This window comes from Priestia sp. USM5 (genome assembly GCF_058323215.1).
In genome coordinates, this window is record NZ_JBSGKN010000001.1 from 4,350,344 (window position 1) to 4,400,000 (window position 49,657).

Consider the following 49,657-nt stretch of genomic DNA (forward strand, 5'->3'; position numbering starts at 1 on the left):
TTTGAAGAATGCTTTCTTTATGAAGAGCACTCGCTCCGCTTTCTGGACAACAAATAAAAGCCGTACCTAACTGCGCAGCAGAAGCACCTTCCTGTAACACGCGTTTAATGTCAGACCCCGTCATCAAGCCTCCCGCAGCAATTAATGGCTTTTTAGTGATTAGACGGACTTCTTTTAGCAAATTTATAAGCGAAAAGTCCACCGAACTCTCTAAAAAAGTAGACCGATGGCCGCCGGCTTCAATTCCTTGCAAGCACAGCGCATCTGCTCCTGCTCTCAAAGCCACTTCGGCTTCTTGAGGTGTTGTAATCGTAACGAAAATATGACTTCCAATTCCCTTTAAGCTTGCTACGATCTCTCGATCCGGGCACCCAAATGTAAAGCTCACAGCAGGTACTCGATGTTTTTGAATGATGTCGAGCTTGGCACTCCATTCATCATCATCATTCTTTGGTATGCCAACTTGACACTCCAAATATCCAGCGGCTTTTGACAATTCTTTTTGATAACAATCAAGTGCATCAACTGCTACTTTTTCATTTGTCGGAACAAACAGATTTACTCCAAAAGGTTTTTTCGTAAGTGAGTGCATCTCTATAATTTCCTGCTCCAATTCACGCGCACTTTTATATCCAGCGGCTAAAAACCCTAGCCCTCCGCTATTAGATACAGCTGCAGCTAGTTTAGGCGTCGAAACTCCTCCTGCCATAGGAGCTTGTACAATTGGATACTCACATATATTTTCCACACTTATCACCTCAGCCCTTCATGCGTTCTCTCTTCATTCTACTACAACACCAGAAAAAAAAGCCCTCCAAAAGGGCTTTTCTTCCATATATAGATTATGCTCATTTCAAAAATTGGGATCATAAATGACGCTTAGGAATGCGGACTACCTGACTATTCCCTCAAAGGTTCACCTATGCGGATGGCACTAACCCCGAAAGGAGAGTGACAGCCGCTTAGGTTTAGAAAGCCAGACCTGATTGTTTTTGGATCAGGTCTGGCTTTCTACATCGATTACTTATAGTGGAGGAACTTTACGCATACAGCTTCTGGAACCGTAACGTTAGATTGAAGAAGCGTTAGCTTTCCATTTTCTTGGTCTCTTTCAAACAGCACCAAGTTTCCTGTCTCTTGATTAGACGCCACAATAAATTGTTCCGTTGGATCTAAAACAAAATCGCGCGGCCAGTCGCCTTCAGTGCCTGTCCATTCTACGAATGTTAACTGTCCAGAATCCTGGTCTACTTTGAATGTTGCAATCGAGTTATGTCCGCGGTTTCCTGCATAGACAAAGCGGCCGTCTGAAGAAATGTGGATCGCACTCCCTTGATTATTTTCTGTAAAATCAGCCGGAATTGCTAAAGTAGCTTGTTGTTGAGTAAAGCTTCCTGTGCTTTCGTCATACGTTAAAAATAAAACTTCGGAGCTGAATTCTGTCATTGCATACGCATAGCGGCCATTTGGATGGAACGTTAAATGTCTAGGGCCCGAACCAACAGATGTAGAAAGGCTGTTGACTTCCTTCAATTTATTCTCTTCCACTTCATATGTCACAATTTCATCAATACCTAGGTCTACAACCGCCACGTGTTTTTCTCCAGGAGTAAAATCGGCATAGTGTACGTGTGGTTTTCCTTGTTGTCCTTTTTTAAGGTCTGAATGAGGATGTTCCACTACGGATGCTACATATTCAATTTCTCCTGTTTCTTCATTAACAGAATACGTCTCAACGCTCCCTTTATGAAAATTAGCAGATAAAACAAGCGTATTATCTTCATTCACTGAAACGTAGCAAGGAGGCGCGCCGTCTAGCAGCTGTTTGTTTACAAATTTCAATTGCCCTGTGTTTGGATCAATCTTAAAAGCAGCTACGCCGCCTTTTTCTCCTTCTTTAATAACTGTATAAAGATGTTCATTGTCTTTGCTCGCATTTAAGTATGTAGGATTTTCAATTTTAGCCACGGCTTTTACTTCTACAATTTTTTTAGCCTTTGTATCTAACGTAAATGTATAGACACCTTCACTGCCTGCTTTTGTATATGTACCTGCAAATCCAATAAATTTTCCATGTTCACTCATTTTCCTATACCCCTCCTAAAGAATTGTTTTGTTTCATTTATTTTACTATATCATACCGCATTTGTTATAGAGAATGCTCCAATTCAACGTTCATTTATCAGTTTTCCCTACATGCCTAGCGTCAAACCCTTCCTTTTTAAGCCTGCATCTTGCATTTTCCTACCATTGGGCGTTATGATTAAGGATGATTTTATATCGCCCAATAGCAGACGGTTCCTGTATTTCTTAGATTTTTAAATAAAGAAAAATGAACTGATGAATAGTCGACTTCCATCGCTATAACCGCTGCTCAACTTTTTTCGTAAAGTTACATCAAAAAAGGAGTGAACAACAATGATCACATTAAAAAGTGAACGCGAAATTAATTTAATGCACGAAGCAGGTAAATTATTAGCTTCTTGTCATAAAGAAATCGCTAAAATGATCAAACCAGGCATAACAACAATGCAAATTGATAAATTTGTTGAAGAGTACTTAGCAAAGCACGGAGCAACGCCGGAACAAAAAGGATACAAAGGATATCAATATGCAACGTGCGCTTCTTTGAATGATGAAATTTGCCACGGTTTTCCAACAACTAAACCGTTAAAAGACGGGGATATCGTAACCATTGATATGGTTGTAAATTTAAACGGAGGCTTAGCAGATTCGGCATGGACTCACACCGTTGGAGACATTTCAGACGAAGCACAGCGTCTAGTAGATGTTACATACGAAGCGCTTTTAAAAGGAATCGAGCAAGCACAGCCAGGAAACCGTACAGGTGACATCGGCCACGCTATTCAAAGCTATGTAGAAGGCGAAAAATTCTCTGTCGTACGTGACTTCACAGGACATGGAATTGGAAATACCATGCACGAAGCGCCTACAATTCTTCACTACGGAAAAGCTGGCAAAGGTACACGTTTAAAAGAAGGTATGGTTATTACAATTGAGCCAATGGTAAACGCTGGTACATGGCATTCTAAAATGGATAAAAACGGTTGGACTGCTCGTACAACAGACGGTAAATTATCCGCTCAATTTGAACATACGCTTGCGATTACGAAAAACGGTCCTCTTATTTTAACAGCACATTAAAAAACAGCCCTTTTGAGGCTGTTTTCTTAATGTAAAGGAAATTTAATAACAAAAACTGTGCCGCGGGAAGAAGTAGATAATAATTTAATCTGTCCTCCGTGGCTTTCTAGAATGCGCTGAGCAATGGGCAGACCAAGACCTGTGCCACTATCTTTTGACGTGGAAAACGGCTGGTACAGCGACTGCTGCATATGAACTGGAATACCTTTTCCAGTATCTTCAATGTATAGACAGTAGCTATCTTCATGAACCTGCGAGTAGATTGTAATAACTCCCTCTCCATCCATGGCTTCCATACTGTTTCGAATTAAATTATGAAGAACTTGTTTGATTTGTTTTTCATCTACCTTTAATACATGCGGCTGCAATTTCACATCGAAAATAAGCTTATCTTTTTCTGTAAATTTGCTTGAGTGAGTAATCAAAGGCAATAACTCATTAATAATATCCTGCATGCTGACTTTTTTCATCACCGGAGTCCCAGGCTTTGATAACAACAGCATTTCTTCAATGATGTAATTAATCCTCTCTAGTTCTTTCATAAGCAGAGGCAGGTAAAAACGCTTTTTCTCCTCATCAGAAAGAGACTGATTCATAAGAGATATAAATCCATGAATCACGGCAAGAGGATTACGAATCTCATGAGCAGCTCCGGCTGCCACTTCTCCAACCAAGGCAAGTTTCTCAGACTGATGCATTCGCTTTTCTAATTCTTCGGTATCCGATATATCAATGAAATAAAAAATCCTTCCAATGCTTTCGTTCTTCTCATTAAACAGCTGCGTTTGAGAGGCTAAAAAGCAATAGCACGTCTCTTTCGTTCCAAATAATACTTTTTTATTTTCGTGAATTTCTCCCGAATTCAACATGCTCCAAAATTCAGTATTATATTCAGGACATTCCTTCATATACCGGCAAATATCCTTTTCATCGAGATCTAAAAACTGTTTTGCTGAGGTATTAGCAAATATACTATTTGTCTCATCTTCTATTGTGATAATTCCAACAGGCAGTGAATTTAAGATCTGCTGGCGATATGCTTTATCTTTAATGATTTTCCAAAATGAATCTTCTAAACTAACCGACATTTGATTGATAGAAGCCGAAAGCTGCTTCAGCTCGATTTGCTTTGTGTCTTGAAGAACAAGACCGTATTCTCCGTCTGCAATGTCATTCACTTTTTCAATCATTTGTTCAATTGGTTTCGTAAGGCTTGCACTCATACGATAAGAAACATAAAGAGAAGCCACAATAGCACTTACTGTTAAAATTAATAGTAAAATCAAGGAATCTTTAATAATGACAGACAGTGTATCTGATAGTGTATCAAGTGAATCAACCGTCTCTTCTTTTGAACTATTAATATCTTTTTTTATCTGATGCAGATCCGGCAAATAATTTCTCTTAAGATACTCTTTTGCTCCCTCTATATCTCCGTACTTCAGCAGTCCCTGCACGTTATTAGAAATCTTAAAATCCAGCAGCTCAATTTTTTCCTTTAGTGGAATCAACGATTTTGGCACAGGCTGCTTATATCTTTCATTATTTTCGATAACTCGTGTATCATATGATTGATATTCTTCTATCAAAGAGACAGTGGGGTTCTTTAGATTATTTTTCACAATGTATTCTTTTATGTTCAGCTGCTCTTCCCAATAAGAAAGCCACACCATTTGAGGAACATCTTCATCTTTAATTTCGTTGCTTACATGATTCAATTTATCAATGGCATGCACTAAAACTAAAGAGAACCCGCTTAACATGAATGTAATCAAAAGAAGAATCGTTAATATTTGGCTACGGAATGACATGTTGCGAAATAATTGATTCATAATCATCTCTTTCTTTTTCATAGTTACTTCGGCTGTGTAGACATTCTAACTTTCGAATATAAAATTTGTTTTTCTTGTTTACTGTACATCGGTCCAAAAGGCGCTAGTTTATAAACACCGTCCCTGGCGTCAAGTTTGACTTCTCCAGATGGAAGACCTTTTTTACTAAAATAGTTCTTCATAATCACGTTGTAAGCTTGAGGAACATCATTTATCACACTTGTTAAAATAACAGACCTACCCATGTACGCCTGATCATCTAAATATCCTATTACGTACATTCCTTGTGTTTTCGCTTCTTGAATAACTTCTTGATTATACGAATTTCCTTTAGCATAGACGATATCGACACCTTGAGCTTTTAACTCGCGGAGCAGCTTTACTGCTTTTGCTCCATCGTCTCGGCTGTTTACAACTCGATAATAAAAAGCAATCGATGAATCATACGCTTTGATTCCTTGTTCGAATCCTGGATTTTTTTCTTTTGCAAATGTATCGAGTAATCCAATTTTTTTCGTTTTTGTCTTCATGGCAGCTGCCGTGCCTGCCAGGTGTTCTATTTTTGTTTGATCAAATGTATATACAGTTTGGTTTTTATACATTGAAGTACCGTGAATGGTGACGAAATGAACATGAGGATACTTAGGAGCTAGTTCTGTAAAAACGGTAGAAAATTCTCTTCCATGTCCAATTACGACTTTTGTTCCATTTTGAATAACTTTTTCAGCAGCTTCCTTCATTTTTTGGTTCGTATTTACTTCGCTAATAACTTGAGCCGAAACGGGGTACTTCTGCTCGATGTTGATTTTTCCTTTATAAGCTAGACTGCCCCAGCTTTGATCTGTCAGTACATCAGAGGTGAGAATTGCAACGCTTGTGTTTTCTACTTTTTTTGTCGTTTGCTGACTTATAATCCCTTGTGTTTTCGAAACAATAATAATTAAAAACGAAGCGACAACAATCAGGGCAAGCAATAAAATCAGCCTTAACTGTCTTGATCGTTGCATAGACCTTCTCCTTTTTGTTTAGCATACTTTCATTATATAAAAAAAGCATCTAAAAAGACTACATCTTTAACGAAATTCCAACTTTTTTCGACATTTCTTTCATATCTTACCTTTTTTAACACTTTCACTCCAAAAGAAAAAGCAGAAAACATCTGTTTTCTGCTTCGGCCTTCAATCTTCATCTTTTACGTCCATATCTTCAGGGATTGGCTCATTTAGGTATTCTTCAATTTGTTTTTTATACTTTTCCATTTGCTCTAAATGAGTGTTAAACTGCTCTTTATTTAATAAGTAGTTTTCACCATCAAATATAGCCCTTACTTTTCCTTCTTGAATCAATTTCTGTACATATTCTTCAGGGAAAGATAGATACTCTGCTGCTTCTTTTATCGTTAAATACATCCTGCTCCACCTTTTAGACGTTATAGTGTACTTCTTCTGTAGCTTTAACCATTAACTCATACTGACGCAAGCGAAGCTGGAATAATGTTAACGGATCATAGTAAGCTTCAGGATTGGCTTTCATATGACTTAATACGTCTTGATTTTCATTAATATGCGCCTGTGTTTCTTCAATCGTTTCTTTTAGAACCTCTTTTGGCTTTTCAAAGAATAGTTCAATATCAACTTCTAAATTTTTCTCAAATAAATTAAATTGCATAAAAAACTTTGCCAGCATAGATTCTGTGATATCTTGATAGTCTTGACTTTCAATGTACTTTTTATATTGATTATAAAGCAGCGTTTGATTTTGAAGAATGGAAGAAAACAGTTTTCCTGCTCCTTTTAACAAAAGCTGCGTTGGATTAACGCGAAGTAAAATATTTTCTTCATCCAGCTGAACCCGATTAGCCATACGATTAACGTCGCGGCGCCAGTCGTCCAGCACTTTAAAATCGCAGGCTAACGTTAATTTTTGCTCATTGTACATCTTATTTAATGACTCTGCTACTTCTTCAATATCTACTTGACTCGCAATCAGCTCTTCATTTGATGTAGCAATCCAGTCCTTTAAAGAAATGCGGAACTTAGGTAGAACATCTTGCTGCAAGTGCTCTTCCACGCGCATGTTCATTTGTTTATTCAGCTCAATATGAACCGTACTAAAATCACTGTCTTCCTTCACTAATTCTGAAGACTTTTTGAGTAAACGAGGAATTTTATTTTTTAGCTTTTTGCTGATATCCTCTTTGATGCCGTGATAAGCCGAAACAATACTACTTGCTTTTTCTTGTTCTAAGTCATCCACTCGATGCAAGAAGCCATTTAATCGCACAAGCATATCTTCGTTCCATTTAATACTTTCAATCAAATGATTTTCTGTGTGATTTCTCTTCTCCACTAAGCCCTTTAGCATGCTTTGAATAAAGAACAGCAGTCTGCGCGCACGCTCTTCTACTCCAACGTCGTTTGGATCGTAATAGAAATTAGCTTTAATAAACTGAGCCAAGTCTCCGTGGTGCTGACTCGATACGTAGTGAGGCGTATAGGCTAATACATGCGCCTGTGGGAAATCAGCGCCAATGCTTGCCTCAAATTCTTTTGTAATTCGCTCAATCGTTGCTTGATTATAAAGACTGTCCATATTGTTGATGACAAAATGAACTGGCGTATTTGGCGCATATTCTTTAATCTCCAGCAATAATTCTCTTTCTTCATCAAGCAGCGATTCTTTTGCATCAAGCACAAACAGTAAACCATCTGCTAAAGGAGCATATTTAAATGCATCCTGCTCACGCGCCTCTTGTTCTGTAAAGCTTGGCGTAACAATGCATGAACAATTATGCTTATCAAGGAACGCAAAAGGTTTTTTCACTTCTACAAGCGCCTGGTGAGAAGATTGCTCCGCTCCGTCAATCGTTTCCATCGGAATGATTTCTTGATCAGCGATTTGCTGGATAGATTCTTCTTCATCATGAATGAACACAAAGGTTGTTTCATGATTTTGCGGTACCTTTTCTTCTGTAATCGATCCCACAAATGAAGACGTTGCAGCATTTGTTCCTGTAATTAATAAGTGTGTCGTATGAGCATCTAATAAAAAGTCTACCCACCATTTAAAGGTGTGCCCCACTTCTAAACCATTTTCATTAGCCCATTTAATAATGCCATGGCAAAGTTTGTAGTGATATTCAAGACCATCAATGTCGTTACGCGCCTCAAAAATTAATCTGCCTGCATTTTCGATTGTAATGGTATCAATAGTTGACGGAAACTTTTCATTCCATGAAAGCACGGCCGCAGACGGAAATAACGCACGTGACTTATTAGTAATTTTAAGCCAGTTTGTTAATACGTTCGGAATGACTTCATGCAATTCCTTTACAGAATGATCACTTTCCATTAAGTCAGTGTACGTCTCTTGATAAAGAGTTGAAATCTCTTGCCAATAATCATAGAGACCCACTTCAATATTCAAGAAAATATCATTGATGGTTTTAATCCAAGCAAGATAAGGAGGCTGACTCTTATATTGTTTCCATAAAGCTGAGACAAGCTGTTTGAAATATACTTGGTCCACTTTGTAAAATGAAATCATCACTTGATAAAAATAGTTAGGGATAAAGTTTGCTGTATATCCTTTATCTACGTAAGTCTTTAATACCGCAAACCAATTCAGCGATTCTGTTCGAATACACTCATCTACTGCAAGCTCCACTGCGCTATTAAAATCTTCTTGCTCTTCATAAAATCTTCGCGCAATCGCCGTGACGTTTGGATAATCCGGCTGAGAAGCAACCAGCTCGTTAATAACTTCATAAGCTCGTTCAATATTGTTATGGTCCGTATAAAGCGAAAACAGCTTTAGCGCTATTTCAGCTTTTAATACTTTTGAATCCGTTTCGATGGATAGGTAAAGCTCTTCAGCGAGCGTAGACAACCCCAATTCATAATGTGCGTCGGCTGTATTTTTCTTCGCCCACAGCTTAAACTCGCCATTTACATTCTCCCACTTAAAAATCGCGGATTCAAAATCTTGATTGTGGAAGTACACTTCTCCCTGAGCTAAGCGAATGAGCGATAAGTCGTACCACTCTTTTTGCTGCTCTTCGTAATAAGCTTGTCCAAGGACTTTTACAGGCGGCTGATTTTCATTTTCTTGCATAAACGTTTCGTAATATTTCTTTTTCGTTAACTGATATTCTACCGTCATATAGTCTCTCCTTTTTGATGTCAATATTTTATGTACTCTATCAAATTCCCTTTTTTATACTTTTCATACACGATATTTTCTTACTCATATTTTACGCAAAAAAAGCCTCAAGAACTACTCTTAAGGCTTTTTTTATAACTTTTATACTATAAAAATGGCTATTTATCATAAATCGGCGCTGAAATAACAAATATATTAATAGGCATCCCGTCGAAACAGCCCCATTACTTCTACCGTTTCCGTAATATTTACGAAAGCTTCAGGATCCACAGATTGAATTAACTGCTTGAGGTTTGCAAGCTCATAGCGTGAAATCACCGTCATTAATATTTTACGGTCTTCTCTTGAATAAGCTCCTTCACCGTTCATTAACGTCACACCGCGCACCAAATTCGTAAGAAGCTGCTGCTTCATTTCTTCGCCTTTTCTCGTAATAATGGTTAACGTGAGCTTAATGTGGCGAGTATGAATCGCATCCACTACTTTTCCTGTGACGAAAATCGAAAGCATCGTATATAAAGCCGCGTCCCAATTCACAAAGAAACCTGAAACAAATACGACCACGGCATTCATCGCTGATAATATAGCGCCAAGCGGAAATTCTTTTTTATGCGTAAGAAGCATCGCAATAATATCAAATCCACCTGTTGAGGCTGACTGACGAAAAACAAACCCTACGCCAATTCCAGTTAAAACTCCTCCAAAAACAGCTGACAGAATAGGATCTGTACTAACAGCTCTCAAGGGAATCACGTATAAAGCAATTGATAAAGCCACAACGGACAGCAGCGTATGTAAAACAAACCGCTTTCCTAACTTCATAAAACCAATAATTAAAAGGGGTAAATTCAACAAAAAATTCATTGTTCCCGTGCTTGCAGGCGTTAAAATTCCTATAATCATAGCAATACCGCTAATGCCGCTGCTTAGCACTTTATGGGGGATTAAAAACCAATTGTATGCAAATCCAATTAACACAGAACCCGCTATAATAGCAATTGCTCTATACATGATGTCCCTTCACCTCTTACCACAAATATAATGTTTTCATTTATTGCTTCTTTATTATAATTCCTAAAATATTGAAAACCTTAAAAAAAGTATATTCAGAAATTTGCTGTGTTGGTGGGGTGGACAAACGGCAAAATAAAACGGACATACAAGCGGATAATGCTTTTATATCAAGCTTTTGCTGCTTTTGTTATAGAAATGCTACCTTTACCTTTTCCGTACTTATTTAACCTAAAAGAGGTTGAGACATCATAATGAAATGAATGTATTTTAAAGGCGAACAACTAGTATAGATGAGCTTGTATGGAACCGCAGTTGATTTCCGTGCAAGACTTCGCTTTCCGCGGGCGGCCGCTGAGCCTCCTCGTCGCTTGCGCTCCTGCGGGGTCTCACCTATTCCGCTTTTCCCGCAGGAGTCTTCGTCTTGCCCTCCAATCAACTGCTAAAAGGAACGAAACAGACGACACTTATTTGCCCTAACAAAAAAATAAACCACGAATCAAACATGTTAATTAATGGTTCGTTTTTTACTTGGGTTAAAATACTTTTGTCCCAGCCTCTTGGTGGAAAGTTATTTTAATTTTATTCTTCTTCATATAGACCATTAATAAATTCTTCAAATGAATGGGCGACGAAAAAAATACTGCTTTCAGGATTCTCATATGCTAGTTCATGATTTATAAAAACGATAAGAGGCCGCTGAGAGTTAGAACGGTAGTCAAAACATACATGGTTATCCGCTATGTCATCTCCAAATGGGTAAATACCATCAACTAGCTGGCATTTAAGATCATGGTACACGTTTAAAATGTAATCCTTTTTCTCCTGATTAAAACTTAGTAATTGGTAAAAAGAACATTCTCTCTTTCCAACATTAAATCCATCAGCTGAAGGTTCTCCACCATGATACTTTGTTACACATTCCATAAAGTAAATTGGAAATAATACATCCCATGCTTTTTCTACATCTAAAATGGTTTCTAAACTTACCTCTTTTTCATCCGTTTCCCACGTAATCAATTTGCTTCATCCATTTTGCCTTATGTATATTTAGGAATCTTTTTACTCCCATTTATAATTGCTTTTATTTGTTTCTCTATAAATCTTTTAGTATATTCCGTACTGTATTAAAAATAAAAGCCAATATAAAATACCACTACCATTCCTAATGATAGTGGTGTTTTAAACAATTTTCTTATTTTAATGTAAGCACCGCCACATTCTCCACATGGGTCGTATGCGGGAACATATCAACAGGCTGAACTTCAACCGTCTCATAGCCGCCTTTTTCTAGAATAGCTAGATCACGCGCAAGAGTTGCTGGTCCGCATGAAACATAGACAACTTTTTTCGGCTTCATCTCGATGATGGTATTTAAAAGGGCTTCGTCGCATCCTTTTCGCGGTGGATCTACGACGATGACGTCCGCTTTGATGCCTTGTTTGTACCAGTTTGGAATGACGACCTCTGCTTCGCCTACTTCGAATTCAGCGTTGTGAATACCGTTTAGCTCAGCGTTGCGCTTTGCATCTTCAATCGCTTCAGGCACGATTTCAACGCCATATACTTTTTTCGCTTTTTGAGCGAGAAATAACGAGATTGTTCCGATTCCACAGTAGGCGTCAATGACCGTTTCTTCTCCTGTTAAATCTGCATACTCGAGCGCTTTGTCGTAAAGCACTTTCGTTTGCTCAGGGTTTACTTGGTAGAATGATTTTGCTGAAATGGCAAATTTAACGTCGCCGATATAGTCGTAAATATATTCTTCTCCCCAAAGTACGTTCGTTTGGTTCCCTAAAATGACGTTCGTGCGCTTGCTGTTGACGTTTTGAACAATTGATTTCACGTTCGGCACGGCTTCGATAATGTCTTCTATAATACGCTTTTTGTTTGGCAACTCAGCTGTACGAGTCACAATTACAACCATAATTTCACCCGTTACAAGTCCGTAGCGCGCCATGATATGACGAAGCGAGCCTTTATGCTTTTGTTCTTGGTAAGCAGAAACCCCATGCTTTTCACAGATTGATTTGACAGCTTGAACAACATCATCATTTGCCTGCTGCTGAATCAAACAGGCATCCATGTTAATGATATCGTGGCTTCGCTGCTGATAAAACCCAGCGACCAAACCGCCTTCTCGCTCTGCTACGGGAACTTGAGCTTTGTTTCGATAGCGCCAAGGATCGTTCATTCCTAGCGTCGAATGTACCGGAACGTCAGGTAAATGGCCAATTCGCGCCATGACGTCTTTTACTTGCTTTTGTTTAAATTGCAGCTGTCCTTCATAGCTTACATGCTGCAGCTGACAGCCTCCGCACTGCTTGTATACCGGACAGGGTGCTTCAACACGCTGCTCACTAATTGTATGGTGCTTGATAAGCTTGCCAAACGCATAGCCTTTTTTTACTTTAATGACTTTTACTTGGCCGCTTTCGCCGGGCAGCGCATTTTGAACGAAAATAGGAAATCCGTTCACTTTCGCTACACCCGCTCCGTCATGCGTTAAATCTTCAAACGCAACATCTATATATTCATTTTTTTCTACAGGTGGTTTTAATTTTTCCATTTATCGTTACATCCTTTTAGTCATTTGAAAATGCTGAACTGATTGTACCATAAGAGCGAAAGCCAAACAAAGGAAAGCATGAAAAAAGATCGCAATTAGGCGATCTCATTTTTTTCCATCAATTCAGCTGTTGCTTTTGGAACAAAGATTTCTACATGGCGATATAAGTTTACAAATTCCCCAGGCAATAACCCACCGTACTCGCCATCTAGATTTAGCTGCATTTTATCATTCGTATGAATTTTAACACGGTTCGCTTTTGTATAAATAATATGAGGATCATTGATATGTTCTCCTCGCAGCGCAAGTGTCGCAATTCGAATAAACTCAGCTAAATTTGCTTTCTTTAAAATAATTAAATCAAACATGCCGTCATCTAAAGAAGAGTCTGGTGCCAGCTTTTCAAAACCGCCGACTGAGTTCGTTAAGGAAACGAGGAAGAACATAATCTCGCCGCCAAAGAATTTTCCGTCATACTCAATTTCAACGGATGTTGGTTTAATAGAAGGAAGCATTTCCATGCCTTTTAAATAGTAAGCTAGCTGTCCAAGCATTGTTTTTAACTTGCTTGGCACTTCATACGTTAATTCAGTTAAACGGCCGCCTCCGGCGATATTTACAAAGTAATGCGTTTCTCCGTCGTTTGTTACACAGCCTAAATCAATTGGCTTCGTTACACCTTCTACAATAACATCAACAGCGCCTTCAATTGTACGCGGGACATTAATGGCACGAGCAAAGTCATTGGTTGTTCCAACAGGAATAATACCTAGCTGCGGACGATAGTCTTGTCCGGCAATACCGTTTACGACTTCATTGATGGTACCGTCTCCACCGGCTGCAATTACAACATCAAAGCGGCGCTCTACTGCTACTTTGGCAGCTTCTGTTGCATCGCCAGCGCAAGTTGTAGCATGACAAGATGTTTCGTAGCCTGCTTGCTCTAGCTTTTGCAAAACTTCCGGTAAGTTTTTCTTAAAAATTTCACGGCCCGATGTCGGGTTATAAATAATTCTCGCTCTTTTCATATTCATCATCCTAATAATGATAATTTGTCACAAATCTTTGCCTACTTTTATCAGTGAAAGAATGCCCCCTCACATTACATCATCAACAAGAGGGGGCATGAACAAACATATTATAAAGAAATTAACCTTGATATACAATATTCACGTTTCGGTTTTTATTCATACCTTCAGCGCGATCGCCCTTACTCATAATAAATGTGAGATGGATACCCACCTCACATTTAGTTATCAAATTTAGCGTTTATTAATTTCTTCTAAAAGAATTTTATTAACCATCGGTGGGTTCGCTTGACCTTTTGAAGCTTTCATAATTTGACCAACTAAGAAGCCGATTGCACGATCCTTACCGTTTTTGAAATCTTCAATAGATTGAGGGTTTGCATCTAATGCATCTGTTACGAATTTACGTAAAGTTGCATCATCAGAAATTTGTACAAGACCTTTTTCTTTTACAATTTTCTTTGCATCTCCGCCATTTTCAATTAATTCTTTGAATACTTTTTTCGCAATTTTAGACGAAATTGTACCTTCTTGAATTAATTGAATCATACCAGCTAGACCTTCAGGTGTTAATGCTACATCTGAAAGTTCTTTTTGATTTGAGTTTAAGTAAGCAGAAACTTCACCCATTAACCAGTTAGAAGATAGCTTAGCATCTCCGCCTGCAGCAAGTGTTGCTTCAAAGAAATCAGACATTTCTTTTGTTAGCGTTAATACCATTGCATCATAAGCAGGTAAGCCAAGCTCTTCTACATAGCGCTTTTTACGAGCATCTGGAAGTTCAGGAATCGAAGCACGAACGCGTTCTTTCCACTCTTCGTCGATGTGTAATTCTAATAAGTCAGGCTCTGGGAAGTAGCGGTAGTCGTCAGATCCTTCTTTTACACGCATCAGAATTGTTTCACCCGTAGACTCATCAAAACGGCGTGTTTCCTGCTCGATTAGGCCACCAGACAATAACACTTTTTCTTGACGAATTTCTTCGTGTTCAAGACCGCGGCGCACATAGTTAAATGAGTTTAAGTTCTTTAGCTCAGCTTTTGTACCAAACTCTTCTTGTCCAACTGGACGTAAAGAAATATTGGCATCACAGCGAAGTGAACCTTCTTCCATTTTACAGTCAGATACGCCTGTATATTGAATGATTGATTTTAGTTTTTCTAAATAAGCATATGCTTCTTCAGGAGAACGCATATCTGCTTCCGATACAATCTCAATTAGAGGTGTACCTTGACGGTTGAAGTCTACTAGTGAATAGCCATCGCCTGTATGCGTTAACTTACCAGCATCTTCTTCTAAATGAAGTCGGTTGATACGAATGCGCTTCGTTTCACCTTTAACTTCTACTTCAATCCAACCGTTCTCGCCAATTGGTTTATCAAATTGAGAGATTTGATAAGCTTTTGGGTTATCCGGATAGAAATAGTTTTTACGATCAAACTTTGTATCTGTTGCGATTTCACAGTTTAGCGCAAGCGCCGCTTTCATTGCAAAATCAACTGCTTCTTTGTTTAACACAGGTAGTACGCCAGGATAACCTAAGTCGATTACACTTGTGTTAGCATTTGGAGCCGCACCAAATGCGTTTGGACTTGCTGAGAAAATTTTAGATTTTGTCTTAAGCTCAACGTGTACTTCAAGACCAATAATCGTTTCAAAGTTCATCTTTATCTCACCCCTTACAGTGCTGGTTTCGCTTTATGATGCTCAGTTGCTTGTTCGAATGCATGAGCAACACGATAGATTGTGCTTTCGTCGAAATGCTTACCGATAATTTGTAACCCTAATGGCAATCCATTTGATAAGCCGCAAGGCACAGAAATACCAGGTACTCCAGCAAGGTTTACTGGGATTGTTAAAATATCGTTTGCATACATTGTTAATGGATCATCTGTTTTCTCACCAATTTTGAATGATGGAGTTGGTGTAGTTGGTCCAATGATAACGTCATAGTTTTCAAATACAGACTCAAAGTCTTGCTTAATTAACGTACGTACTTGCTGTGCTTTTTTGTAGTAAGCATCATAATAACCAGAGCTTAACGCAAATGTCCCAAGCATGATACGGCGTTTTACTTCGTTTCCAAAGCCTTCGCTTCGAGACTGCTTGTACATTTCGATTAAGTTCTCAGCATTATCTGTACGGTATCCGTAGCGAACGCCGTCAAAACGAGATAAGTTAGCAGACGCTTCAGAAGAAGATAATAGATAATACGTAGCTAATGCGTATTTAGAGTGTGGAAGCGATACTTCTTCCCAAGTTGCGCCTAGTCCTTCTAACACTTTTAGTGCATCTAAAACAGACTGGCGAGCTTCTTCGCCCACACCTTCGCCTAAGTATTCTTTTGGAACAGCAATTTTAAGGCCTTTTACGTCACCTGTTAAAGCAGATACATAATCCGGTACATCAACATTAGCAGAAGTAGAATCCATTGGGTCTACGCCTGAAATTGCTTGAAGTAAGTATGCATTATCTTCAACAGAATTTGTGATTGGTCCGATTTGATCTAAAGAAGATGCGAATGCCACTAATCCGTAACGAGATACGCGACCATACGTTGGTTTTAATCCAACAACACCGCAATAAGCAGCTGGCTGACGAATTGAACCACCTGTATCAGAACCTAAAGAGAACGGAACTTCTCCTGCTGCTACAGCTGCAGCTGAACCACCGCTAGATCCACCCGGTACGTAATCTAAATTCCATGGGTTGCGCGTTAACTGAAGACCTGAGTTTTCAGTTGAAGAACCCATTGCGAATTCATCCATATTTAATTTACCGATTGTTACTGCTTCAGCTGCCTGCAGTTTTTGAACAACTGTTGCATCATAAATCGGATCAAAGTTTGCTAGAATTTTACTAGAGCAAGTTGTACGTAAATCTTTTGTGACAATATTATCTTTTACACCGATCGGCATACCAAATAATAGGCCAAATTCATCTTTTGTTTGTAATGCTTCATCTAGCTCTTTTGCATAAGCACGAGCGTTGTCTTCATTAAGCGCTAAGAACGCACCTACTTTATCATCTACTTCATTAATACGTTTGTATGATTCGTCTACTAAATCTTGTACACGTACTTCTTTCTTGTGTAAAAGGCTATGTAGTTCTGAAAGTTTACGATCGAATAAAGACATCGTAAAGCCTCCTTCCTTATTCTAAAATAGTTGGTACTCGAATGTAGCCATCCTTGTGGTCTGGCGCGTTTTTTACTACGTCTTCAATTGGTAAGCCTTTAGCTGGCTTATCTTCACGCATCACGTTTTTCATATCCAATACGTGAGAAGTTGGTTTTACATTTGTAGTATCTAGCTCATCTAATTGTTCTGCATATGTAATAATAGCATCTAATTGTTTTGTAAATAGTTCTGCTTCGTCATCCGTCACCGCAAGTCTCGCTAAGTTTGCAACGTGTTTTACTTGATCAACAGAAATTCTTGACATGTTCCTTCACCTCCGAATATTCGTCCCACTACAATATACTGATAATACCAAACTTCACTAGCAACAGGCAACATTTCTGAGACTAGTTCCTAAAATATTAAAAACCCCGCCAGACAAGACAGGGCTTACATTTATCACTTCTATTTTATACCAAATCTATTTCATTCAAACAACATTCCATACTTTTCCTTTGTCATAAAATATTTCTCTCTTGCATAGGTATAAAATAACCTTCTTTTTAGAAAAGATAGATAGAAAGAGAAACATGCTTTAGAAGAACACACCACCATGTTTTAATTTCACTAGTCTTTGGGAAAGTAAAGAAAACGAATAACTACTTTACCGTAAAAGAGGTGCTATAAAAATTGAATAAAATACTTATACAGTCAGTCATCCACCAGCGCCCTGTGTATCAGCAAAGCGGAAGATGGTTTGTATTAGATGAAGAATTCAAGTGGGATTTGTCCACCTTGCAAAAAGATGTTTTTGCTTGTTTAAATAAAGCCTTTCATATTCCTATCATTTTTTGTGATTCATGTGAAGCCAATAAAATTGTCTCCGCTCTTGGAGAAGAAGAAGCAGAATACCTGCAGTTTGCCTCAGGTGTTTACTGGCGAGAAGTCGGCATTATATTTATTTTTAAATTTGATGACTACCTTCCGCTTGTTGAAACCATCTTTCACGAGCTGCGTCACTATATTCAAGATCACATCCCTTATTATCAGAAAGAATTTGAGCTGGATAAAAAGCGCCCGTATGAAGAGCGGACAACCGAACAAGATGCATTTGCATTTGCTGCTTATTATCTTGCTAAGTTTACGAGACAAAATTCTCACGCCATTTCTTCATAGGAGGCAATTTCATAGAATTAAAAAAAGACACTGCTTGAGCAGTGTCTTTTTTTGCTTACTCTTCGTAAATATGAACGAACGGCTTGTCTTCATCTGCTTTTCTAACAATAAGAGCTTCCGGTCCGCTTACTGAGTTAATAGAGATACTCGTTTCCATATATGAAGGGAAATGATCAAGCATTAAACCAGCAACGTACTGAGTAAATCCTACAATTTCACCTTTTCCATAAAATTGTACGGGAATATCAATCGTCATTTTTTGAAGCTGTCCATCTTTGTAATACCCTTTCCCTACTACGCTTGTAAAGTTTGGGAAGTAGTCTTCGATTTGCGCTTTAAACTCATCAAACTTCATCGCATCATCTCGGTGATCTTTTGTTGCATCTGATGATGGGAATAAATAATATTGCTCGTCTAAATTATCCCAGCTGCCAACGGCCGTATCATTTGAACCTGCATTTCCGACAGCTATAAAGTTACCCGGTGTTAAAGAGGACTTAGCACTTTGTTTGAATAATGCTACTCGAACTGGCACATTTTCTAAGCCTTTGATGTTGCGCATACGCTTAACAATTTCATCTGCCATTTGCTTTCCTTGCGCTTCAATCTCTTTATTTGTAAGCTTCACTTCACGTGCATAACCATTTTCTTCTGTATAATAATGAACAGAATTCATCGCTAAGCCGATTGTGACGCCTCCAAGTTTTACCTTGTCGTCTCCGTCTTGAATAAGGTAGTCTTGTTCAGTAATGTTCGCTAAGTACATTGGACTTGTTTCGTTACGAGTTTTCAAATCGCCTTTTTCTGTATCAATTGGGTTTAACCCATTGTTTTTAAGCTTCTTTTTCGCCGTATCATCTTTTGTTTTGCTTTGAAGATCTTTAAACTGTTTATCACTCAGCTTACGGCTTAACCATGAGCGAATAGTATCTTTATCAAGGTACTGGCCTTCTTGATACACATATTTTTTCGGAGAATAGCTATCTGTCGATAAGCGCATTAAGCCTGTTTCAAATTCTTGCGCATCCAAGCGGTTATTTAAGTTTGCTGCTACTAAGCCTCTTGCCACTCCCGCTTTAAATGGAAGAATTGTTCGGTAATAATCGTCTGAAATACTATACTTCGGAATAACTGCTTTTTCTTTCTTGTTGTTGGTTTGTTGAACAGTCTCTTTATCGTCCGAAAGGTTCGGTGCACACGCTGAAGTTACAAGCATGACCGCAAGAGAAAGTAACAATATCTTTTTCAACTACACACACCTCTTATTTATTTAATTCCGTAAGTAGCCTTGCTTCATCCCATACTTCAATTTCAAGCTCGTTAGCTTTTGTCAGTTTGGAACCAGCCTCTTCCCCTGCCACAACAAGGTCTGTCTTTTTACTTACGCTTCCTGTGACTTTACCGCCAAGTGCTTCAATTTGTGCTTTTGCCTCATTGCGAGATAGCTGTTCAAGCTTACCTGTTAATACAACGGTTTTACCAGCAAAAACAGAATCTACATTTTCTACACTTACAAGCTTGGGTCCTTTGTATGTAAGGTTTACTCCATACTCTTTTAATTCATGTATAAGTTCTTGAACCTCTTCTTGTGTAAAGTAAGCGACAATAGCATCAGCCATTTTGGCACCAATTTCATTAATTGCCACTAATTCATCATACGTTGCTTTTGTTAACTTGTCTATGGTTTCAAAGTGCTGAGCTAACGTCTTTGCAGCTTTTGCTCCAACGTGGCGAATGCCCAAACCAAAAAGCAAACGCTCAAGTGAATTTTCTTTAGAAGCTTCGATGGCCGCAATCAAATTATCAGCAGATTTCTCACCCATGCGCTCAAGCTCGATTAACTGCTGTTTTGTCAGCGTATAAATATCTGCTACATCTTTAATTAACTGTTCACGAAATAATTGTGATATAACTTTTTCACCAAGTCCATCAATGTTCATCGCATTGCGGGACACGAAATGAATAAGTCCTTCACGAATTTGAGCAGGACAGCTTGGATTAATGCAGCGAAGCGCAACTTCTCCTTCTAAACGTACCAGTTCACTTTCACATTCAGGGCAGTGAGTAGGCATCGTAAACTCTTGCTCTTCTCCCGTTCGCTTCTCTTCAATCACATTCACTACTTCAGGAATAATATCTCCTGCTTTTTTCACCACGACATAATCTCCGATGCGAATGTCCTTTTCACGAATCAAATCTTCATTGTGAAGAGACGCACGCTGTACCGTCGTACCTGCTACTTGAACCGGCTCCAAAATAGCTGTTGGCGTAATGACACCTGTCCGGCCTACCGTCAGCTCAATATTTACAAGCTTGGTTACAACTTCTTCAGCAGGAAACTTATAAGCAATAGCCCAGCGTGGACTCTTGGCCGTTGTTCCAAGCTCAGCCTGCTGATCAAATGAATCTACTTTTACAACAATGCCATCAATATCATAAGATAGTTCTGGACGTTTCGTTTGCCAGCTTTCGATATAAGCAATCACATCATCAATGGTTTCACACGTCTGTCTTTCTTTATTTGTTTTAAAGCCAAGATCATCGAGTAAATTCAAACTTTCGCTGTGAGAGTCGATTTCTAATTCTCCTGTATCAGTCATGGCATAGACAAAGATATCTAAATTACGTTTTGCCGCAATTTTAGGATCTAGCTGACGCAGTGAGCCAGCAGCTGCGTTACGGGGGTTAGCAAACGGAACTTCATCTCTTTCCATTTTTGCTTCATTAAGTGCTTCGAATGATTTCCTCGGCATAAATGCTTCTCCGCGAACTTCCATTGATAACGGTTCTTTAATTCGCAGTGGAATCGAGCGAATTGTTTTTAAGTTTTCAGTAATATTTTCACCAGTCGTACCATCTCCGCGCGTAGCACCCAGCACTAAGTATCCATCTTCATAGCGAAGAGATACAGCAAGGCCGTCAATTTTAAGTTCGCATACATAAGAAAACTCGTCTTCAACGGCTTGGCGCACTCGGCGATCAAAATCTCGAAGGTCTTCTTCATTAAATGCATTTCCTAAACTTAGCATAGACGTTTGATGCTGAACCTTCTCAAACGCATCGAGCACTTGGCCGCCGATGCGCTGAGTAGGTGAGTCAGCTGTTTTTAATTCTGGAAACGATTCTTCTATTTCAATTAACTCATTCATTAATTTATCGTATTCTGCATCTGGAACAGATGGCTGATCTAACACATAATATTCATAACCATATTGATTTAATAAGTCACGTAATTCTTGAACGCGTGATTTTGCTGTCTCAAACTCCATATTCTAGCTCCTTTTCACGATTACACTTTCGTAACCGGGGCAAATTTAGCAAGCAGTCTTTTTACACCTGTAGGACTAGGAAAAGCAATGTCTAATTCTTTTGAGTCTCCTTCTCCTTTTACACTTACAACTGTACCAATTCCCCATTTTTTATGCTCGGCCTTATCTCCAACGCTCCATCCAATCGATTCACTGCCCGTTGATACAAGCTTCGTTTTTGCCACGGCCGCTTGTCGGCGCGCTGCAAACGGCGAAGCTGAAGCCCCTGAACGACCAGCAGCAGGCTTGCGCATCGTTTCATTTAAAGATTCCACAAGCTCGCTTGGGATTTCTCCAATGAAGCGCGATTTTGGATTGACGTTTGTTTTACCAAATAGTGTACGCATTTGAGCATTTAATAAATACAATTCTTGTTCAGCACGTGTAATCCCTACGTAGGCTAAGCGTCGTTCTTCTTCCATTTCATTATCTTCGAATAACGATCGGCTATGAGGGAATACGCCTTCTTCCATACCCATTAGGAAAACAACCGGGAACTCTAGACCTTTTGCTGAGTGAAGCGTCATCAGAATCACTTGTTCGTTCTCTTCTTCTTCCTCGTCGTCAAGCTTATCGATATCAGCAACAAGCGCTAAATCGGTTAAAAATGCTACTAAGCTCTTATCTTCACTTGCTTCTTCAAACGTTTTTGTAACAGATAAAAACTCATCAATATTCTCTAAGCGACTTTGTGCTTCAATTGTTTTTTCTACTTTAAGCGCTTCACGGTACCCTGTTCTTTCTAATACTTGTTCCACAAGCTCTGTTACAGACATATAGTCTTGCATTTGAGCTAAGTTTGAAATCATGGATTGGAAATCACGAAGTGCTTTTGTTGCTTTACCCGTTAACCCCATCAATTCTACTTCATCAAGCGCTTTGAAAATAGAAATGTCATGAACGTTTCCGTAATTGGCTACTTTATCGACTGAAGTAGCTCCAACTCCGCGTTTTGGAACGTTCACAATACGAGCTAAGCTAATGTCATCATCTTGGTTGGCAATTAAGCGCAAGTACGCAAGCAAATCTTTAATCTCTTTGCGGTCGTAGAACTTAATCCCGCCGACAATTGTATAGTTAATATTGGATTTTAGCAGTACTTCCTCCATTACACGCGACTGTGCATTTGTACGATACAAAATGGCAAAATCGCTATATTTACGTTTGCCGCTGTCTACTGCTTCTTTGATTTTACGTGCTACAAACTGTGCCTCATCATGCTCACTCATTGCTTGGTAATGATAAAGCTTCTGGCCTTCATCGTTTTCCGTCCATAAGTTTTTCACTTTACGATTCATATTGTTTGCAATGACGCCGTTTGCCGCAGCCAAAATCGTTTTCGTTGAACGATAATTTTGTTCAAGCAAAATGGTTTTGGCTTTTGGGTAATCTTTTTCAAATGACAAGATATTTGTAATATCAGCCCCGCGCCAGCGGTAAATAGACTGATCTGAATCCCCTACTACGCATACATTTTCAAATCGTGCGGCTAGCAAGCGAACCAGCATATATTGTGCATGGTTTGTATCTTGATACTCGTCCACATGAATATATTGAAACTTGCGCTGATAGTACGTTAACACTTCAGGAACTCGTTTAAATAACTGAATCGTTGTCATAATCAAATCATCAAAATCGAGCGCTTGGTTTTTCTTTAAACGCTTTTCATACTCTTTATAGACTTTACTTACAACTTCTTCATATGGTCCTGCTGCTGTTTTATCAAATTCTTCCGCTACTTTCAGTTCATTTTTAGCTGAACTAATGCTTCCTAATAGCGAGCGCGGATCGAATTTTTTTGGGTCGATGTTTTGATCTTTTAAAATGTTTTTAATAACGGACAGCTGATCCGTTGAATCTAAAATCGTAAAGTTGCGATTAAAGCCAATACGATCAATATCTCTTCGTAAAATACGTACGCACATCGAGTGGAACGTTGAAATCCAGATATCTTCTGCCACTCCGCCAACGATACTTGCCACACGCTCTCTCATTTCACGAGCTGCTTTGTTTGTAAAGGTAATAGCTAAAATATTCCAAGGTGCAACTTCTTTTTCCGCCATTAAAAACGCAATTCGATGCGTTAATACGCGTGTTTTCCCACTTCCTGCACCGGCCATAAGTAATAATGGTCCGTCTGTTGTTTTAACTGCCTCTTGCTGCTGAGGGTTTAATCCTGTTAATAATTTTTCACTTAAAAAATTCACGTTTTCACCGCCTATATCGAACATATATTCTCTATTCTACTTTATTTATTTTTCACTGTGCAATATTCTTTTTTACCGCTTTTACCGTTTTTAATGCTTCCGATAAATTTGTATAAATAACATTTCCTACAATAACTGTATCAGCTAGCTCTCCCATCTCACTTGCTTGCTCTTTTGTCTCAATACCGCCGCCGTAAAATAACTTCGTCTCATTTAGCGAATTTTTCACTTCTGCCACTAATGCAGGGTCTCCATATGTTCCACTGTATTCTAGATAGAAAACGGGCAAATGAAACATGCGTTCAGCCATGCGAGCATACGCTACAACATCTTCTGCATCCAAATCGGTTTTCGCTTCCGTTAGCGCAGCTACTTTTGCTTCGGGGTTAAGTACGCAGTATCCTTCTACAAAAATTTCATCCCAGTCCATGATTTCACCGTATTCCTTCATCGCCGCATGATGTAAGTCAACAATCCACTTTGGATCCTTGCTGTTTAAAACGGTCGGAATGAAATAAGAATCAAAACCAGGCGTTACAGAGTCAATTGTTGATACTTCTAGCGCACACGGCACCGTGTAGCGGCGAATACGCATTAACAGCTGCAGCACATTGTCTAAAGTTACTCCGTCTGATCCTCCAACAAGAACCGCATCCGTGCCGGATTCGCAAATTTTTTCTAAATCTGCATCTGAAATTTCTTTATTAGGGTCTAATTTAAAGACATGTCTCCACTCTTTAATATCATACATATAGGTTCCTCCATTTCTTTACACTTAAAAGTTCGCGCTCGTCCATTTGTTCATTATAACAAAACTAAGAGGGTGAAATGAAAGGAAAACCGAACTTTTCATCACGTTTTTTGTTTTCAAAAAATATGGATAAAAGATATGGTTTTATCCTCAAATTCCGGAAGAAAACATCACAAAAAAAGCCCATTTTGCACAAGGTTATTGTTTCTCTGCATAGGATATGCTAATATATAGCTACTAAAATTCATATGATATACGCTGAAGGATCAATAGTACTTAAATCCTCTTCACAAAGCGAACTAGGGACGGTGGGAGCCTAGAGAATGGTTTAAGGAAAAGGCAATCTGGAGTATATACAGACGAAGGTGGATACATTTTGTATCAACCAGGGTGGAACCGCGGGAAAAACTCTCGTCCCTGGGCATATTGTTGATATGCCCAGGGACGAGAGTTTTTTTGTACCCGCTCTTTTTGTTTCGCTTGAATTACTACCATTTACAGGAGGAATTAGAATGTCAAAAACAATGGATCAAATCGTATCTCACGCCAAACATCGCGGCTTTGTATTTCAAGGTTCTGAAATTTACGGCGGTCTTGCAAATACATGGGATTACGGCCCGCTTGGCGTAGAATTAAAAAACAATATTAAAAAAGCATGGTGGAAAAAATTCATTCAAGAATCTCCATACAACGTTGGTTTAGACGCTGCGATTTTAATGAATCCAAAAACATGGGAAGCTTCTGGTCACTTAGGAAACTTTAATGACCCAATGATCGACTGTAAGGATTGTAAAGCTCGTCACCGTGCTGATAAATTAATTGAAGAAAAGCTTCAAGAAAAAGGCATTGAAATGATCGTAGACGGCCTTTCATTTGATGCAATGGCTGACTTAATTAAAGAACATGAAATTACATGTCCTGAGTGTGGTTCAGCTAACTTCACTGAAATTCGTCAATTTAACTTAATGTTCAAAACGCACCAAGGTGTAACTGAAACATCAACAAATGAAATTTACCTTCGTCCTGAAACAGCTCAAGGTATTTTCGTAAACTTTAAAAACGTTCAGCGCTCAATGCGTAAAAAGCTTCCATTCGGTATCGGCCAAGTGGGTAAAAGCTTCCGTAACGAAATTACACCTGGTAACTTCACATTCCGTACACGTGAATTTGAACAAATGGAGCTTGAATTCTTCTGTAAACCAGGCACTGAATTAGAATGGTTTAACTACTGGAAAGAAACATGTAACAAATGGCTTCTTTCTCTTGGCATGAAAGAAGAAAACGTTCGTCTTCGCGACCATGATGATGATGAACTTTCTCACTACAGTAATGCAACAACAGACTTTGAATACAAATTCCCATTCGGCTGGGGCGAACTATGGGGCGTAGCTTCTCGTACAGACTATGACTTAAAGCAGCATATGGAACACTCTGGAGAAGACTTCCAATATGTTGATCAAGAAACAAACGAACGCTATGTACCTTACTGCATCGAGCCTTCTTTAGGTGCTGACCGTGTAACACTAGCTTATATGATTGATGCATATGAAGAAGAAACGTTAGAAGACGGCTCATCTCGTACAGTAATGCAGCTTCACCCTGCTTTAGCACCATTTAAAGCTGCTGTATTGCCACTTTCTAAAAAGCTTTCTAACGAAGCGCGCGCTGTCTTTGAAGATTTAGCAAAACACTTTATGATTGACTACGATGATGCTGGTTCAATCGGTAAACGTTACCGTCGCCATGATGAAATCGGTACGCCTTTCTGTATTACATTCGACTTCGATTCATTAGAAGACAATCAAGTAACAATTCGTAACCGCGACACAATGGAACAAAAACGTGTAGCAATTAGCGACCTGAAAAATATCATTGAAGAAGCAACTCAATTTTAATTAAAAAAATAAGCGTATGGCTGCTTCAGCCATACGCTTTACTTTTGATTTGAATCTTCTTGAAGGCGTTCTAACACCATTTGATACGCATCGCTTCCATAATTCAAGCAGCGTTTAACACGGGAAATAGTCGCTGTGCTTGCTCCAGTTTCCGTCTCAATTTTATGGTACGTGTTGCCTTCTCTTAGCATTCTTGCTACTTCTAAGCGCTGTGCTAATGATTGAATTTCATTAACTGTACATAGGTCATCAAAAAATTGATAGCATTCTTCAATGTTTTCTAATGATAAAATCGCTTGAAATAGCTGATCTAATTCTTTTCCTCGTAGTTTGTTGATTTGCATCGTATCGAACTCCTTTATCATTGGCTTTCTTTACTAGTTGTTTCTATCTATAAAATACAGTTTCTATATTTATTTGCACATACATTCATTCTGTATGAAGACAGCCAATTTCATACAAATTTCAAATTCCTTTGATACTTTTATATTTTAACGCATTATAGACGGAAAAAGTACTTTTTTATTCATAACGTCATAAATTCCTACTGGCGTGATACGAATATAAGGCAAATGTGTAGACGAAAAGAACAGCAGTGAATAGACAGGATCATCGTGTTTGTATCCTCGCTCACCCAGCACTTTCTTGAGTTCCACCTCTCGTTTACTTAGCTCTTCCATCGGCAGATTCGACATGACTCCTTTTAACGGAAGATCCAGTTCATATACTACTTTCTCACCTTCTGTAATAACAATACCGCCGCCAATTTCTTTCATACGTTTGAATGCACACATCATATCTTTTTTCGATTTTCCAATTAAAATAAAATCACCTGTATTTGAAAACGAACTCGCCATTCCCGATACATTTGTCGCAAATCCTTTTAACAGCGTATTGATGCGCCACTTGCCTTCTCGGTCCACCAGCACTAAAAAGCTTTCATCATGATCAGAGGCTAATACATCTCCGCTCACATTTAAGTGAATTGAATACGGCTCCATAATAACAGCATTTTTCATTTTCACGCCTACTGGCATTGAAAATTGAAAATCGTCCATCGTTAAATCAAAGTCTAACTTTAACGGTGAAAAACCAAACTTTCCCCAAGGAAATTCTACCGAGGCTAATGCTTGTTCTTTGCCTTCTTTTTTCATCCACTTTCCTTTTGCTAAGACAGATACCGGAGTAGGCCGCATAGGATCTTCTAAAATATTAATATTAGCCACACAGCCTGTTGCTACATGCCCGTGCAAATGTTCCATGTTGTAATAGCGGGCAATATTTACAGACACCATATTATAAGCATCTAACACGGGAACTCCTTCTGAAATAGCTAATGTAATTAACATATCTGACACGCCGTTTTGGTAAAAAGAAGGCGGAGAACCGTCTGTATTCATCGTGATATGGTCAAAATAATCTACCTGCAGCTCTTTTAACTCCTGCAGCAGTTTTGGCAAATCTGGCCGAATGGAAGAGTGGCGCAAAGCAACGTCATAGCCTTGCGTTAACCGAGCAACAACATCTTCCCCTGTCATAGACTCATGATCGCTGTCTGCCCCGAGCAATTTCATTTTTGCTAAGGTAAATGCTGACGCCCCCGGGAAATGTCCTTCAATATGCTTCCTCATCCGCTTTGTCTCTTGAACCCAGTGAAGCATTAAATCATCTCCGTCTAAAAGCTTCGGCCAACTTGTCAGTTCGCCTCCTTGTAAGACAGCTTCATTTTGTAGCCAAGAAGTAATGTTTGTATGTGAGAAGATATCAGCCTCTTCATCAATTTCTGTCTGCGAATCAAATCTGCACCACCAATACAGTGACTGTGGTAACGTTTTCATTTCTTCAATCAATGAAAATGCCGTTTTTTGTTCAAGCTGTAAAGCGAGAATTAAATTATCATTAAATAAAGTGGTTGTTCCGTGCTTGGCTGCATATTGGGAAAAAGTCTGGGGATTATATAACTGAAACGGGTGAACATGCGGCTCAATATACCCAGGAACCACATATTTCTCACTGCAGTCTATAATCTCTGTAGAAGCGTCTGTGTGCTTAGGCATCTCTGAGCCAACGTATACAATACGATCTTGGTAAACCCAAATATGTGCTTTTTTCCACTGCTTCATTCGAGCGTTCAAATATGTTGCATCTTTTAAGACAATAGTTGGTGCTTTTTGACCGTTTAATACTAAAAGCTGCTGTCTAATATGTTTGCTTTTCCAGCGGTATCTCTGTTCCGGCATGCTAAATTCCCCCTAATTTACTATGTATTTTTATCGTAACACATCCGTGATGTAAACGCATTCAGAAACTGTTATTAATTTTATGAATAAAGGTGATAAAACATGAAACCAAATATCGGTATTGTTAACGCATTAATTCGACTTACACTGGGCTTTACCCTTCTTTCTTGGACAACATCTCGTTTATCTCGCAGACCGTACAAAGATTCATACATCTTCTTAGGGTTAATGGGAGCTTTAAAAGTTGCAGAAGGCATCACGCGTTTTTGCCCCCTTACGTACGCATATGATTCGTGTCAAAAACACGATGAACATGAACACCATCCAAATGGAAACGAAGAAACGTATAATCCTTCATAAGGTAAAAAGGAGAGCCGGAGCTCTCCTTTTTTATTTTAAAGCTGCTTTTGCTAATGCACGATGGCCGATGTCTTTGCGATAGAAAAAGCCTTTTTCTACATCGATATGAGCCATTTGTTTGTATACTTCTTGCTGCGCTTCTTGAAGAGTTGCTCCTTTGGCACCTACTAATAGAACGCGGCCGCCGTTCGAAACGTATGTGTCGTTTTCTAAAGCCGTACCAGCGTGGAAAACAAGCGCGTCTTCACTGATCGCATCCAATCCGTTAATTGGCGCACCCTTTTGATAATCTTCTGGGTAACCCGCTGCGGCTAATACAATTCCAATAGCTGCTTCGTTATCCCATTCAATTTCTACTTTTTCTTCTTTCAAAATGCGAAGAAGCACATCGACTAAATCGCTTTTCATACGGGGCAGTACAACCTGTGTTTCAGGATCTCCAAAACGCGCATTAAATTCAATCACTTTTGGTCCTTTTTGTGTTTGAATCAGACCAGCATATAGAATTCCCGTATACTCACAGCCTTCTTCAGCTAATCCTTTAGCCATTGGAAGTAAGATGTTTTCTACAGCCTCTTGTACTTCTGCATCACTGATTTGCGGAACAGGAGAGTAAGCTCCCATGCCTCCTGTGTTCGGACCTTGATCGCCGTCAAAAGCACGCTTATGATCTTGTGCAATTACCATTGGATACACATTTGTCCCGCGTACGAATGCCATTAATGAAAATTCTTCACCATCCAAAAATTCTTCTACAACTACTTTGGCACTTGCTTCTTTAAATTTTTGGTCAACTAGAAAATCACGTAATGTATCTACAGCTTCTTCTACTGTTAAAGCAACAGTTACACCTTTACCAGCTGCTAAGCCGTCTGCTTTAATAACAATTGGAGCGCCTTGCTTTTCCACATATGCTTTTGCTTCCTCGTAAGACGTAAATGTTTCATACGCTGCGGTTGGAATATCATACTTTTTCATGAGCTCTTTTGCAAAGCTTTTGCTTCCTTCAATCATCGCTGCTTGTTTGCGCGGTCCAAAGACCGGAAGACCTTCTTGTTCGAATCGATCAACAATGCCTTCAATTAGCGGATTTTCTGGTCCAACAATTGTTAATCCAATCTTATTTTCTTTTGCAAACTGCACAAGCTCTTCTTGGCTACTTTCATCGATTGGTACAATCGTTGCCACATCTCTCATGCCTGGGTTTCCTGGTGCTACAAACACTTCGTTAACAAGTGGACTTTTTGAAGCTTTCCATGCAATTGTATGCTCTCTTCCGCCTTTTCCAATAACTAAAACATTCACGTTCTTCACCTCATTAATGTTTAAAATGTCTTACGCCTGTAAATACCATTGCAATGCCGTATTCATCTGCTTTTGCAATTGACTCTTCATCACGAATTGATCCGCCTGGCTGAATAATAGCTGTGATTCCTGCTTTAGCTGCTGCTTCTACTGTATCGCCCATTGGGAAGAAAGCATCTGAACCTAAAGCTGAACCTTGTGCTTTTTCACCAGCTTGTTCAATTGCAATTTTTGCAGCGCCTACGCGATTCATTTGACCAGCCCCTACGCCAATTGTCATGTCATCTTTTGCAAGTACAATAGCATTAGACTTAACATTTTTAACAACTTTCCATGCTAATTTTAAATCTGCCCACTCTTTTTCTGTTGGCTCACGTTTCGTTGGAACAGTAATCGTTGCATCATCAAATCCGAATACGTCTTCATCCTGAACAAGCACGCCGCCTTTTACAGACGTTAAGAAAGCTTCTTTTTCTGCTTTTTCATCAAGCTCTATCGTTAGTAAACGAAGGTTTTTCTTAGCTGTTAATACATCTAATGCTTCTTGATCGAACGCAGGAGCAATGATGATTTCTAAGAAAATTTCTTTTAACTGAATAGCCGTTTCACGGTCGATAGGACGGTTAGCTGCTACGATGCCGCCAAAGATAGATGTAGGATCCGCTTCATATGCTTTTTGATAAGCTTGAGCAATTGTTTCACCCACACCTACACCGCAAGGATTCATATGTTTGATCGCTACGATAGCCGGCTCTTTGAATTCTTTTACGATTTGAAGAGCTGCGTTTGCATCGTTGATATTATTGTATGATAACTCTTTTCCATGCAGCTGCGTAGCTGTTGCAATAGAACCTTTTTGTGTTAACGGCTTTTTATAAAAAGAAGCTTGTTGGTGAGGGTTTTCTCCGTATCGTAAGCCTTGAACGCGCTCATACGTTACTGTTAATTTCTCAGGAGTTGTTTCACCTGTAATGTTTGTTAAGTATTCAGCGATTAATGCATCATAAGCTGCCGTATGACGGAATACTTTTGCTGCTAATCGTTGGTTGGTTTCAAATGAAACATTGCCATCTGCTTTTAACTCTTCTACTACGGTTGCGTAATCGCTTGGATCTACTACAACTGAGACAGAACGATAATTTTTCGCAGCTGAACGAAGCATTGTAGGTCCACCGATGTCAATATTCTCAATCGCTTCAGCAAGCGTTACATCCTCTTTTTCAATTGTCTTTTTAAATGGGTATAAGTTTACAACTACAAAGTCGATTGGCGAGATATTATGCTCTTTCATTTGAGCTTGATGCTCTTCATTATCGCGTAACGCTAATAAAGCACCGTGAACGTTAGGATGCAATGTTTTTAAACGGCCGTCTAAAATTTCTGGGAAACCAGTTACTTCAGAAATTCCGATAACGTCAATGCCGTTTTCTTCTAGGGTACGCTTTGTACCGCCAGTTGAAATAATTTCTACTCCTAAGTCCTTTAATTCTTGTGCAAATGAAACAATACCTTCTTTATCAGATACGCTAATAAGCGCGCGTTTTGCTGTCATTTTGTAAACTCCTCCTGATCCGATCTCTCATTTAAAATCTTTCTTTCACTACTACTCTACCATAGTAAAGGATTAAAACTTTTTTGACAAGGTTACATCCTATTTATTTAACTGCGGCTTGTTCAAATAATTCATTCAGTACCGCGGGATAAAATTGATGTTCAATTTCATGAATACGGGCCTCAACTGTTTCTCTTGTATCGCCTTTTTCAATGCGAATAGCCTGCTGGTCAATAATTGGTCCTGTATCCATGCCTTCATCTACAAAATGCACGGTAATTCCAATCACTTTTACTCCTGCATCAAAAGCTTGACCAATAGCATCAATCCCAGGAAATGCAGGTAAAAGCGAAGGGTGAATATTAACAATACGATTTTTGTATGGCTTAAGCAACGTCGAACCAACTAATCGCATATATCCTGCTAAAACAAGAAATTCTACTTTAGCTGATGTAAGCTCTGCAAGAATTGCTGCTTCATACGCTTCTTTATTTTCATAGTTTTTAGGCGAACAAACAAAGCATGGTATTCCACATGCTTTTGCTCGTTCAATTACGTATGCATCCGGTTTATTACAAACAACAAGCGCAATATTTGCTTTTAATCGACCTGACTGAGTTGCTTCGTAGATGGATTGAAAGTTACTGCCGTTTCCAGAAGCAAACACTGCAATATTTATCATGCAAACGTCCCTCCAGCAAATTCAACACCTGTTCCTTCTTTGACACGTCCGATAACAAATGCTTTTTCGCCTTCGTTTTCAATTGCTTCAATGACTTTATTCATATCTTCAGGTTCAACAGCTAAAACAAATCCGATTCCCATGTTGAATACTTCAAACATTTCTTTACGATCTAGCTTGCCTTGCTCTTCAAGGAAATCAAACACGTATGGGATTGGCCAAGAACCGTAATCGATTTCGACACCTAAACCTTCAGGAAGCATACGAGGGATATTTTCAACAAATCCGCCTCCAGTAATATGAGCCATACCTGCCACCTTAGCTGCATGTAATGCTTTTAGGACCGGCTTCACGTATATTTTTGTTGGCGTTAATAACTCAACTCCGAGCTTTTCATTAAAACCAGCGTAAGTTTCGTGAAGATTTAATCCTTGATCATCAACAATTTTACGTACAAGAGAGTAGCCGTTGCTGTGAATACCGCTAGATGAGATACCGATCAACAGCTGTCCAGCTTTAATCTCATCTCCAGTAATAATTTCTGACTTTTCTACCGCTCCTACTGTAAACCCTGCAAGATCATATTCATCTTCTTCGTATAAACCTGGCATTTCAGCTGTTTCTCCGCCAATTAACGCACAGTTGGACTGTTCACAGCCGTCTGCAATTCCTTTTACAATCGATTCAATTTTTTCAGGAACTGCTTTCCCGCAAGCAATATAATCTAAGAAGTAGAGAGGCTCTGCTCCTTGTGCTAAAACGTCGTTTACACACATGGCCACTGCATCCACACCGATTGTGTCATGCTTATCCATTTGAAAAGCAAGTTTCAATTTTGTTCCTACTCCATCTGTACCAGAAACAAGAACAGGCTCTTTTAAATTCAATGTAGATAAATCAAACATTCCGCCAAAGCCGCCGACTGTTCCCATAATACCTGCACGAGCAGTGCGTTCTACGTGCTTTTTAATACGTGAAACAGCTTCATATCCTGCTTCTAAGTCAACTCCAGCTTGTTTATATGAATATGACATGTTGTCACTCCTTTTTTACGTTAAAACTAACAAGTTACCTTTTCATGAGGGTGTACAGTATCTGGATAAATTTCAGTTGGATACTTTCCAGTGAAACATGCCATACACTGTCCGCCGTTGCCTTCATACTGTCTGCCGATTGCATCTACTAACCCTTCGTTGCTTAAGAAAACAAGTGAATCTGCTTCAATTAATTCACGAATTTCTTCAACAGAGCGCGTAGCAGCAATTAGCTCAGAGGATGACGACGTGTCAATTCCATAGAAACATGGATTTTTGATAGGTGGTGAACTGATGCGTACATGTACTTCAGTTGCTCCTGCTTCTCGAAGCATACGAACAATGCGTCGGCTTGTTGTGCCGCGAACGATAGAATCATCTACCATAACAACACGCTTACCCTCTACAATTTTACGTACGGGAGACAGCTTCATTTTTACACCTTGTTCACGCAGTTCTTGTGAAGGCTGAATGAATGTACGGCCTACGTATCGATTCTTAATTAAACCTAATTCGTATGGAATCCCGGACTGTTCTGCAAAGCCGATTGCTGCTGAAATACTTGAATCCGGAACGCCTGTTACAACGTCTGCTTCAATTGGTGACTCAACTGCAAGTTGTTTCCCAAGGTTTTTACGAGCAGAGTGAACATTGATTCCATCAATATTACTATCTGGTCTTGAGAAATAAATATATTCCATACTGCAAATAGCACGGTTTACGTTTAATGTGAATCGCTCTGATTGAATACCTTCATCATTAATAATAAGTAACTCACCAGGCTCTACATCACGCTCATGAACCGCTCCAACAATATCAAACGCACATGTTTCAGAAGCTACTACATAGGCATCACCTAATCGTCCAATTGATAATGGACGCAGTCCGTGAGGATCAAGTGCAACCATCATCGTATCTTCCGTTAAAATAACGAATGCGTATGCGCCTTTAACCATGGATAAAGCATTTTTCACTTTATCTTTCATATCTTCATAGCCGCTTCGTTTAATTAAATGAGCAAGTACTTCTGTATCAGATGTTGATTGGAAAATACTCCCTTGGTTTTCCAGCTGATGCTTTAATGCATTTGCATTAACCAAGTTTCCATTATGAGCTAACGCAAGGCTTCCGCTATGAGAGCGGAAGTGAAGGGGTTGAACATTTTCAAACCCTCCGCCTCCAGCTGTTGCATAACGAACGTGTCCAATTGCTGCTTTACCGTTTAGTTGCTCTAACTCTCCGTGGCCAAATACTTCGTTAACAAGACCGACGCCTTTCATCACTGTCACTTTTTCTCCGTCTGTTACAGCAATACCAGCGCCTTCTTGTCCGCGGTGTTGCAAGCTATGCAAACCGTAATAAGCAATCTGGCTTGCATTTTCATGTCCCCATACACCGAATACGCCACATTCTTCGTTTAAGCCTTTGATTTCAGCAAGCATGGAAGCGCTCCTTTCCAAGCAGTAGTTAATTCTTCAACTGATAATTGAACAAGAACATTTTCTTGATGTTTAACAGTTAATGTTGCGTCTTCTGTTACGCGTCCTACTAATGTTGCATCTTGTACAAGCATTTCGAATTTTTCTTTATTCTCTGGTGAAACCGTTACGACAAAGCGTGATTGTGTTTCACTGAATAGCTCTGCTGTTGCTTCACCGTCTACCGTTACGTTTACGCCTAACCCGCTGCCGTTCATCACTTTTTCAGCTAGGGCTACCGCGAATCCTCCTTCTGCAATATCGTGAGCAGATTGAACTGCACCTTCACGAATTGCTTGAAGAAGCTGATCTTGACGTGTTTTTTCAACCGCTAAATCTAATTTAGGTGACTGGCCGAATACCGTACCGTTTTCTAATACTTTTTGAAGCTCAGTACCTGCGAATTCTGCTTCAGCTTTACCAATAACATAGATTAAGTCATCTTTTTGCTTCGCATATTGAGTTGTAATATGGTCGATATCGTCGATTAGACCAACCATTCCAATAACAGGAGTTGGGTAAATTGCTTCACCTTTTGTCTCATTGTACAGAGATACGTTACCGCCGATAACCGGAGTCGATAGCTCACGGCAAGCGTCGCTCATACCGTCTGTTGCTTTTTCAATTTGCCAGAAGATTTCTGGCTTTTCAGGGTTGCCGAAGTTTAAGCAGTCTGTAATCGCAAGAGGCTGTGCACCTGAACATACAAGGTTACGAGCAGCTTCTGCCACTGCGATACGGCCGCCTACTTCCGGGTCTAGGTATAAATAGCGAGAGTTACAGTCTGTTGTCATCGCTAATGCTTTATTTGTATCACGTACACGAACAACCGCCGCGTCAGATCCAGGAGATACAACTGTGTTTGTACGTACTTGGTAGTCATATTGGTTGTAAACCCACTCTTTGTTTGCAATCGTAGGCTGTTTTAAAAGCGTTACTAACATATCACTGTGATTTTCAACAGTAGGAGCGTATGCTGACTGCTCTTGGAACTCACGATAGTATGCTGGTTCTTGAGATGGTTTGTGGTATACCGGTGCATCTTCTGCTAATGCATCTACAGGAACATCTGCTACTACTTCTCCGTTATGAGTTAAACGAAGGCGCTTATCGTCGGTTACGTGACCGACTGAAACAGCTTCTAATCCGTATTTTTCAACGATTTCGACGATTTCATTTTCACGGCCTTTTTCAACAACGATGAGCATGCGCTCTTGAGATTCTGAAAGCATCATTTCATATGGTGTCATACCCGTTTCACGCTGAGGTACAAGATCAAGGTTCATTTCAATACCAGAACCTGCTTTACTTGCCATCTCTGCCGAAGAACTTGTTAAGCCCGCAGCACCCATATCTTGAATACCTACTAAAGCGTCACACTTGATAAGCTCTAAGCAAGCTTCAAGAAGAAGTTTTTCCATAAATGGATCTCCTACTTGTACAGCAGGACGTTTTTCATCTGACTGATCAGATAGCTCTTCAGAAGCAAATGTAGCGCCGTGGATACCGTCGCGTCCCGTTTTTGCTCCTACGTACATAACCGTGTTGCCAACGCCTTTAGCTTGACCTTTTTGAATATCTTCGTGGTTAATTAAACCAACACACATAGCGTTAACAAGCGGATTTCCTTCATATGAAGCTTCAAACTGAATTTCTCCACCTACTGTTGGGATTCCTACACAGTTACCGTAACCTGCGATTCCCGCTACTACTTCCTCAAACAAATGACGAACCTTTGGAGATGTTAATTCACCAAAACGTAAAGAGTTTAAAAGTGCAATCGGTCTTGCTCCCATTGAAAAGACGTCACGAATGATGCCACCTACACCAGTTGCTGCTCCTTGATAAGGTTCAATCGCTGATGGATGGTTATGACTTTCGATTTTAAATACAACGGCTTGGTTATCACCAATATCAACGATACCAGCTCCTTCACCAGGACCTTGTAATACTTTTTCACCCGTGATAGGGAATTTTTTCAGTACAGGCTTAGAGTTTTTATAGCTACAGTGCTCTGACCACATAACAGAGAATAAGCCTGTTTCTGTATAGTTAGGAGTACGACCAAGCAGTTGCTCTACATTCGCAAACTCTTCGTCTGTTAATCCCATATCTCGATATAACTTTTGTTCTTTAATTTGCTCTACATTTGGTTCAAGAAGTAACGACATTTTGTTCCCTCCACTGCTTTACAATTGATTGAAATAATTTAAGTCCGTCCGCGCTTCCTAAAAGATCGCTTACCGCTCTTTCTGGGTGAGGCATCATTCCTAATACGTTGCCTGTTTCGTTCGTAATCCCTGCAATATCTTGAAGACTTCCGTTTGGATTATCACCTGCGTATTGGAAAAGAATCTGGTTGTTTTCAATCAATTTTTGTAACGTATGTTCATCACAATAGTAGTTGCCTTCACCGTGTGCCACTGGAATAGCAATTACTTCATCTTTGCCATAAGCATTTGTAAACATTGTTTCGTTATTAGCTACTTTCAAATTCACTGTTTTACAGATGAATTTTAAGTTTTCATTACGGCGCATAGCACCTGGCAGTAATCCTGCTTCTAATAAAATTTGGAATCCATTACATACACCTAGTACTGGCTTTCCTTGGCTTGCTGCTTTTTTTACAGCATCCATTACATTTGAGAAGCGAGCGATAGCACCTGAACGAAGGTAATCTCCATATGAGAAACCACCTGGAAGCAAGATACCATCATATTGATCTAATGATTCTGTATCGTGCCAAACGTAATCTACTTCTTCACCAAGCTCATCTTTGATAGCATGATACATATCTACGTCACAGTTTGATCCTGGAAAAACAATTACAGCAAATTTCACTGTACGACAACCTCCTCAACCTCGTAACGGTAATCTTCAATTACTGTATTAACTAAAAGCTTTTCACACATTTCTTTTACGCGTTCATCTAATGAATCTGTGCTGTCGATTGTTAGCTCTAAAAATTTACCGATGCGTACTTCTTGAACTTCTTCATAAGACATACGGTGCAATGAATTTTTAACGGCTACTCCTTGAGGGTCTAATACACTTTCTCTTAATGTGACAAATACTTTTACTTTATACATGGTTGGGTTATCCTCCGATTCGCTGTAAGATTTTTTCGTATGCTTCTGTTAAACCGCCTAAGTCTCTGCGGAATACATCTTTATCTAATTTTTCGTTCGTATGAACATCCCAGAAGCGGCAAGTGTCAGGTGAAATTTCATCCGCTAAAATAATGTCGCCTTGAGAAGTACGGCCGAATTCTAATTTAAAATCCACTAAGAAAATGTCTTTATCTTTGAAAAATTTCGATAATACTTCGTTGATTTGAAGTGCTTGTGCCTTTAAACTATCAATCTCTTCTTGAGTTGCAGCCTTAAGGAAAATCGCATGTTCTGCAAGAATTAATGGATCACCAAGCGCATCATCTTTGTAGTAAAGTTCAACGATTGGCTGTTCAAAACGAATACCTTCTTCTACGCCAATTCGCTTCGCAAGGCTTCCTGCTGTAGCATTTCGTACAACGACTTCAAGCGGAACAATTTCTACTTTCTTAACCGCCTGTTCATGATCTGAAAGCTGCTTCACAAAGTGAGTTGTAATCCCTTGCTCATGTAACATTGAAAATAGTAAACTACTAATTTGATTGTTCAGCTGTGCTTTTCCGCTAATCTCTGCTTTTTTCTGACCGTTGAATGCTGTAGCTTCATTTTTATAAGCAACCCACAGTACATCTTGCTCATCAGTAGCGTAAATTTTTTTCGCTTTTCCTTCATAAAGTAACTCTTGCTTTTCCATGCTGTCACCTCTACATACAGAATATTCAGATACACTTTCTTAGATAAAGGCAAGGACGTGCCTTGCCTTTTTTATTAAAGACCTAAACGTTCAAAAATCATATCTACATTTTTTAAATGGTGCTTATGATCGAAGCAATCTTCAATCTCTTCTGGCGATAAGTGGCGAGTAATGCGCTCTTCGCCTTCAATTAAAGAACGGAAAGGAACTTGCGTTTCCCATGCTTCCATTGCTTTTGGCTGTACTAAGTCGTATGCTTCTTCACGTACCATACCTTTGTTAATTAATGTTAAAAGTACACGCTGTGAGTAAATTAGCCCTAGTGTACGATCCATGTTGCGCTTCATGTTGTCAGGGAATACTGTTAAGTTTTTAACAATATTTGCAAAACGATTTAACATGTAATTCAAAGCAATCGTTGCATCAGGTAAGATGACACGCTCTGCCGATGAATGAGAGATGTCACGCTCATGCCAAAGCGGTACATTATCATAAGCTGTAACCATATAGCCGCGAATTAAGCGAGCAAGTCCCGTTACGTTCTCAGAACCGATTGGATTACGTTTATGAGGCATTGCAGATGAGCCTTTTTGACCTTTTGCAAAATATTCTTCAACCTCACGTGTTTCACTTTTTTGAAGACCGCGAACTTCTACTGCAAATTTCTCAATAGATGTCGCAATTAACGCTAGTACTGACATATAGTGTGCATGACGGTCACGCTGTAATGTTTGCGTAGAGATTGGTGCTGGTGAAATTCCTAACTTCTCACATACGTATTTTTCAACGAAAGGATCGATGTTAGCGAACGTTCCAACTGCTCCTGACATTTTACCAAATTCCACTTCAGCTGTAGCACGTTTTAAACGCTCTAGGTTACGCTTCATTTCTTCATACCATAATCCCATTTTCAAACCAAATGTCGTTGGCTCAGCGTGTACACCGTGTGTACGTCCCATCATAACCGTATATTTATGTTCTTGAGCTTTTTCCTTTAGTACTTCTACAAAGCGCTCTACGTCACTTAGCAAGATTTCATTAGCTTGCTTTAATAAATAAGATAGAGCTGTATCAACTACGTCAGTTGAAGTCAAACCGTAGTGTACCCACTTGCGCTCTTCACCAAGCGTTTCAGATACTGCACGAGTGAAAGCTACTACGTCATGACGCGTTTCTAGTTCAATTTCATTGATGCGGTTAATATCAAAAGATGCATTTTGACGAATTAACTTCACATCTTCTTTCGGAATATGTCCTAATTCTGACCATGCTTCGCAAGCTAGAATTTCAACTTCTAACCAAGCTTTAAATTTATTTTCTTCTGTCCAAATAGCTGCCATTTCTGGTCTTGTATAACGTTCAATCATGTTGTTACTTCCTCCGTTCTTTCCCAAATTCCTAGAGATTCGGCTTTTTCTATCGCCTCATCTATCTTATCAGCTAATACCGTGATATGTCCCATTTTTCTCTTCTCTTTTGCAACTTTTTTTCCGTACAAATGTAAGTGCATATCATCTAAACATTCGATTTTTGCCATTGTGTTCTCAATATGTTCCCCTAATAGGTTAACCATCACAGCAGGTTTTAATAAAGTCGGCTGTGCTAGGGTCCAGTTACAAATGGCTCTTACATGCTGCTGAAATTGAGAAAGATCACAAGCATTGATTGAATAATGACCTGAGTTATGAGGTCTAGGTGCCATTTCATTTATATAAAGCTGACCTTCTTCAGTTAGGAACATCTCAACTGCTAATGTACCAACTAAATCTAATCCTTTTGCTATTTCTTGCGCATATTGAAGAGCTTTCGCTTCTTGATCTGCTGTAATACGTGCCGGAACAATCGTTTGGTGCAAAATATGATGCTTATGAATGTTCTCAGCTACTGGTAAACATACCGTTTCGCCTTTTGCATTTCGGTGTACAATAACTGATACTTCTTTATCTAAGTTCATCCACTGTTCTACAATGCATTCCGACTGTGCTAATAGCTCAGCTGCTTCACGAATATTATTCTCATTTTTCACTAGAACTTGCCCTTTACCGTCATATCCGCCTCGGCAAGTTTTTACGACACATGGATAACCAATTGTTTCGACAGCTTTTAAAAGTTCTTCTTCAGTCGTAACGATTGCGTAATCAGGAACGTCTAGATTAAGCTTTGTAATCATTTCTTTTTCTAAACGACGATTTTGTGTAACGGCTAGTAAATGACTGCCTTGTGGCACGTAGCATTTTGTTTCTAGCCATTTCATCATCTCAACATCAACGTTTTCAAATTCATAGGTGATGACATCTGACACTTCAGCAAGCTGTTCAACCGCTTTTCTATCATCATAGTTGCCAATGACTTTAATATCTGCTACTTGACCGCAAGGAGAATCTTCTGTTGGTTCAAGCACTGCAATGTAATAACCCATTTCTTTAGCAGATAGTGCAATCATTCTTCCTAGCTGTCCACCGCCTACGATTCCAATTGTTTTACCAGGAGGTATAAGTAAATTAGACAAGTTGATCACTACTTTCTAACACAGATGATTTAATAGACTCTCTACGATTTTCAAGTTGATCACTTAACGTTGGATCCTGTGTTGCTAAGATTTGTGCTGCTAGCAGGCCAGCGTTCGTAGAACCAGCTTTCCCAATAGCTACTGTAGCTACCGGTACGCCGCCTGGCATTTGAACAATCGATAAAAGTGAATCTAAACCGTTTAAGTTACTTGATTTAACGGGTACTCCTATTACAGGTAAAATTGTTTTTGCGGCAATCATACCAGGTAAGTGCGCAGCACCCCCAGCGCCAGCAATAATAACTTTAATCCCTCGTTCTTTCGCTGTTTCAGCATATTCAAACATATAATCCGGCGTTCGATGTGCTGATACAACTTTCTTTTCATATTGAATATTTAATTCATCTAAAATGTCACACGCATATTTCATAGTGCTCCAGTCTGACTGACTGCCCATTACAACAGCAACTTTTACATTCATGAATAAAAGCTCCTTTTTCACGTTATAAAAAAACCTAGGGTAAGTTATGGCTCACTAAAGGAAAGCCACAACTACCCTAGGTTTCATGTATCAACATTCCTTTTGAAAAGGAATCATGTTTACCTATTTAGTAATTGTACTCTCCTCATAGTCCAATGATTTACGGTCATCGGGTAGAAACTCGTGGGCCATATTCCCACTATTATATGAGGTTTCGGATATCTCAATTGACAACTTAATAATAACAGCCAAACTAGAAAAAAGTCAACCTAAAAATCGAATGTTTACTATTTTTATCATTAAAATGTTCGTATTTAGAGACTTTTCCCTTCGAAAACAATCTGTTGCTTTACCGGAACATAGTCCTTTTTACCATTTATTTCTTTTTCTTCAAAAATAGGCTTTTCCATTCGTCGAACAGGCATATACCCATCTTTTTTCATCCGATCTAAACAACTTGCGATTGTTTCATTTTCTTGTAATTCATACAGTACTTTTTTTGATTTCTTACCCAAAATGCAGCCTCCAGTTCGAAAAAAGTTTCTTACAGCGTCAAAAAGAGCTTTTATAACAAAAATTAAATGAATCCACTATAGTGTAACATAATTTAAAAGTTAAATTCATGCTGTAATTTTTAGAAACAAAAAAGACTAGTCATTGAATGACTAGTCTTTTTATTGGCCTGGCAACGTCCTACTCTCACAGGGACAAAGTCCCAACTACCATTGGCGCTAAAGAGCTTAACTTCCGTGTTCGGTATGGGAACGGGTGTGACCTCTTCGCTATCGCCACCAGACAAGAGATTGTTCTCTCAAAACTAGATAACTGTTTGCTGAGTAAAGCTTATGCTTTTAAAAGTTTGGTTAAGTCCTCGATCGATTAGTATCAGTCAGCTACACATGTCGCCACGCTTCCACCTCTGACCTATCAACCTGATCATCTTTCAGGGATCTTACTAGCTTGCGCTATGGGAAATCTCATCTTGAGGGGGGCTTCATGCTTAGATGCTTTCAGCACTTATCCCGTCCACACATAGCTACCCAGCGATGCCTTTGGCAAGACAACTGGTACACCAGCGGTGTGTCCATCCCGGTCCTCTCGTACTAAGGACAGCTCCTCTCAAATTTCCTACGCCCACGACGGATAGGGACCGAACTGTCTCACGACGTTCTGAACCCAGCTCGCGTACCGCTTTAATGGGCGAACAGCCCAACCCTTGGGACCGACTACAGCCCCAGGATGCGATGAGCCGACATCGAGGTGCCAAACCTCCCCGTCGATGTGGACTCTTGGGGGAGATAAGCCTGTTATCCCCGGGGTAGCTTTTATCCGTTGAGCGATGGCCCTTCCATGCGGAACCACCGGATCACTAAGCCCGACTTTCGTCCCTGCTCGACTTGTAGGTCTCGCAGTCAAGCTCCCTTGTGCCTTTACACTCTACGAATGATTTCCAACCATTCTGAGGGAACCTTTGGGCGCCTCCGTTACATTTTAGGAGGCGACCGCCCCAGTCAAACTGCCCACCTGACACTGTCTCCCGGCCCGATCAGGGCCGCGGGTTAGAATTTCAATACAGCCAGGGTAGTATCCCACCGACGCCTCCACCGAAGCTAGCGCTCCGGCTTCTCAGGCTCCTACCTATCCTGTACAAGCTGTACCAAAATTCAATATCAGGCTACAGTAAAGCTCCACGGGGTCTTTCCGTCCTGTCGCGGGTAACCTGCATCTTCACAGGTACTATAATTTCACCGAGTCTCTCGTTGAGACAGTGCCCAGATCGTTACGCCTTTCGTGCGGGTCGGAACTTACCCGACAAGGAATTTCGCTACCTTAGGACCGTTATAGTTACGGCCGCCGTTTACTGGGGCTTCGATTCAGAGCTTCTCCCAAAGGATAACCCCTCCTCTTAACCTTCCAGCACCGGGCAGGCGTCAGCCCCTATACTTCGCCTTGCGGCTTCGCAGAGACCTGTGTTTTTGCTAAACAGTCGCCTGGGCCTATTCACTGCGGCTCTCTCGGGCTATACACCCTACCAGAGCACCCCTTCTCCCGAAGTTACGGGGTCATTTTGCCGAGTTCCTTAACGAGAGTTCTCTCGATCACCTTAGGATTCTCTCCTCGCCTACCTGTGTCGGTTTGCGGTACGGGCACCTCCCGCCTCGCTAGAGGCTTTTCTTGGCAGTGTGGAATCAGGAACTTCGGTACTATAGTTCCCTCGTCATCACAGCTCAGCTTTCATGATGAGCGGATTTGCCTACTCATCAGCCTAACTGCTTGAACGCGCATATCCAGCAGCGCGCTTACCCTATCCTACTGCGTCCCCCCATTACTCAAACGGCGGGGAGGTGGTACAGGAATATCAACCTGTTGGCCATCGCCTACGCTTTTCAGCCTCGGCTTAGGTCCCGACTAACCCTGAGCGGACGAGCCTTCCTCAGGAAACCTTAGGCATTCGGTGGACAAGATTCTCACTTGTCTTTCGCTACTCATACCGGCATTCTCACTTCTAAGCGCTCCACCAGTCCTTACGGTCTGACTTCGCTGCACTTAGAACGCTCTCCTACCACTGACATCAAAGATGTCAATCCACAGCTTCGGTGATACGTTTAGCCCCGGTACATTTTCGGCGCAGAGTCACTCGACCAGTGAGCTATTACGCACTCTTTAAATGGTGGCTGCTTCTAAGCCAACATCCTGGTTGTCTAAGCAACTCCACATCCTTTTCCACTTAACGTATACTTGGGGACCTTAGCTGGTGGTCTGGGCTGTTTCCCTTTTGACTACGGATCTTATCACTCGCAGTCTGACTCCCATGGATAAGTCTTTGGCATTCGGAGTTTGACTGAATTCGGTAACCCGTTGGGGGCCCCTAGTCCAATCAGTGCTCTACCTCCAAGACTCTCACAACATGAGGCTAGCCCTAAAGCTATTTCGGAGAGAACCAGCTATCTCCAGGTTCGATTGGAATTTCTCCGCTACCCACACCTCATCCCCGCACTTTTCAACGTGCGTGGGTTCGGGCCTCCATTCAGTGTTACCTGAACTTCACCCTGGACATGGGTAGATCACCTGGTTTCGGGTCTACAACCACATACTAAACGCCCTATTCAGACTCGCTTTCGCTACGGCTCCGCCTTATCAGCTTAACCTTGCATGGGATCGTAACTCGCCGGTTCATTCTACAAAAGGCACGCCATCACCCATTAACGGGCTCTGACTACTTGTAGGCACACGGTTTCAGGATCTCTTTCACTCCCCTTCCGGGGTGCTTTTCACCTTTCCCTCACGGTACTGGTTCACTATCGGTCACTAGGTAGTATTTAGCCTTGGGAGATGGTCCTCCCAGCTTCCGACGGAATTTCACGTGTTCCGCCGTACTCAGGATCCACTCAAGAGGGAACGAAGTTTCAACTACAGGGTTGTTACCTTCTTCGACGGACCTTTCCAGGTCGCTTCATTTACTTCGTTCCTTTGTAACTCCGTATAGAGTGTCCTACAACCCCAAGAGGCAAGCCTCTTGGTTTGGGCTAATTCCGTTTCGCTCGCCGCTACTCAGGAAATCGCATTTGCTTTCTCTTCCTCCGGGTACTTAGATGTTTCAGTTCCCCGGGTCTGCCTTCAATATCCTATGTATTCAGATAAAGATACTGTTCCATTACGAACAGTGGGTTTCCCCATTCGGAAATCTCCGGATCAAAGCTCACTTACAGCTCCCCGAAGCATATCGGTGTTAGTCCCGTCCTTCATCGGCTCCTAGTGCCAAGGCATTCACCGTGCGCCCTTTCTAACTTAACCATTAGCGAATAAATGGTACAACATAAAGTTGTGTTATTTATTGGTTTGATTAAAGAAAAGTTTCACTTTTCCTCAGCAATTACTGTTATCTAGTTTTCAAAGAACAATCGCAACCAAAATTCTTCTTATCTAATAAGAAGAAAGTAGTGTGCTTTCTATAATTGAGAGATTGAACTCTCAAAACTGAACAAAGTGTCAAAACGTACGTCATGTAAAAATCCTTAGAAAGGAGGTGATCCAGCCGCACCTTCCGATACGGCTACCTTGTTACGACTTCACCCCAATCATCTGTCCCACCTTAGGCGGCTAGCTCCTTACGGTTACTCCACCGACTTCGGGTGTTACAAACTCTCGTGGTGTGACGGGCGGTGTGTACAAGGCCCGGGAACGTATTCACCGCGGCATGCTGATCCGCGATTACTAGCGATTCCAGCTTCATGTAGGCGAGTTGCAGCCTACAATCCGAACTGAGAATGGTTTTATGGGATTGGCTTGACCTCGCGGTCTTGCAGCCCTTTGTACCATCCATTGTAGCACGTGTGTAGCCCAGGTCATAAGGGGCATGATGATTTGACGTCATCCCCACCTTCCTCCGGTTTGTCACCGGCAGTCACCTTAGAGTGCCCAACTAAATGCTGGCAACTAAGATCAAGGGTTGCGCTCGTTGCGGGACTTAACCCAACATCTCACGACACGAGCTGACGACAACCATGCACCACCTGTCACTCTGTCCCCCGAAGGGGAACGCTCTATCTCTAGAGTTGTCAGAGGATGTCAAGACCTGGTAAGGTTCTTCGCGTTGCTTCGAATTAAACCACATGCTCCACCGCTTGTGCGGGCCCCCGTCAATTCCTTTGAGTTTCAGTCTTGCGACCGTACTCCCCAGGCGGAGTGCTTAATGCGTTAGCTGCAGCACTAAAGGGCGGAAACCCTCTAACACTTAGCACTCATCGTTTACGGCGTGGACTACCAGGGTATCTAATCCTGTTTGCTCCCCACGCTTTCGCGCCTCAGCGTCAGTTACAGACCAAAAAGCCGCCTTCGCCACTGGTGTTCCTCCACATCTCTACGCATTTCACCGCTACACGTGGAATTCCGCTTTTCTCTTCTGCACTCAAGTTCCCCAGTTTCCAATGACCCTCCACGGTTGAGCCGTGGGCTTTCACATCAGACTTAAGAAACCGCCTGCGCGCGCTTTACGCCCAATAATTCCGGATAACGCTTGCCACCTACGTATTACCGCGGCTGCTGGCACGTAGTTAGCCGTGGCTTTCTGGTTAGGTACCGTCAAGGTACGAGCAGTTACTCTCGTACTTGTTCTTCCCTAACAACAGAGTTTTACGACCCGAAAGCCTTCATCACTCACGCGGCGTTGCTCCGTCAGACTTTCGTCCATTGCGGAAGATTCCCTACTGCTGCCTCCCGTAGGAGTCTGGGCCGTGTCTCAGTCCCAGTGTGGCCGATCACCCTCTCAGGTCGGCTATGCATCGTTGCCTTGGTGAGCCGTTACCTCACCAACTAGCTAATGCACCGCGGGCCCATCTGTAAGTGATAGCCGAAACCATCTTTCAATCATCTCCCATGAAGGAGAAGATCCTATCCGGTATTAGCTTCGGTTTCCCGAAGTTATCCCAGTCTTACAGGCAGGTTGCCCACGTGTTACTCACCCGTCCGCCGCTAACGTCATAGAAGCAAGCTTCTAATCAGTTCGCTCGACTTGCATGTATTAGGCACGCCGCCAGCGTTCATCCTGAGCCAGGATCAAACTCTCCGAAGAAATGTTTGACTTGCTCATTTAAAAAATAAAAATTAACGTTGACGTTTGTCGCTTTGTTCAGTTTTCAAAGTTCAACCGCCGCTCTTAAGCGACTTTACTATCTTATCAAGTTATCAACGTAATGTCAACAACTTTTTTAAAAGATTTTTTAAAAGAAAAGAGAGATCTTTTCCAGTCTGGCAACGTCCTACTCTCACAGGGACAAAGTCCCAACTACCATTGGCGCTAAAGAGCTTAACTTCCGTGTTCGGTATGGGAACGGGTGTGACCTCTTCGCTATCGCCACCAGACAAGAGATTGTTCTCTCAAAACTAGATAACTGTTTGCTGAGTAAAGCTTATGCTTTTAAAAGTTTGGTTAAGTCCTCGATCGATTAGTATCAGTCAGCTACACATGTCGCCACGCTTCCACCTCTGACCTATCAACCTGATCATCTTTCAGGGATCTTACTAGCTTGCGCTATGGGAAATCTCATCTTGAGGGGGGCTTCATGCTTAGATGCTTTCAGCACTTATCCCGTCCACACATAGCTACCCAGCGATGCCTTTGGCAAGACAACTGGTACACCAGCGGTGTGTCCATCCCGGTCCTCTCGTACTAAGGACAGCTCCTCTCAAATTTCCTACGCCCACGACGGATAGGGACCGAACTGTCTCACGACGTTCTGAACCCAGCTCGCGTACCGCTTTAATGGGCGAACAGCCCAACCCTTGGGACCGACTACAGCCCCAGGATGCGATGAGCCGACATCGAGGTGCCAAACCTCCCCGTCGATGTGGACTCTTGGGGGAGATAAGCCTGTTATCCCCGGGGTAGCTTTTATCCGTTGAGCGATGGCCCTTCCATGCGGAACCACCGGATCACTAAGCCCGACTTTCGTCCCTGCTCGACTTGTAGGTCTCGCAGTCAAGCTCCCTTGTGCCTTTACACTCTACGAATGATTTCCAACCATTCTGAGGGAACCTTTGGGCGCCTCCGTTACATTTTAGGAGGCGACCGCCCCAGTCAAACTGCCCACCTGACACTGTCTCCCGGCCCGATCAGGGCCGCGGGTTAGAATTTCAATACAGCCAGGGTAGTATCCCACCGACGCCTCCACCGAAGCTAGCGCTCCGGCTTCTCAGGCTCCTACCTATCCTGTACAAGCTGTACCAAAATTCAATATCAGGCTACAGTAAAGCTCCACGGGGTCTTTCCGTCCTGTCGCGGGTAACCTGCATCTTCACAGGTACTATAATTTCACCGAGTCTCTCGTTGAGACAGTGCCCAGATCGTTACGCCTTTCGTGCGGGTCGGAACTTACCCGACAAGGAATTTCGCTACCTTAGGACCGTTATAGTTACGGCCGCCGTTTACTGGGGCTTCGATTCAGAGCTTCTCCCAAAGGATAACCCCTCCTCTTAACCTTCCAGCACCGGGCAGGCGTCAGCCCCTATACTTCGCCTTGCGGCTTCGCAGAGACCTGTGTTTTTGCTAAACAGTCGCCTGGGCCTATTCACTGCGGCTCTCTCGGGCTATACACCCTACCAGAGCACCCCTTCTCCCGAAGTTACGGGGTCATTTTGCCGAGTTCCTTAACGAGAGTTCTCTCGATCACCTTAGGATTCTCTCCTCGCCTACCTGTGTCGGTTTGCGGTACGGGCACCTCCCGCCTCGCTAGAGGCTTTTCTTGGCAGTGTGGAATCAGGAACTTCGGTACTATAGTTCCCTCGTCATCACAGCTCAGCTTTCATGATGAGCGGATTTGCCTACTCATCAGCCTAACTGCTTGAACGCGCATATCCAGCAGCGCGCTTACCCTATCCTACTGCGTCCCCCCATTACTCAAACGGCGGGGAGGTGGTACAGGAATATCAACCTGTTGGCCATCGCCTACGCTTTTCAGCCTCGGCTTAGGTCCCGACTAACCCTGAGCGGACGAGCCTTCCTCAGGAAACCTTAGGCATTCGGTGGACAAGATTCTCACTTGTCTTTCGCTACTCATACCGGCATTCTCACTTCTAAGCGCTCCACCAGTCCTTACGGTCTGACTTCGCTGCACTTAGAACGCTCTCCTACCACTGACATCAAAGATGTCAATCCACAGCTTCGGTGATACGTTTAGCCCCGGTACATTTTCGGCGCAGAGTCACTCGACCAGTGAGCTATTACGCACTCTTTAAATGGTGGCTGCTTCTAAGCCAACATCCTGGTTGTCTAAGCAACTCCACATCCTTTTCCACTTAACGTATACTTGGGGACCTTAGCTGGTGGTCTGGGCTGTTTCCCTTTTGACTACGGATCTTATCACTCGCAGTCTGACTCCCATGGATAAGTCTTTGGCATTCGGAGTTTGACTGAATTCGGTAACCCGTTGGGGGCCCCTAGTCCAATCAGTGCTCTACCTCCAAGACTCTCACAACATGAGGCTAGCCCTAA

Annotated in this window: 37 protein-coding genes, 5 rRNA genes and 1 riboswitch (2 of these 43 cut by a window edge); of the genes, 4 read left to right on the forward strand and 38 right to left on the reverse strand. The window is 41.0% G+C overall.

Translation table 11 applies throughout. The features are described from left to right. Nucleotides 1-748, reverse strand: the 5' portion of a protein-coding gene (locus ACWATA_RS22865; RefSeq protein WP_033580819.1) for a nitronate monooxygenase. 266 nt of this gene lie to the left of the window's left edge; the window shows 748 of its 1,014 coding nt (coding positions 1-748); its start codon is at nucleotides 746-748; its stop codon lies off the left edge, out of view. 272 nt (nucleotides 749-1,020) lie between these two features. After that, nucleotides 1,021-2,085: a lactonase family protein gene (locus ACWATA_RS22870; RefSeq protein WP_033580820.1), complete on the reverse strand. Its 1,065-nt coding sequence runs from the start codon at nucleotides 2,083-2,085 to the stop codon at nucleotides 1,021-1,023. Between the two features lie 333 nt (nucleotides 2,086-2,418). On the opposite strand from ACWATA_RS22870, the gene map reads away from it, so the two are divergent. Further along, a complete protein-coding gene (gene map, locus ACWATA_RS22875; RefSeq protein ID WP_025752900.1) occupies nucleotides 2,419-3,165 on the forward strand; it encodes a type I methionyl aminopeptidase in 747 nt (248 codons plus the stop codon). Between the two features lie 26 nt (nucleotides 3,166-3,191). On the opposite strand, the gene ACWATA_RS22880 is transcribed toward map, so the two are convergent. The 12 genes from ACWATA_RS22880 to gatC all read right to left on the reverse strand — a co-directional run bounded on the left by ACWATA_RS22880 (nucleotide 3,192) and on the right by gatC (nucleotide 17,210). After that, on the reverse strand, nucleotides 3,192-4,997 hold the full coding sequence (locus ACWATA_RS22880; RefSeq protein ID WP_432232149.1) for an ATP-binding protein: 1,806 nt from the start codon (nucleotides 4,995-4,997) through the stop codon (nucleotides 3,192-3,194). Nucleotides 4,998-5,020: 23 nt separating this feature from the next. After that, entirely contained in the window at nucleotides 5,021-6,004 is a 984-nt protein-coding gene (locus tag ACWATA_RS22885; RefSeq protein ID WP_251440746.1) for a BMP family ABC transporter substrate-binding protein, read from the reverse strand. 171 nt (nucleotides 6,005-6,175) lie between these two features. Continuing rightward, nucleotides 6,176-6,406 (reverse strand): helix-turn-helix domain-containing protein, encoded by a 231-nt coding sequence (locus ACWATA_RS22890; protein WP_013055062.1) that lies wholly within the window; start codon nucleotides 6,404-6,406, stop codon nucleotides 6,176-6,178. A gap of 13 nt (nucleotides 6,407-6,419) precedes the next feature. Continuing rightward, entirely contained in the window at nucleotides 6,420-9,158 is a 2,739-nt protein-coding gene (locus tag ACWATA_RS22895) for a GTPase domain-containing protein (protein WP_033580823.1), read from the reverse strand. 195 nt (nucleotides 9,159-9,353) lie between these two features. Next, nucleotides 9,354-10,169, reverse strand: a complete 816-nt coding sequence (locus ACWATA_RS22900; protein ID WP_013055060.1) for a YitT family protein — start codon at nucleotides 10,167-10,169, stop codon at nucleotides 9,354-9,356. 226 nt (nucleotides 10,170-10,395) lie between these two features. Further along, on the reverse strand, nucleotides 10,396-10,608 hold the full coding sequence (locus tag ACWATA_RS22905) for a hypothetical protein (RefSeq protein WP_080974221.1): 213 nt from the start codon (nucleotides 10,606-10,608) through the stop codon (nucleotides 10,396-10,398). 143 nt (nucleotides 10,609-10,751) lie between these two features. After that, nucleotides 10,752-11,189, reverse strand: a complete 438-nt coding sequence (locus tag ACWATA_RS22910; protein ID WP_049162726.1) for an SMI1/KNR4 family protein — start codon at nucleotides 11,187-11,189, stop codon at nucleotides 10,752-10,754. A gap of 175 nt (nucleotides 11,190-11,364) precedes the next feature. Continuing rightward, nucleotides 11,365-12,738, reverse strand: coding sequence for a 23S rRNA (uracil(1939)-C(5))-methyltransferase RlmD (gene rlmD / locus ACWATA_RS22915; RefSeq protein ID WP_047751760.1), 1,374 nt, complete (start codon nucleotides 12,736-12,738; stop codon nucleotides 11,365-11,367). 95 nt (nucleotides 12,739-12,833) lie between these two features. Further along, nucleotides 12,834-13,766, reverse strand: a complete 933-nt coding sequence (locus ACWATA_RS22920; RefSeq protein ID WP_028410196.1) for a diacylglycerol kinase — start codon at nucleotides 13,764-13,766, stop codon at nucleotides 12,834-12,836. Nucleotides 13,767-14,000: 234 nt separating this feature from the next. Further along, nucleotides 14,001-15,431, reverse strand: coding sequence for an Asp-tRNA(Asn)/Glu-tRNA(Gln) amidotransferase subunit GatB (gene gatB, locus ACWATA_RS22925; protein ID WP_013055057.1), 1,431 nt, complete (start codon nucleotides 15,429-15,431; stop codon nucleotides 14,001-14,003). Nucleotides 15,432-15,445: 14 nt separating this feature from the next. After that, nucleotides 15,446-16,903: an Asp-tRNA(Asn)/Glu-tRNA(Gln) amidotransferase subunit GatA gene (gene gatA / locus ACWATA_RS22930; protein WP_013055056.1), complete on the reverse strand. Its 1,458-nt coding sequence runs from the start codon at nucleotides 16,901-16,903 to the stop codon at nucleotides 15,446-15,448. A 16-nt stretch (nucleotides 16,904-16,919) separates the two neighbouring features. Further along, a complete protein-coding gene (gene gatC / locus ACWATA_RS22935) occupies nucleotides 16,920-17,210 on the reverse strand; it encodes an Asp-tRNA(Asn)/Glu-tRNA(Gln) amidotransferase subunit GatC (RefSeq protein ID WP_013055055.1) in 291 nt (96 codons plus the stop codon). Nucleotides 17,211-17,575: 365 nt separating this feature from the next. On the opposite strand from gatC, the gene ACWATA_RS22940 reads away from it, so the two are divergent. Further along, nucleotides 17,576-18,061 (forward strand): DUF3920 family protein, encoded by a 486-nt coding sequence (locus ACWATA_RS22940; RefSeq protein WP_047751762.1) that lies wholly within the window; start codon nucleotides 17,576-17,578, stop codon nucleotides 18,059-18,061. Between the two features lie 55 nt (nucleotides 18,062-18,116). Here the strand turns inward: ACWATA_RS22940 and ACWATA_RS22945 are convergent, their stop codons facing one another. Genes ACWATA_RS22945 through pcrB form a run of 4 tightly spaced genes read right to left on the reverse strand, consistent with a single transcriptional unit; the run spans nucleotide 18,117 to nucleotide 24,327 of the window. After that, a complete protein-coding gene (locus tag ACWATA_RS22945; protein ID WP_014461929.1) occupies nucleotides 18,117-19,310 on the reverse strand; it encodes a CamS family sex pheromone protein in 1,194 nt (397 codons plus the stop codon). 13 nt (nucleotides 19,311-19,323) lie between these two features. Beyond that, the gene (gene ligA, locus ACWATA_RS22950) at nucleotides 19,324-21,330 is read right to left on the reverse strand and encodes an NAD-dependent DNA ligase LigA (RefSeq protein WP_028412523.1); all 2,007 of its coding nucleotides are present in this window, start codon (nucleotides 21,328-21,330) and stop codon (nucleotides 19,324-19,326) included. A gap of 20 nt (nucleotides 21,331-21,350) precedes the next feature. Further along, nucleotides 21,351-23,576 (reverse strand): DNA helicase PcrA, encoded by a 2,226-nt coding sequence (gene pcrA / locus ACWATA_RS22955; RefSeq protein ID WP_048021539.1) that lies wholly within the window; start codon nucleotides 23,574-23,576, stop codon nucleotides 21,351-21,353. Nucleotides 23,577-23,628: 52 nt separating this feature from the next. Beyond that, on the reverse strand, nucleotides 23,629-24,327 hold the full coding sequence (gene pcrB / locus ACWATA_RS22960) for a heptaprenylglyceryl phosphate synthase (RefSeq protein ID WP_033580830.1): 699 nt from the start codon (nucleotides 24,325-24,327) through the stop codon (nucleotides 23,629-23,631). Nucleotides 24,328-24,839: 512 nt separating this feature from the next. On the opposite strand from pcrB, the gene ACWATA_RS22965 reads away from it, so the two are divergent. After that, a complete protein-coding gene (locus ACWATA_RS22965; RefSeq protein ID WP_028412526.1) occupies nucleotides 24,840-26,222 on the forward strand; it encodes a glycine--tRNA ligase in 1,383 nt (460 codons plus the stop codon). 38 nt (nucleotides 26,223-26,260) lie between these two features. On the opposite strand, the gene ACWATA_RS22970 is transcribed toward ACWATA_RS22965, so the two are convergent. Both ACWATA_RS22970 and ACWATA_RS22975 read right to left on the reverse strand, forming a co-directional pair. Continuing rightward, nucleotides 26,261-26,566 carry a YerC/YecD family TrpR-related protein gene (locus tag ACWATA_RS22970; protein ID WP_013055048.1) on the reverse strand — a complete coding sequence of 102 codons (306 nt, stop codon included), beginning with the start codon at nucleotides 26,564-26,566 and terminating at the stop codon, nucleotides 26,261-26,263. 147 nt (nucleotides 26,567-26,713) lie between these two features. Further along, nucleotides 26,714-28,462, reverse strand: a complete 1,749-nt coding sequence (locus ACWATA_RS22975; protein ID WP_034263936.1) for an adenine deaminase C-terminal domain-containing protein — start codon at nucleotides 28,460-28,462, stop codon at nucleotides 26,714-26,716. Nucleotides 28,463-28,564: 102 nt separating this feature from the next. Between ACWATA_RS22975 and ACWATA_RS22980 the strand changes: the two genes are divergently transcribed. After that, a complete protein-coding gene (locus ACWATA_RS22980; RefSeq protein WP_016762773.1) occupies nucleotides 28,565-28,822 on the forward strand; it encodes a YgaP family membrane protein in 258 nt (85 codons plus the stop codon). Nucleotides 28,823-28,852: 30 nt separating this feature from the next. Here the strand turns inward: ACWATA_RS22980 and purD are convergent, their stop codons facing one another. The 18 genes from purD to ACWATA_RS23070 form a co-directional block, all read right to left on the reverse strand. Further along, a complete protein-coding gene (gene purD / locus ACWATA_RS22985) occupies nucleotides 28,853-30,127 on the reverse strand; it encodes a phosphoribosylamine--glycine ligase (protein WP_033580832.1) in 1,275 nt (424 codons plus the stop codon). A gap of 13 nt (nucleotides 30,128-30,140) precedes the next feature. After that, nucleotides 30,141-31,679 (reverse strand): bifunctional phosphoribosylaminoimidazolecarboxamide formyltransferase/IMP cyclohydrolase, encoded by a 1,539-nt coding sequence (purH, locus tag ACWATA_RS22990; protein ID WP_025752921.1) that lies wholly within the window; start codon nucleotides 31,677-31,679, stop codon nucleotides 30,141-30,143. Between the two features lie 103 nt (nucleotides 31,680-31,782). Next, nucleotides 31,783-32,361 (reverse strand): phosphoribosylglycinamide formyltransferase, encoded by a 579-nt coding sequence (purN, locus tag ACWATA_RS22995; RefSeq protein WP_014461934.1) that lies wholly within the window; start codon nucleotides 32,359-32,361, stop codon nucleotides 31,783-31,785. Next, nucleotides 32,358-33,395, reverse strand: a complete 1,038-nt coding sequence (gene purM / locus ACWATA_RS23000; RefSeq protein ID WP_014461935.1) for a phosphoribosylformylglycinamidine cyclo-ligase — start codon at nucleotides 33,393-33,395, stop codon at nucleotides 32,358-32,360. Before purM ends, purN begins: the two co-directional genes overlap by 4 nt. Before the next feature lie 26 nt (nucleotides 33,396-33,421). Beyond that, the gene (gene purF, locus ACWATA_RS23005; protein WP_013055041.1) at nucleotides 33,422-34,837 is read right to left on the reverse strand and encodes an amidophosphoribosyltransferase; all 1,416 of its coding nucleotides are present in this window, start codon (nucleotides 34,835-34,837) and stop codon (nucleotides 33,422-33,424) included. Then, nucleotides 34,813-37,044, reverse strand: a complete 2,232-nt coding sequence (gene purL, locus ACWATA_RS23010; protein WP_473050193.1) for a phosphoribosylformylglycinamidine synthase subunit PurL — start codon at nucleotides 37,042-37,044, stop codon at nucleotides 34,813-34,815. Before purL ends, purF begins: the two co-directional genes overlap by 25 nt. Then, nucleotides 37,028-37,714: a phosphoribosylformylglycinamidine synthase subunit PurQ gene (gene purQ / locus ACWATA_RS23015; RefSeq protein ID WP_013055039.1), complete on the reverse strand. Its 687-nt coding sequence runs from the start codon at nucleotides 37,712-37,714 to the stop codon at nucleotides 37,028-37,030. The genes purL and purQ overlap by 17 nt, the downstream gene beginning before the upstream one ends. Beyond that, nucleotides 37,711-37,962, reverse strand: a complete 252-nt coding sequence (gene purS, locus ACWATA_RS23020) for a phosphoribosylformylglycinamidine synthase subunit PurS (protein WP_014461938.1) — start codon at nucleotides 37,960-37,962, stop codon at nucleotides 37,711-37,713. The genes purQ and purS overlap by 4 nt, the downstream gene beginning before the upstream one ends. A 7-nt stretch (nucleotides 37,963-37,969) precedes the next feature. Further along, nucleotides 37,970-38,677 carry a phosphoribosylaminoimidazolesuccinocarboxamide synthase gene (gene purC, locus ACWATA_RS23025; RefSeq protein ID WP_028412531.1) on the reverse strand — a complete coding sequence of 236 codons (708 nt, stop codon included), beginning with the start codon at nucleotides 38,675-38,677 and terminating at the stop codon, nucleotides 37,970-37,972. A gap of 74 nt (nucleotides 38,678-38,751) precedes the next feature. Then, nucleotides 38,752-40,044 carry an adenylosuccinate lyase gene (gene purB / locus ACWATA_RS23030; protein ID WP_193426974.1) on the reverse strand — a complete coding sequence of 431 codons (1,293 nt, stop codon included), beginning with the start codon at nucleotides 40,042-40,044 and terminating at the stop codon, nucleotides 38,752-38,754. Next, nucleotides 40,041-41,186: a 5-(carboxyamino)imidazole ribonucleotide synthase gene (gene purK, locus ACWATA_RS23035; RefSeq protein WP_013081438.1), complete on the reverse strand. Its 1,146-nt coding sequence runs from the start codon at nucleotides 41,184-41,186 to the stop codon at nucleotides 40,041-40,043. The genes purB and purK overlap by 4 nt, the downstream gene beginning before the upstream one ends. Then, nucleotides 41,179-41,667, reverse strand: coding sequence for a 5-(carboxyamino)imidazole ribonucleotide mutase (purE, locus tag ACWATA_RS23040; protein WP_028412533.1), 489 nt, complete (start codon nucleotides 41,665-41,667; stop codon nucleotides 41,179-41,181). The genes purK and purE overlap by 8 nt, the downstream gene beginning before the upstream one ends. A 128-nt stretch (nucleotides 41,668-41,795) precedes the next feature. Then, nucleotides 41,796-41,897, reverse strand: a riboswitch (purine riboswitch). Between the two features lie 84 nt (nucleotides 41,898-41,981). Beyond that, complete coding sequence (locus ACWATA_RS23045) at nucleotides 41,982-42,182, reverse strand: NETI motif-containing protein (protein WP_016762769.1); 201 nt, start codon at nucleotides 42,180-42,182, stop codon at nucleotides 41,982-41,984. Nucleotides 42,183-42,347: 165 nt separating this feature from the next. Next, nucleotides 42,348-42,463 (reverse strand): 5S ribosomal RNA (gene rrf, locus ACWATA_RS23050). Nucleotides 42,464-42,526: 63 nt separating this feature from the next. Next, nucleotides 42,527-45,462 (reverse strand): 23S ribosomal RNA (locus ACWATA_RS23055). A gap of 225 nt (nucleotides 45,463-45,687) precedes the next feature. Next, nucleotides 45,688-47,239: ribosomal RNA gene (locus ACWATA_RS23060) — 16S ribosomal RNA — on the reverse strand. Between the two features lie 174 nt (nucleotides 47,240-47,413). Next, a 5S ribosomal RNA gene (gene rrf, locus ACWATA_RS23065) occupies nucleotides 47,414-47,529 on the reverse strand. Nucleotides 47,530-47,592: 63 nt separating this feature from the next. After that, nucleotides 47,593-49,657, reverse strand: a 23S ribosomal RNA gene (locus ACWATA_RS23070); it runs 871 nt beyond the window's last position. The 16S, 23S and 5S rRNA genes sit together here, the layout of an rRNA operon.

What these genes read in the sequence shown, in the direction of transcription:
- ACWATA_RS22870 (WP_033580820.1), bottom strand. Translation starts at nt 2,085, where the DNA reads ATGAGTGAACATGGAAAATTTATTGGATTTGCAGGTACATATACAAAA.
- map (WP_025752900.1), top strand. Translation starts at nt 2,419, where the DNA reads ATGATCACATTAAAAAGTGAACGCGAAATTAATTTAATGCACGAAGCA.
- ACWATA_RS22880 (WP_432232149.1), bottom strand. Translation starts at nt 4,997, where the DNA reads ATGAATCAATTATTTCGCAACATGTCATTCCGTAGCCAAATATTAACG.
- ACWATA_RS22885 (WP_251440746.1), bottom strand. Translation starts at nt 6,004, where the DNA reads ATGCAACGATCAAGACAGTTAAGGCTGATTTTATTGCTTGCCCTGATT.
- ACWATA_RS22890 (WP_013055062.1), bottom strand. Translation starts at nt 6,406, where the DNA reads ATGTATTTAACGATAAAAGAAGCAGCAGAGTATCTATCTTTCCCTGAA.
- ACWATA_RS22895 (WP_033580823.1), bottom strand. Translation starts at nt 9,158, where the DNA reads ATGACGGTAGAATATCAGTTAACGAAAAAGAAATATTACGAAACGTTT.
- ACWATA_RS22900 (WP_013055060.1), bottom strand. Translation starts at nt 10,169, where the DNA reads ATGTATAGAGCAATTGCTATTATAGCGGGTTCTGTGTTAATTGGATTT.
- rlmD (WP_047751760.1), bottom strand. Translation starts at nt 12,738, where the DNA reads ATGGAAAAATTAAAACCACCTGTAGAAAAAAATGAATATATAGATGTT.
- ACWATA_RS22920 (WP_028410196.1), bottom strand. Translation starts at nt 13,766, where the DNA reads ATGAAAAGAGCGAGAATTATTTATAACCCGACATCGGGCCGTGAAATT.
- gatB (WP_013055057.1), bottom strand. Translation starts at nt 15,431, where the DNA reads ATGAACTTTGAAACGATTATTGGTCTTGAAGTACACGTTGAGCTTAAG.
- gatA (WP_013055056.1), bottom strand. Translation starts at nt 16,903, where the DNA reads ATGTCTTTATTCGATCGTAAACTTTCAGAACTACATAGCCTTTTACAC.
- gatC (WP_013055055.1), bottom strand. Translation starts at nt 17,210, where the DNA reads ATGTCAAGAATTTCTGTTGATCAAGTAAAACACGTTGCAAACTTAGCG.
- ligA (WP_028412523.1), bottom strand. Translation starts at nt 21,330, where the DNA reads ATGGAGTTTGAGACAGCAAAATCACGCGTTCAAGAATTACGTGACTTA.
- pcrB (WP_033580830.1), bottom strand. Translation starts at nt 24,327, where the DNA reads ATGTATGATATTAAAGAGTGGAGACATGTCTTTAAATTAGACCCTAAT.
- ACWATA_RS22965 (WP_028412526.1), top strand. Translation starts at nt 24,840, where the DNA reads ATGTCAAAAACAATGGATCAAATCGTATCTCACGCCAAACATCGCGGC.
- ACWATA_RS22970 (WP_013055048.1), bottom strand. Translation starts at nt 26,566, where the DNA reads ATGCAAATCAACAAACTACGAGGAAAAGAATTAGATCAGCTATTTCAA.
- ACWATA_RS22975 (WP_034263936.1), bottom strand. Translation starts at nt 28,462, where the DNA reads ATGCCGGAACAGAGATACCGCTGGAAAAGCAAACATATTAGACAGCAG.
- ACWATA_RS22980 (WP_016762773.1), top strand. Translation starts at nt 28,565, where the DNA reads ATGAAACCAAATATCGGTATTGTTAACGCATTAATTCGACTTACACTG.
- purH (WP_025752921.1), bottom strand. Translation starts at nt 31,679, where the DNA reads ATGACAGCAAAACGCGCGCTTATTAGCGTATCTGATAAAGAAGGTATT.
- purN (WP_014461934.1), bottom strand. Translation starts at nt 32,361, where the DNA reads ATGATAAATATTGCAGTGTTTGCTTCTGGAAACGGCAGTAACTTTCAA.
- purM (WP_014461935.1), bottom strand. Translation starts at nt 33,395, where the DNA reads ATGTCATATTCATATAAACAAGCTGGAGTTGACTTAGAAGCAGGATAT.
- purF (WP_013055041.1), bottom strand. Translation starts at nt 34,837, where the DNA reads ATGCTTGCTGAAATCAAAGGCTTAAACGAAGAATGTGGCGTATTCGGT.
- purL (WP_473050193.1), bottom strand. Translation starts at nt 37,044, where the DNA reads ATGTCGTTACTTCTTGAACCAAATGTAGAGCAAATTAAAGAACAAAAG.
- purS (WP_014461938.1), bottom strand. Translation starts at nt 37,962, where the DNA reads ATGTATAAAGTAAAAGTATTTGTCACATTAAGAGAAAGTGTATTAGAC.
- purC (WP_028412531.1), bottom strand. Translation starts at nt 38,677, where the DNA reads ATGGAAAAGCAAGAGTTACTTTATGAAGGAAAAGCGAAAAAAATTTAC.
- purB (WP_193426974.1), bottom strand. Translation starts at nt 40,044, where the DNA reads ATGATTGAACGTTATACAAGACCAGAAATGGCAGCTATTTGGACAGAA.
- purE (WP_028412533.1), bottom strand. Translation starts at nt 41,667, where the DNA reads ATGAATGTAAAAGTTGCTGTTGTAATGGGCAGTCAGTCAGACTGGAGC.